This is a genomic window from Pseudomonas sp. FG-3G (genome assembly GCF_901007645.1).
GTDB lineage: Bacteria > Pseudomonadota > Gammaproteobacteria > Pseudomonadales > Pseudomonadaceae > Aquipseudomonas > Aquipseudomonas rhizophila.
In genome coordinates, this window is sequence record NZ_CAAKGZ010000013.1 from 108,787 (window position 1) to 163,801 (window position 55,015).

The following is a 55,015-nucleotide window of genomic DNA, read 5'->3' on the forward strand; positions in this document are numbered from 1 at the left end:
CTGGACCCGTGCCCAATGGCTGGTGGCAGTCGGACTGTGCCCGATCCTGTTGATATTGGGTTTGCCGATCAGCCTCAGCGGGCCTCTGGTGAACCTGGTGGCGGTGCCTTGGGTCAGCCTGCTGGTGTTGCCGCTGGCGCTGCTCGGTACGGCGTTGTTGCCGATGCCGTTCGTGGGCGCAGGGCTGCTTTGGATCGCCGGCGGGTTGCTCGATCTGCTCTTCAAGGGGCTGGCGCTGGTGGCCGGGCGAATACCGGCATGGGTGCCTGCGGCTATCCCCCTGTGGGTGTGGTGCATGGCCGCTCTGGGGGCTTTGTTACTGTTGCTGCCCAAAGGCGTGCCACTGCGGGTACTGGGATGGCCCATGGTGCTGCTGGTGGTTTTCCCTCCGAGGGAGGATGTGCCTCCGGGGCAGGCCGAAATCTGGCAACTGGACGTGGGTCAAGGGTTGGCGGTGCTGGTACGCACCCGTCATCATGCCTTGCTTTACGACGCGGGGCCGCGCTTTGGCGAGGCCGACGCGGGTGAGCGCGTGGTGCTGCCGACCCTGCGCAAGCTGGGCGTCGCCGGGTTGGACCTGATGCTGCTCAGCCATGCCGACGCCGATCATGCCGGCGGCGCCCAAGCGGTGCGCAATGGCTTGCCAACGGTCCGGGTGGTCAGTGGCGACCCCGCCGCGTTGCCTGCCACCCTGCAGGCAGAGGCGTGCGACAGTGGCGCGCGTTGGGAGTGGGACGGGGTCAGGTTCGAGCTGTGGCAATGGTCATCTGCCCTTGAAAGCAACCAGAGGTCCTGCGTTCTGCTGGTCGAGGCTGGCGGTGAGCGGTTGTTGCTCACCGGCGACATCGATAGCCATGCCGAGCGCGCGTTGCTCGACGGGCCTCTGGCCGTGCCGGTCCAGTGGCTGGCGGCGCCCCATCACGGTAGCCGCAGTTCATCCTCGATGTTGCTGTTGTCGCGGCTCAAACCCCATTCGGTGTTGATCTCCCGCGGCCAGGGCAATGCGTTCGGCCATCCTCATCCGCGGGTGCTGGCTCGCTATCGCCGCTTGGGCATGGCGATCTACGACAGTGCCGAACAGGGTGCCATTCGTCTGCAACTGGGGGCTTTCGAAGCACCGCGCCTTCAGGCCGGCCAACGGCGCTACTGGCGCGACCCGCCGTCTGCGGGACCATGGCCGTAACCTTGACCCGGGTCATCCTCGACGACGGTGTTATCGGCGGGGCGGGCCTGCAAGGCGAGTCTGTATGATAAAGTGGCGCACTTTTTCGAGGGGGCTGTCACTGTGTGGGAATTGGTCAAATCCGGCGGCTGGATGATGTTGCCGATCATTCTGAGTTCCATCGTGGCGCTGGGAATCGTTGCCGAACGCCTGTGGACCCTGCGGGCCAGCCGCGTGACCCCGGAGCATTTGCTCGGGCAAGTCTGGGTCTGGATCAAGGACAAGAAACTGAACAAGGAGCGGCTCAAGGAGCTGCGGGCCAGCTCACCGCTGGGTGAAATCCTCGCCGCGGGGCTGGCAAATTCCAAGCATGGTCGCGAGATCATGAAGGAATGCATCGAAGAAGCCGCCGCCCGGGTCATCCATGAGCTGGAGCGCTACATCAATGCCCTGGGCACAATTGCCGCCATGGCCCCGTTGCTGGGCCTGTTGGGCACGGTGCTAGGCATGATCGATATTTTCAGTTCGTTCACCGGCGCCGGCATGACCGCCAATGCCGCGGTGCTGGCAGGGGGGATTTCCAAGGCATTGATCACCACGGCCGCCGGGTTGATGGTGGGGATCCCTTCGGTGTTTTTCCATCGCTTCCTGCAACGGCGCATCGATGAATTGGTGGTGGGCATGGAGCAGGAGGCCATCAAGCTGGTCGAGGTGGTGCAAGGCGACCGTGACGTGGACCTGGCCGAGGGCAAGAAGTGAAATTCCGCCGCAAACCACGGGAAACCGTCGAGATCAACCTTGCGTCGCTGATTGACGTGGTGTTCATCCTGCTGCTGTTTTTCGTCGTGACCACCACCTTCACCCGGGAAACCCAGCTCAAGGTGGAACTGCCGGAAGCGGTCAGCGGCTCGCCTGCCGAAGACCAGCAACTCAAGAACCTGGAAGTCACGATCAGTGCCGAAGGGACGTTTTCGGTGAACAATCAGTTGCTGCCCAAGAGCGACCTGGCGAGTCTGATCGATGCGCTGCAGAAGGAGTCCGGCGGCGACACCAGCTTGCCGCTGTCCATCAGCGCCGACGGCAAGACCCCACATCAATCCGTCATCACCGCCATGGACGCGGCCGGCAAGCTCGGCTTCAGCCATCTGCGCATGACCACCGTCGAGGCGGCGCCGGCACCCTGATGGCCATGTCTGATCGATTGCTCGCCGCCTGGTACGAAGGTCACCCGGCCCTGACGCTGTTGCGGCCACTGGAGTGGTTGTACCGTCGGGTGGTGATGGGCAAACGCGAGCGTTTTCTGGCGGGCGAGGGTGAGATTTACCAACCGCCCGTGCCGCTGGTGGTCGTGGGGAACATCACGGTTGGCGGCACCGGCAAGACCCCATTGATCCTGTGGATGATTGAGCATTGCCAGCGCCGTGGCCTGCGGGTCGGCGTGGTAAGCCGGGGTTATGGCGCCAAACCACCCCATTTGCCCTGGCGAGTCGAAGCCGGGCAGGGCGCCGACATCGCGGGTGATGAGCCACTGCTGATTGTCCAGCGTAGCGGCGTGCCATTGATGATCGATCCGGATCGCAGCCGGGCGGTCCAGGCGCTGCTGGAGACTCAACCGCTGGACCTGATCCTGTCCGACGACGGCATGCAACATTACCGCCTGGCTCGGGATCTTGAATTGGTGCTGATCGACAACGCCCGCGGCCTGGGCAATCGACGTTGTCTGCCTGCCGGTCCGCTGCGTGAACCCGTGGAGCGTCTGCAATCGGTCGATGCCGTGCTATTCAACGGCGCCAGCGCCGACCGCGAAGACGGCTTTGCCTTCGAGCTGCGACCCACAGCCCTGGTGAACCTGGCCAGCGACGAACGGCGGCCACTGGACCATTTCCCACCCGGCCAGGCCCTGCATGCCGTGGCCGGGATCGGCAATCCCCGGCGTTTCTTCAACACCCTCGAAACGCTACACTGGCGACCTATACCGCACGGGTTTGCCGACCACGCCCAATACAGCGCCCAGGCATTGAATTTCACGCCGTCGTTGCCGGTGGTCATGACGGAAAAGGACGCGGTCAAATGCCGTGCCTTCGCCGAGCCCCACTGGTGGTACCTGGCGGTGGATGCCGCGCCGTCGCCCGCCTTCGCGGACTGGTTCGATACCCAGTTGATGCGCCTGTTGCCGGATCGGCTTTTGCCTTAAACCATTTATCCAGGGAAATGTTCATGGACACCAAACTGCTCGACATTCTGGCCTGCCCGGTCTGCAAAGGCCCCCTCAAGCTCAGCGCCGACAAAACCGAGCTGATCAGCAAAGGCGCCGGCCTGGCCTATCCGATTCGCGATGGCATTCCGGTGATGCTCGAAAGCGAGGCCCGTACCCTGACCACCGACGAGCGCCTGGATAAATGACCGCAGCCTTTACCGTTGTCATTCCGTCGCGCTTTGCCTCGACGCGCCTGCCCGGCAAACCGTTGCTGTTGATCGCCGGCAAGCCGATGATCCAGCACGTATGGGAACAGGCCTGCAAAAGCAGCGCCCAGCGCGTGGTAGTGGCGACCGACGATGCGCGCATCGTGGAGGCCTGCAAGGGCTTTGGCGCCGAAGTGGTGCTGACTCGCGAGGATCACAACTCCGGAACCGATCGTCTGGCGGAAGTCGCCGCCAAGCTGGGCCTGGAACCCGACGCCATCGTGGTCAATGTGCAGGGCGATGAACCGTTGATCCCGTCCAGTGTGATCGATCAGGTTGCAAACAATCTGGCAGCCCATCCCGAAGCGCGCATGGCCACCCTGGCCGAGCCGATCGAGGATGTGCAAACCCTGTTCAACCCCAACGTGGTCAAGGTCGTCAGCGATCTCAATGGCCTGGCGCTGACCTTCAGCCGCGCCACCTTGCCCTGGGCTCGTGATGCATTCGCGCAAAGTCGGGACGTCATGCCTGACGGCGTACCGTACCGCCGCCACATAGGCATCTACGCTTACCGCGCCGGTTTCCTCCAGGATTTCGTCGCCTGGGGCCCGTGCTGGCTGGAAAACACCGAATCCCTGGAGCAACTGCGTGCCTTGTGGCACGGCGTGCGAATCCATGTCGCCGATGCGCTGATTGCTCCGCCGACCGGCGTCGACACCGTGGAAGACCTCGAGCGCGTTCGTCGCCTGCTGGAGGCCTGATGCGGGTTCTGTTTGTCTGTCTCGGCAACATCTGCCGATCACCCACCGCCGAAGGCATCCTGCGGCACAAGCTGCGCGAGGCCGGGCTGGCCGAGCAGGTGGAAGTCGCCTCCGCCGGCACCGGTGACTGGCACGTCGGCAAGGCCCCGGACAAGCGCAGCCAGGCTGCGGCCCTGCGACGCGGCTACGACCTGTCGGCCCAGCGTGCCCGCCAGGTCAGCCGGGCCGATTTCGCCACTTACGACCTGATCCTGGCGATGGACAGCAGCAACCTGCGCAATCTGAAAGCCCTGCAACCGAGCAATGGCAGGGCCGAACTGGATCTGTTCCTGCGTCGCTACGAGGCTGAACTCGATGACGTGCCGGACCCGTACTACGACGGCGAGCAGGGTTTCGAGCAAGTGCTGGACCTGATCGAGCGTGCCACGGACCGCCTGGTGATCGAATTGAAGGGGCGGCTATGAGCTTGCAGGTGCGGGCCGGCGTCAGCCTCAAGCCGTTCAACAGCTTTGGCGTGGACGTCACCGCCCGGTTATTCGCCGAAGCTCACAGCGACGCCGATGTCCGCCAGGCGCTGGCCTATGCCAGCGCCAATGACGTGCCGTTGCTGGTGATCGGTGGCGGCAGCAACCTGCTGCTGACCGGTGATATCGACGCGCTGGTGTTGCGCATGGCCAGCCAAGGGATTCGTCTGCTCAGCGATGATGGCGAGCGGGTGCTGATCGAAGCCGAAGCAGGCGAACCGTGGCACCCCTTCGTCCAGTACACGCTGGCGCAAGGCTGGTCGGGGCTGGAGAACCTCAGCCTGATCCCAGGCACGGTGGGGGCCGCACCGATGCAAAACATCGGTGCCTACGGTGTGGAGATCAAGGATGTGTTCGCCGGCCTGACCGCCCTGGATCGGCAAACCGGCGAGCTGCACGATTTCACCCTGGAAGAATGCCGTTTCGCCTACCGCGACAGCCTGTTCAAGCAGCAAGCGGGTCGTTGGCTGATCCTGCGGGTGCGCTTTGCCCTCAGTCGCGCCGCGCATCTGCATCTGGAGTACGGCCCGGTCCGCCAGCGGTTGACCGAACTGGGCATCGAACAGGCGACTCCCTCGGATGTCAGCCGGGCCATCTGCAGCATCCGCAGTGAAAAGCTCCCTGACCCGGCCGTGCTGGGCAATGCCGGCAGTTTCTTCAAGAACCCGCTGGTGCCGGCTTCGCACGTTGCGCAACTCAAGCTGCAATACCCGGATCTGGTGGCTTATCCACAACCCCAAGGGCAGATGAAAATTGCCGCCGGTTGGTTGATCGAGCGGGCCGGCTGGAAGGGCTTTCGCGAAGGCGACGCCGGGGTGCATAAGTTGCAGGCGTTGGTGCTGGTCAACTACGGCTGCGCCACCGGGCCGCAATTGCTGGATCTGGCCCTGCGTATCCAGAAAGACATTGCCGAGCGTTTTCAGGTCAATCTGGAAATGGAGCCCAATCGGTACTGAACCTGGCTTTCACCGAGCGCCCTGCACAACCTCGCACAAGGATCATTTGTGCAGGATTGTGCAGGGCGTTTTGCTTAATCCTGGGTTAATTTAGTGAGCTAACGATGCGACCATCGCATCATTGAAGGCCCGGTGCAGACGCCTGCGTGTTTGCACAAGAGAGCCCGATTAGCCTGAGTCAGTCTGCGCCAACCGAACCGTTGTCCAAACGGCAGATTGCTCGACCCCATAATTCGATCACCGTGCGGGCGTGCCCATGATTACCTTGAAACTCAATGGAAAAGATCACCAACTGGATGTGACCGAGGACATGCCGCTGCTCTGGGCCATCCGAGATGTGGCCGGTTACAACGGCACCAAATTCGGCTGCGGCATGGGCCTGTGCGGCGCCTGTACCATTCACATCGACGGCGCCCCGGCGCGCAGTTGCATCACCCCGATTGGCTCGGTGAAAGGCCAGAACGTCACCACCATCGATGCCCTTCATGTCGACCCGGTCGGGCAAATTGTCCAGAAGGCCTGGCTCGATACCGCCGTGGCCCAGTGCGGCTACTGTCAGGGTGGGCAGATCATGTCCGCGACCGCCTTGCTCAAGACCAATCCCAACCCGAGCGATGAGCAGATCGAAGAGGCCATGGTCGGCAACATCTGCCGTTGCGGCACTTATAACCGGATCAAGACTGCGATCCGCCAGGCTTCCACCCACCTGAAGGAGGCCAAGGCATGAGCCGCTTGCCCAATGATTTTGTGCTGAGCAACCTCAGCCGCCGTGGTTTCCTCAAAGGCGCGAGCGCCACGGGTGTGTTGGTGCTGGCCGCCAGTTGGGGCCTGCCGGACGCTTTTGCCGAGGACAAGAAGTTCGGCGGTGAGGGCATGCCCAATGGTGTGATCGACGACCCGCAGGTGTACGTGAGCATCGCCACCGATGGCAGCGTGACGGTGATCTGCAACCGTTCGGAAATGGGCCAGGGGGTGCGCACCAGCCTGACCATGGTGGTGGCCGATGAACTGGACGCTGACTGGGCGCAGGTCAAGGTGCGGCAGGCACCGGCGGATGAGGTGCGCTTCGGCAACCAGGACACCGATGGCTCGCGCAGTATGCGCCACTGGTACGAACCAATGCGTCGTTGCGGGGCCGCTGCCCGGACCATGCTGGAGCTGGCCGCCGCTGCCCAGTGGAATGTCCCGGCGAGTGAGTGTCGTGCTCAATTGCACAAAGTCGTGCACCAGCCTTCCGGTCGGGAACTGGGGTATGGCGCGTTGGCCGCCGCGGCCAGTGCCTTGCCAGTTCCCGCCCGTGACAGCCTGCGCCTCAAGCAACCTTCGGAGTTTCGCTACATCGGTAAGGAGTCGAGCCGGGCCATCGATGGCGAAGACGTCGTCAACGGTCGTGCCGTGTTCGGCGCCGATGTACATTTCGATGGCATGCTCTATGCCGTCGTGGCTCGCCCGCCAGTCTATGGTGGCAAGGTCAAGCGCGTGGACAGCAGCGCGGCGCTGAAAGTACCGGGCGTGGTCAAGGTGCTGCAGATCGAAGGACGTCCGTTGCCCTCCGAGTTCCAGCCTCTGGGCGGCGTGGCGGTAGTGGCGAAAAACACCTGGGCGGCGATCAAGGGCCGCGAGGCGCTGAAAATCGAGTGGGATGACGGCCCGAATGCCGGCTATGACTCCGTCGCCTATCGAAAGGAACTGGAAGCCGCGGCCCTCAAGCCCGGGAAAGTCTTGCGCAACACTGGTGATCTGGACGACGCGCTGGCCAAGGCTGATGCAACCCTGGAGGCGTCCTATTACCTGCCGCACCTGTCGCAGTCGCCGATGGAGCCGATGGTCGCCGTCGCCCGGTTCAAGGATGGCCAGTGCGAAGCCTGGGCACCGAGCCAGGCGCCGCAGGTCACCCGTGAACGCGTCGCCGAACGGTTGGGGATCCCTTTCGACAAGGTTACCGTGCACATCACGCTGCTGGGCGGTGGTTTCGGGCGCAAGTCCAAGCCCGATTTCGTCCTCGAGGCGGCCGTGTTGGCCAAGGAGTTTCCAGGCCAGGCGGTGCGGGTGCAATGGACCCGCGAAGATGACATCCATCATTCGTATTTCCACACCGTATCGGCCGAATACCTCAAGGCTGGCCTGAACCAGGACGGGATGCCGTCCGGCTGGCTGCATCGCACCGTAGCCCCGAGCATTACCGCACTGTTTGCACCGGGCATGACCCACGAAGCGCCGTTCGAAGTGGGCATGGGCGTGACCAACATGGCCTACGCAATTCCCAACATGCGCCTGGAGAACCCCGAAGCGGTGGCCCATACGAGGGTTGGCTGGTACCGCTCGGTGTCGAATATTCCCCACGGTTTTGCGATTCAGAGTTTCATCGACGAATTGGCCCACAAGGCCGGCCAGGATCCACTGGCGTATCACGTCAAATTGCTTGGCCCGGACCGTAAGATCGATCCGCGCACCTTGAATGAAGAATGGAACTACGGCGAATCCCCCGAGCGTTATCCCATCGATACGGCGCGGATCCGCACCGTGCTGGAAACCGCCGCCAAGGCCGCCGGGTGGGGCCGCAAACTGCCCAAGGGCCGTGGCCTGGGGCTGGCGGTGCACTACAGCTTCGTCACCTATGTGGCGGCAGCGCTGGAGGTGGAGGTCAAGGACGATGGTACGTTGATCGTGCACAAGGCCGATATTGCCGTGGACTGCGGCCCGCAGATCAACCCCGAGCGTATCCGTTCCCAGTTCGAAGGCGCCTGCGTCATGGGCCTGGGCAATGCGGTGGTGGGGGAGATCAGCTTCAAGGACGGCAAGGTCCAGCAAGACAACTTCCACATGTACGAAGTGGCACGCATGTCCCTGGCTCCCAAGGAGGTCGCGGTGCACTTGGTCACGCCGCCGGGCGAGGTGCCGTTGGGCGGTGTGGGTGAACCGGGTGTGCCGCCGATTGCGCCGGCGCTGTGCAACGCGATTTTCGCCGCCACCGGCAAGCGCATCCGCGAGCTGCCCGTGCGTTATCAGTTGCAGGGCTGGCAGCAGGCCAAAACCTGATGGACAGCGTTGATCTGAACGTCCTGCGTAGCGTGCTTGAGTGGCGCCGCGCCGGGCAGCGGGTGGTGTTGTTCACCGTGGTCCAGACTTGGGGCACGGCGCCGAGGCCGCCGGGGGCGATGCTGGCCCTGCGTGAAGACGGCGTGGTGATTGGCTCGGTATCGGGCGGTTGTGTCGAGGATGACCTGATCGCCCGGCTGCACGACGGGCGTATTCCGGCGGACGGTCCACCCGTGCAGCTCATCACCTATGGCGTGACTCGTGAGGAGGCGGCGCGCTTCGGCCTGCCGTGCGGCGGTACCTTGCGCCTGACCGAAGAACGGGTCGGCGATCCGCAATGGGTCGCGCAGCTGCTGGAGCGCTGCGATGGCCATGAGATTGTCGCCCGTGAGCTGACCGTCGCCACAGGCGAAGTGCTGCTGACGCCGGCCAGCAAAACCGACGCGCTGGTATTCGACGGTCAAGTCCTGCGGGCCATCTACGGCCCGCGCTGGCGGCTGCTGTTGATCGGCGCGGGGCAACTGTCGCGTTATGTGGCAGAAATGGCCCGGTTGCTGGATTTCGAGGTGTTGATCTGCGATCCGCGCAAGGAATTTGTCTACGGTTGGGAAGAGCAGCATGGCCGCTTCGTTTCCGGCATGCCCGACGAAGCGGTGTTGAGCATCCAGACCGACGAGCGCACCGCCATTGTCGCCCTGACCCATGATCCAAGATTGGACGATATGGCGCTGCTCACGGCCCTGGACTCCAAGGCGTTTTATGTCGGGGCCCTGGGCTCTCGGGTGAACAGCCAGAAGCGCCGGGATAACCTGGCTCAGCTAGGCTTGTCTGCACAGGCTATCGAACGGCTGCATGGGCCGATCGGTTTGCACATCGGCAGCCATACGCCGGCGGAAATTGCCTTGTCTTTGCTGGCTGAAATCGTGGCGATCAAGAATGGCGTCGAGTTGCGTCAGAAAAAGCCGCTGTAATCGGCGGGCGAGGAGACGGGATGACTGAATCGATTGGCGTGATCATTCTCGCGGCAGGATCGGGCAGCCGTTTCCGTCAGGTTGCAGGCCAGGACAAAGATAAGCTGCTGGCCGATTGCACGGGGCGTGACGGCGCCGTCCGATCGGTCATCGAGCAGGTGCTGGTGAACTTGCCGCCTTCTCTGGAAAAACGCGTGCTGGTGACCCGTGAGGACCGTCCACAGGCTATTCGCATGGCCCAGGCTTACGGGTGCGATTTTGTACAATTGGACTCGCCTGGCCTGGGTGACAGTATCGCTGCGGGTGTCCAGGCTTGCCCGGACCTGGATGGCTGGTTGATCGTGCTCGGTGATATGCCGTTCATCCTGCCGTCAAGCATCGAGCAGGTAGTGGCGCAGATCAGCGAAGATGGCATCAGTGTGCCGGTCCTGGCGGGTGAGTATGGGCATCCCGTGGGATTTGGTCGTGCGTTTGGCCCGCAATTGATGGCATTGACCGCTGATCGCGGCGCCAAGGGGTTGTTTACCGGGGCGCGGGTGGTCGAGGTGGCAGTGGACGATCCTGGGGTGGTTTGGGATGTGGACGTGCCTGAAGCGCTGATCTTCAAGTAACAGCCGACGCGGATTCCTGTGGGGCAGGCAACATTGATGCAAGCCGGGCCCGCGCTATCGCGAGCAGGCTCGCTCCCACACTGAATTTCGATGGTCGCCAGATTTATGCCCGCCGCCAATCTCCTGTGGGAGCGAGCCTGCTCGCGATAGCGCTGCGTCAGCTTGCATCAAGGGTGGACGCCGGGCCATGTTCGCCAGCAAGCCCGCTCCACACCATCCAGCTTCCAACACTCATGTAACTAAGTCTGAAGACATAAAAAAGCCCCGCCTGGCGTCAACCAGGCGGGGCTTTTTACTGGGCGGTGGAATCAGGCGTGAGGTTTAGGCTCGTGCTCTTTTTCCAGGGCTTCAGTGTGGCGAGGTGCGACTTCTTCAGCGGAGTGCTGAGGTTCGTCGATCACCGGCGCCGATTCAGCGGGAGCGGGTTCGCTGGTGGTTTCAGCGACCGGGGCAGGGGCTGCCTCGATTGCTTGCTCCACGGGTGCTGGCTCAGCGGCAGGCGCTTGAGCAGCGGCAGCGGCAGCTTGTTCGGCTTCCTTCTGCAGACGCTCGGCTTCACGCTTGCGACGACGTACTTCACGCGGATCGTTCGGAGCACGACCGTTGGGGGTCAGGGCGCTGGCAGGGACAGGCGCCTCCACCTCTACCGGGGCTGGAGCTTCGGCAACCACAGGCGCTTGAACCGCTGGAGCTGGCTCGACCACGACCGGCTCGGCTGCTTTCACTGCTTCTGCTGCCGGCTCGGCTTCGACGACGGCTGGCTCGGCGTGCCAGTTGAACGCGGTCTGTTCTTCGCGAACCGGCTCCGGCGCTTTTTCCTCGATCACAGCTTCGATCACAGGTTCAGCGGCAACCACAGGTTGCTCGATGACAGGTGCAGGCTCGGAAACTGCTTCTGCCTGAGGCTCGGCTTCACGAACCGGGGCGAGTTCCACTTCTGGCGAAGCGGTGGTTTCTACCGGGGTAGTGGCTTCGACCACAGGCGCTTCAACCGGTGCGTTTTCCACCACGGCGGTAGCGCGCTCGGCCTGTTCGTGAGCCTCGGCTTCAGCGGGGGCGCTGATCGAGCTGCTTGCAACCGCGGCGGTGACGGCCAGGCCGGCGGCCAGGTCGGCAGCGCTTGGCGCTTCGGCGTTCTCGGCGGCTTCGGAGGCTTCCGAACCTTCGATCACATTGCCGTTGGCGTCACGTTGACGCTCACGACGGTTGCTGCGGCGACGCTGCCCACGGGAGCGGCGGCGTGGACGATCGCCTTCGGCGTTGTCCTGACCGTCTTCCTGCAGTTGCTCTTCGCTGTTCAGTACTTCCTCTTCGCTGGCAGCGGCAGCCTGCTCGGCGCGTGGTTGACGCTCTTCACGTGGCGGACGCGGTGCGCGCTCTTCGCGAGGCTGACGGGCCGGACGCTCTTCAGCGGTGGCGGCAGCAGCGGCGGGAGCGGCATCCAGCGGTTCGCGCAGCTCGCGAACACGTTCTTCACGCTCGCCACGTGGCTTGCGATCTTCACGAGGCGCGCGGGGTTGGCGCTCTTCACGCGGCGGACGCGGCGCGCGTTCTTCGCGGGCTACGGCTGGCACTTCCTCACGGGCTTCGCGAGGCTGGCGTTCTTCACGTGGCTCACGTGGTGCGCGCTCTTCACGCGGTGCACGCTCTTCACGGGGTTTGCGCTCCTCGTCACGACGACCGTTGCGGTTGCGGGTCTGCTGACGACCATTGCGACGTTCTTCGTTGCGGGCTGGACGCTCGGTAGCCGCTGGCTTGGCGACAACGGTCGGCGCAGCCGGCTCTTCCTTGGTGGCGAACAGGCTGACCAGGGATTTCACAAGGCCTTTGAACAGGCTTGGTTCAGGTGCGGCGGCAGGTGCCGGTGCCGGCGCGGCTGCTTCGGTCGGAACCGGTGCATTGGCGCGGGCTGGAGCCGTCTTGACCGCAGCTTCCTGGCGAACCAGGGTGCGAGTGGCAGCAGCCGGCTGCACTTCTTCCACTTCGGCAGCGGCAGCAGCGATTTCGTAGCTGGACTGATTGGTGTGGGCTTCCGGGCTGTCATCACGCAGGCGCTGCACTTCGAAGTGCGGCGTCTCGAGGTGATCGTTCGGCAGGATGACGATACGGGCGCGGGTGCGCAGTTCGATCTTGGTGATCGAGTTGCGTTTTTCGTTGAGCAGGAACGCAGCCACCGGGATCGGCACCTGGGCGCGAACTTCGGCGGTGCGGTCTTTCAGGGCTTCTTCTTCGATCAGGCGCAGGATCGCCAGGGACAGCGACTCGACGTCACGGATGATGCCGGTGCCGTTGCAACGCGGGCAGACGATGCCGCTGCTCTCGCCCAAAGAAGGACGCAGGCGCTGACGGGACATTTCCAGCAGGCCGAAGCGCGAGATGCGACCGACCTGTACGCGGGCGCGGTCGGCTTCCAGGCACTCACGGACCTTCTCTTCCACGGCGCGCTGGTTCTTGGCCGGGGTCATGTCGATGAAGTCGATGACGATCAGGCCGCCGATGTCGCGCAGGCGCAACTGACGGGCGATTTCTTCGGCGGCTTCAAGGTTGGTCTGCAGGGCGGTTTCTTCGATGTCGCTGCCTTTGGTGGCGCGCGCCGAGTTGATGTCGATGGACACCAGGGCTTCGGTCGGATCGATGACGATGGAGCCGCCGGACGGCAGTTCGACGACGCGCTGGAACGCGGTCTCGATCTGGCTTTCGATCTGGAAACGGTTGAACAGCGGAACGCTGTCTTCGTAGAGTTTGATTTTGCTGGCGTACTGCGGCATGACCTGGCGGATGAAGGTCAGGGCTTCGTCCTGGGCTTCAACGCTGTCGATCAACACTTCGCCGATGTCCTGGCGCAGGTAATCGCGGATCGCGCGGATGATGACATTGCTTTCCTGATAGATCAGGAACGGCGCGGAGCGATCCAGCGAGGCTTCCTTGATGGCGGTCCACAGTTGCAGCAGGTAGTCGAGGTCCCACTGCATTTCTTCGCTGCTGCGGCCAAGGCCGGCGGTGCGAACGATCAGGCCCATGTCGGCTGGGGCAACCAGGCCGTTGAGGGCTTCGCGCAGTTCATTGCGCTCTTCGCCTTCGATGCGGCGGGAGATACCACCGGCGCGAGGGTTGTTCGGCATCAGGACCAGGTAACGGCCCGCCAGGCTGATGAAGGTGGTCAGGGCTGCGCCCTTGTTGCCACGCTCTTCTTTTTCGACCTGGACGATGACTTCCTGGCCTTCGCTCAGGACGTCCTTGATGTTGACGCGGCCTTCAGGGGCCTTCTTGAAGTATTCGCGGGAGATTTCTTTGAGGGGCAGGAAGCCGTGGCGCTCGGAGCCGAAATCGACAAAGGCAGCCTCAAGGCTTGGTTCGATGCGAGTAATCCGGCCTTTATAGATGTTGGCCTTCTTCTGCTCGCGTGCACCGGATTCGATATCCAGGTCGTAGAGGCGCTGGCCGTCTACCAGTGCAACACGCAACTCTTCGGGTTGAGTTGCGTTAATCAGCATTCTTTTCATGTAGTACCGTCGGTTTCCGGGCTGCCGGAAACGGCGTTCGGCACACACGACTTCTCACGGTCGGTGTCAGGTGCGTCATGGAAGTGGCCGGGCCATTCCAGTGTCCAGCGAGTTCGACCCAATGATGGCGAAGTCGCGACGGACGCGTCCTGCTTGCTGGCTGTTCAAGCACTCAGTCAGGAGGAGGAATCAACCGGCGCCTGTGGACGAGATGAAGCGTCTAAATATAAGCCTAGTGCTACACAGTCCGACGGTTGTACATCTCCACCCTACACGTATCCCTGATAATCGGGTGCTGCCGCGCGCAGAATCCGCAGCGGGTTGGCATTTACCGTGAGCTCCGAAAGGGGAGGTCACGCATCATGGCTAATTTAGGCGTTGTTTCCGAAGCTCTCGCTCGGGGTCGTCTACCGGTGACTGCACTTTGTGAACTGGCCGTGAATGTGGCGCGCAAGGCGAGTCAAAACTCTGCTTTGCCGCGTATTTCAGGCCTCATGTCACCTGCGCTCGTTACACCTGCAAACTCTGCCGTTATCTAGCAAAAGCCCCGTAGGACGGCCTCTCGTCCTCGTGAATTGCGTTGGTCAGGGCCGGTTTTTGACCGTTAGTCCGCTGTCCGGCCGCTTTTGGCGGCGTTCGCGACTATAGCAGCAATGATTAAGTGCTTCAATTCCATAAAAAATTGTTATCATCGCCGCCATGACGACTACTGCCCCTTCGACCCCTGGCGTTCAACTGCTCGAGGTCTCGCCGGAATATGCCGGCCAACGAATCGATAACTTCCTTCTAGCCCGACTCAAAGGCGTGCCCAAGACCTTGATCTATCGCATTTTGCGCAAGGGTGAAGTGCGGGTGAACAAAGGACGGATCAAGCCCGAATACAAGCTTCAGGCGGGCGATATCGTGCGCGTGCCGCCGGTTCGCGTGCCCGAGCGCGATGAGCCCGTGCCCCTGGCCCAAGGCCTGTTGCAGCGCCTGGAAGCCTCGATCGTCTTCGAAGACAAGGCGCTGATCGTGCTCAACAAGCCTGCGGGCATTGCGGTTCACGGCGGCAGCGGCCTGAATTTCGGCGTGATCGAGGCCTTTCGTCAGTTGCGTCCCGACGCCAAGGAGCTGGAGTTGGTCCATCGCCTGGATCGCGACACCTCCGGCCTGCTGATGATCGCCAAGAAACGCAGCATGTTGCGGCATTTGCATGAGCAATTGCGCGGCGATGGCGTCGACAAGCGCTACATGGCGCTGGTGCGGGGACGTTGGGATACCTCCATCAAGCAAGTTCGGGCGCCGTTGCTCAAGAGCAACCTGCGTTCCGGCGAGCGCATGGTGGAAGTCAACGAAGAAGGCAAGGAGGCCCTGACAGTGTTCAAGGTCCTGCGCCGCTTCGGTGATTTCGCCACCATGGTCGAGGCCAAGCCGGTGACTGGCCGCACCCACCAGATTCGCGTCCATACGCTACATGCCGGGCATTGCATCGCTGGGGACAGCAAGTACGGCGATGACGACTTCACCCGGGAAATCCGTGATCTGGGTGGCAAGCGCCTGTTTCTCCATGCCTACATGTTGACCGTGCCGTTGCCCGATGGTGGTGAGCTGAAATTGCAGGCTCCCGTGGATGAAATGTGGGCCAAGACCGTGGAGCGGTTGAGTGCATCCTGAATACAAGCTGCTGATCTTCGATTGGGATGGCACTCTGGCGAACTCCATCGGTCGGATCGTGGAGGCAATGCATGCCGCCTCTGATCGTGCAGGTTTTGCCAGGTGTGATGATTTTGCCGTGAAGGGCATCATCGGCCTCGGCTTGCCGGAAGCGATCCGCAGTCTGTACCCGGAGATCAGTGACCCTGAGCTGCTGGTTTTTCGCCAGTATTACGCTGATCACTACATTGCGCTGGAGGCTGAGCCTTCGCCGTTGTTTGACGGTGTGGTAGACACTCTTGAAACCTTGAGGGGCGAGGGGTATCGCTTGGCTGTCGCCACCGGCAAGGCGCGTCGCGGGCTGGATCGGGTGCTGAAATCCCATGGCTGGGACGATTATTTCGATATCACCCGGGCTGCGGACGAAACGGCCAGTAAGCCGCATCCGCTGATGCTCGAGCAAATCCTGGCTCACTGCGGCATGCAGCCGGAACAGGCGTTGATGGTGGGGGATTCCTCGTTCGACCTGCAGATGGCGCGCAACGCCGGCATGGGGTCGGTTGCGGTGAGTTACGGCGCGCAGACGATCGCGGCGCTGCAAGCCTTCGAACCGCAGTTGGCGATCGATCATTTTCCTGAGTTGCACGCCTGGCTGAGCCGGCGGGCTAATTAAGTTTTTGCTGGGGATACTTGCATGACCGACGAATGGAAGGCACCGGCCAAGGCGAGCGCCGAGAACGGTGACGACAAAAGCTGGAAGCTGTTGGAGAAGACCTTGCTGGCCGGTGTGCAGGAGCAGCGTCGTTCCCGCCGCTGGGGCATTTTCTTCAAGCTGCTGACGTTCGTTTATCTCTTTGTCGCGCTATTGCTGTTCACGCCCCTGTTCGACATGGAAAAAAGCGCCGTGCGGGGTTCTGCGTACACCGCATTGATCGACATCGAAGGCATGATTGCCCATAAGGAGCCTGCCAGCGCGGACAACATCGTCGGTAGCCTGCGGGCTGCTTTCGAAGATCCCAAGGTCAAGGGTGTGATCTTGCGCATCAACAGTCCGGGTGGCAGCCCTGTGCAGTCGGGTTATGTCTATGACGAGATCGTCCGGTTGCGCGCGTTGCACCCGAACACCAAGGTCTACGCGGTCATTTCCGATCTGGGGGCTTCCGGTGCGTACTATATTGCCAGCGCGGCCGATCAGATCTATGCCGACAAGGCGAGCCTGGTGGGCTCCATTGGCGTGACGGCGGCCGGCTATGGTTTTGTCGGGACGATGGAGAAACTGGGCGTGGAGCGCCGGGTGTACACCTCCGGCGAGCATAAGTCGTTCCTTGATCCGTTCCAGCCGCAAAAACCTGAAGAAACCGCGTTTTGGCAGGGTGTGCTCGACACGACCCATAAGCAATTCATTGCCAGCGTCAAAAAAGGCCGGGGTGAGCGCCTCAAAGACAAGGAGCATCCCGAGCTGTTCTCTGGGCTGGTCTGGTCTGGGGAGCAGGCCTTGCCGCTGGGCTTGATCGATGGCCTGGGCAGCGCCAGTTCGGTGGCGCGGGACGTGATTGGCGAAAAAGAGCTGGTGGATTTCACCATCGAAGAGTCGCCGTTTGATCGCTTCTCGAAGAAGCTGGGAGCGAGCATTGCCGAGCATCTGGCGATGTGGATGGGGTTCCAGGGGCCGGCATTGCGCTAATTCGTTGGTTTGCGCGATCCCCTTTGGCTTGGCTGTGGGGGCAAAGTTTGCTCGCGATGAGCGATAACCCGGCTGGTCTGCATCATCGCAGCGCCTGCATCGCCGCGGGCAAGCCTTGCTCCCACAAATAAATGCCCTCGCTACACGTTGTATGTTGGCTTAGGGAACCTGCACGCCCTCGGCCAGCAACATATCCACAAGGCGAATCAGTGGCAGGCCAACCAGGCTGGTGGCGTCTGGCCCTTCCGTGCTCTGGAACAGGCTCACGCCAAGCCCTTCGGCCTTGAAGCTGCCCGCGCAGTCATAAGGTTGCTCGGCCAGCAGGTAGCGTTCGATGCGTGCAGGGTCCAGCGTGCGCATGTGGACGGTAAACGGAACGCAATCGACCTGGCAGGCGCCGGTCTGGCTGTTAAGTACCGCCAGGCCGGTCAGAAAGCTGATCCGGGCGCCGCTGGCGGCCAGCAGTTGTTCGCGGGCGTTCTCGAATGTATGGGGCTTGCCCAGGATGCGCTCGCCGAGCACGGCCACCTGGTCCGAACCGATGATCAGATGCGCCGGATGGCTGCTCGCCAGGGCCTGGGCTTTTTCCCGGGCCAGGCGTTTTACCAGGTCGAGTGCTGGCTCGTCAGGTCGACGGCTTTCGTCGATGTCCGGTGAGCTGCAGACGAACGGTAGCCCCAGACGGGCAAGCAATTGCCGGCGATACACTGAGCTTGAGGCGAGTAATAAAGGCAGCATGGGCATCTCCAAAAGGCAGGGGCGAATTCTAGCGAGGCGCGCAAGTGACGGACAGGGCTGAATTTCCTTTGACATGGCCGGGGGCATCCCTATAATGCTGCGCCTATGTTGAATGACCCGATTCCACCTCACGTTGACCCGCGCAAATTGGCTGACCGTGGCACCACCCTTCAAGGTGAACTGCTGCTGGCCGATTTGAAGAGACTCTGCGACCCGCTTTCCGACGATGTCGGTACGGTCCAGGCCAAATTCGTTTTTGAACGAGATGAACGTAAATCTGTGGTAATCCACAGCTTTATCGACACTGAAGTCAAAATGGTTTGCCAGCGTTGTCTTGAGCTGGTCACCCTGCCGATCCACAGCGAATGCAGTTACGCCGTGGTGAAGGAGGGTGCGAATACCCAGTCGTTACCGAAAGGTTATGACGTGCTGGAACTGGGCGAAGATCCATTGGATCTGCAGTCACTGATCGAGGAGGAGCTTCTGCTCGCCTTGCCCATTGTGCCTGCTCATCATCCGGAAGAATGCCAGCAGCCGGCGGGAGCAGATGAGCCCGAACCGAGCGAGGACGAGGTAACGCGGTCCAACCCGTTCAGTGTATTGGCGCAGTTAAAGCGTGACCCAAACGTTTAGGAGTTAATCAATTATGGCTGTTCAGCAGAACAAAAAATCCCGCTCTGCCCGTGACATGCGCCGTTCGCACGACGCTCTCGAGGCTAGCACCCTGTCTGTAGAAAAAACCACCGGTGAAGTTCACCTGCGTCACCACGTATCGCCAGAAGGCGTATACCGTGGTCGTAAAGTGATCGACAAGGGCGCTGACGAGTAATCCTTGTCCGCTCAAGTCATCGCGATTGACGCAATGGGCGGGGACTTCGGTCCCCGCAGCATTGTTCAGGCCAGCCTTGCTTGTCTGAATGCTACACCCTCGTTGCACCTGACCCTCGTCGGTCAACCCTCCCTTCTAGAAGAAATGCTCAACGGCCAATCGGCTGTGGATCGTTCGCGCCTGACGATCGCACCTGCGTCCGAAGTCATCACCATGGACGAAAAACCTGCCCAGGTCCTGCGTGGCAAGCCTGACGCCTCGATGCGTGTAGCCCTTGAGCTGCTGCGCGATGGCAAGGTCCAGGCGTGTGTCAGTGCAGGCAATACCGGTGCACTGATGGCGCTGTCGCGTTACGTGCTCAAGACCTTGCCGGGCATCGACCGGCCGGCGATGGTCGCGGCCATCCCCACCCAGCGTGGTTTTTGCCAGCTCCTTGATCTGGGCGCCAACGTCGATTGCAGTGCCGAGCATCTACTGCAATTTGCAGTGATGGGCTCGGTAGCGGCTGAAACCCTGGGTATCGTGCGCCCTCGTGTGGCGCTGCTGAACATCGGTACCGAAGACATCAAGGGTAACCAGCAAGTCAAGCTGGCAGCCACGTTGTTGCAGGCTGCGCGAGGTATCAATTACATCGGCTTCGTTGAGGGCGACGGGTTGTACCGGGGTGAGGCGGACGTGGTGGTGTGTGACGGTTTTGTCGGCAATATTTTGCTCAAGTCCAGCGAAGGCCTGGCGACCATGATCGGGGCGCGTATCGAGAAGCTGTTCAGGCAGAACCTGGCCTCGCGGATGGTCGGTGCCCTGGCGTTGCCGTTGATGCGTCGGCTGCAGGCGGACCTGGCGCCGGCGCGGCATAACGGTGCAAGTTTTCTTGGGCTGCAGGGCATTGTGATCAAGAGTCATGGTTCGGCGGGCGTGCAGGGGTTTCAAAGTGCGATCAATCGCGCGCTGATCGAAATCCAGGAAAACCTGCCGGAGCGTCTTCATGGGCGCCTCGAAGATTTGTTAACTTAGGCGTTTTCGTCTGACAATGCTTAAATGTGACCGGTCGGTTCAAGCCGCCATCCAACTGTCAGTTTCCTAGCGCCCCCTGGGGCGTCAATTTTTGACGACAAGATCATTAGGGGCTTTGTTTTCATGTCTGCTTCTCTCGCATTCGTCTTTCCTGGGCAGGGTTCGCAGTCCCTCGGCATGCTTTCCGAGCTGGGCGCGCAATACCCGTTGATCCTCGAAACATTCAAAGAAGCTTCCGATGCTCTGGGCTATGACCTGTGGGCACTGACCCAGCAAGGGCCGGAAGAGCAACTCAATCAAACCGACAAAACCCAGCCAGCCATCCTGACCGCCTCGATCGCACTCTGGCGCCTCTGGCTGGCCGAGGGCGGTGCGCGTCCGGCGTTCGTTGCCGGACACAGCCTGGGCGAATACAGCGCTCTGGTGGCTGCTGGCAGTCTGAGCCTGGGTGACGCGGTGAAGCTCGTGGAGCGTCGTGGCCAGTTGATGCAGGAGGCCGTTCCGGCCGGGCAGGGCGGCATGGCTGCGATTCTCGGCCTGGAAGATGCCGATGTGCTGGCAGCCTGCGCCGAAGCCGCGCAAGGCGAAGTGGTCAGCGCTGTGAACTTCAATTCACCTGGCCAGGTGGTGATTGCCGGTGCCAAGGCTGCTGTAGAACGCGCCATTGAAGGGTGCAAGAGCCGTGGTGCCAAGCGTGCCATGCCGTTGCCCGTCAGCGTGCCGTCGCACTGCGAACTGATGCGTCCGGCCGCTGAGCGTTTTGCCGAGTCTATCGCTGCCATTGACTGGCAGGCGCCACAGATTCCAGTGGTACAGAACGTCAGCGCCGATGTGGCTGCGGATCTTGAGACCCTCAAGCGCGATCTGCTGGAGCAACTCTACAAACCGGTTCGCTGGGTCGAATCGGTGCAGACCCTGGCGGCCAAGGGCGCGACCGAACTGGTCGAGTGCGGTCCTGGTAAAGTGCTGGCCGGTCTGAACAAACGCTGCGCCGAAGGCGTATCGACTTCCAATCTCAATACCCCAGATGCTTTCGCTGCCGCCCGTGCAGCGCAGGCCTGAACAGGAGAAGCTTGCATGAGTCTGCAAGGTAAAGTTGCACTGGTGACCGGTGCAAGCCGTGGCATCGGCCAGGCCATTGCCCTGGAACTGGGTCGTCAAGGCGCCATCGTTGTTGGTACCGCGACTTCCGCTTCGGGCGCCGAGCGCATCGCCGCTACCCTGAAGGAAAACGACATCCAAGGCACCGGTCTTGAACTGAACGTCACCAGCGATGAATCCGTTGCGGCGGTGCTGGCAAGCATTCAGGAACAGTTCGGTGCGCCGGCAATCCTGGTCAATAATGCCGGCATCACCCGCGATAACCTGATGATGCGCATGAAAGATGACGAATGGTTCGACGTGATCGATACCAACCTGAACAGCCTGTACCGGCTGTCCAAGGGCGTTCTGCGTGGCATGACCAAGGCTCGCTGGGGTCGAATTATCAGTATCGGTTCGGTTGTGGGTGCCATGGGCAACGCAGGCCAAGTAAACTATGCTGCGGCCAAAGCCGGTCTGGAAGGTTTCAGTCGTGCGCTGGCGCGTGAAGTGGGTTCGCGTTCGATTACGGTAAACTCGGTAGCCCCGGGTTTCATCGATACCGACATGACCCGTGAACTGCCGCAAGCGCAACGTGAAGCCTTGTTGACACAAATTCCGCTGGGTCGTCTGGGGCAAGCTCAAGAAATCGCGTGCGTGGTCGCTTTTCTTGCGTCGGATGGTGCGGCATACGTGACTGGGGCTACAATCCCGGTAAACGGCGGGATGTACATGAGTTAAATGTGACGGATTGCTTCAAAAAAATGTCATACGAGCTGTCTAAAATCCGTTATAAAGCTGCAATCTATTTATAGGCGGCGGGCTGCTGGGTTTGAGGAGTGAAGCTTTCGGTTGAAAAACCGAAAAGTCTTTCTATACACTTACCCACCGGCCAGCTGCCTGAATTTGTCCATTAGGAGTGAAAACAAGGTATGAGCACCATCGAAGAGCGCGTCAAGAAAATCGTTGCCGAGCAACTGGGCGTCAAAGAAGAAGAAGTGAAGAACGAAGCTGCCTTCGTTGAAGACCTGGGTGCCGACTCCCTTGACACCGTTGAGCTGGTGATGGCTCTGGAAGAGGAATTTGAGACCGAAATCCCTGACGAAGAAGCTGAAAAAATCACTACTGTTCAGCTGGCTATCGACTACATCAATAAGCATCAGGCTTAATTATTTTTAGTCGTCGCTAGCTGTCATGGAAAAACCGCACTGCCATCATGGCGTGCGGTTTTTTCTTTAGGCCTGATGCAAAGTCGTCATTAGAATAAAGGAGAGTGCTGTGTCGCGTAGACGCGTCGTAGTCACCGGTATGGGTATGTTGTCGCCACTGGGCACGGATGTGCCGAGCAGTTGGCAGGGCATTCTGGCTGGCCGTAGTGGCATTGGTCTGATCGAACACACCGACCTTTCTGCCTATTCCACCCGTTTTGGCGGCTCGGTAAAGGGTTTCAATGTCGAGGAGTACCTGTCGGTCAAAGAGGCCCGCAAGCTCGACCTGTTCATTCAATACGGCCTGGCAGCCGGATTCCAGGCCGTACGTAATGCCGGTCTTGAAGTCACCGATGCCAACCGTGAACGTATCGGCGTGGCCATGGGGTCGGGTATTGGCGGCTTGACCAATATCGAAGAAACCAGCCGTACGCTGCACGAGTCGGGGCCGCGACGGATTTCTCCGTTCTTTGTGCCGGGCTCGATCATCAATATGATTTCCGGTTTCCTGTCCATCCACCTGGGTGTGCAGGGGCCTAACTACGCTATTGCTACGGCGTGTACCACGGGCACCCACTGCATTGGCATGGCCGCGCGCAACATCATGTACGACGAGGCCGACGTGATGATTGCCGGCGGCGCCGAGATGGCGGCCTGCGGGCTGGGCATGGGTGGCTTCGGCGCATCCCGTGCGCTGTCGACCCGCAACGACGAACCGAGCCGCGCCAGTCGGCCGTGGGACAAGGGCCGAGACGGCTTTGTATTGTCCGACGGTTCCGGCGCGCTGGTACTCGAAGAGCTGGAGCATGCCAAGGCGCGCGGCGCGACCATTTATGCCGAGCTGATTGGCTTTGGCACCAGTGGCGATGCCTACCACATGACCTCGCCACCCGCCGACGGTGCCGGTGCTGCCCGCTGCATCACCAACGCACTGCGTGACGCGAAGGTCAACGCCGAGCAGGTGCAGTACATCAATGCCCATGGCACTTCGACCCCGGCGGGCGATCTTGCCGAGGCCCAGGCCATCAAGACCGTGTTCGGTGAGCACGCCTACAAACTGGCGGTCAGCTCGACCAAGTCCATGACCGGCCACCTGCTGGGTGCCGCGGGCGCGGTGGAAGCGATCTTCAGCGTACTGGCGATCAACAGCCAGGTCGCGCCACCGACCATCAACCTTGACGAGCCGGACGAAGGCTGCGATCTGGACTTCGTGCCACACACGGCGCGTGGCATGGACATCGATGTAGTGCTGTCCAACTCCTTCGGCTTTGGCGGTACCAACGGCTCGCTGGTGTTCCGCCGGTTCGCTGGTTGATGGAAAGCTGGGTCGACGGTCAGCCTGCCGACGTTCTGTCGCTCAAGGACCGCGGCCTGGCTTACGGCGATGGGTTGTTTGAAACCATCGCTGTGCGCAATGGCAAACCGGTGTTGCCTGAGCGTCACCTGCAGCGTCTGGCGCTAGGTTGTCAGCGGTTGACGCTCCAGGTTGACATGGGGGCGTTGGAGGCTGAGTTGCGCGCCTACGCGCAATGCCTGGGTGACGGCGTACTTAAGTTGATCGTGACCCGCGGTGATGGTCTTCGCGGTTATGGCGCTGATCCCTCGGCGCCGTCCCGGCGCATCCTGCAGGGCAGTCCGCCGGCCGCCTATCCTCCAGTGCATGCCGAGCAGGGCGTTCGCCTGTTTCCCTGTGCCACCCGTCTGTCCGAGCAACCCTTGCTGGCCGGTCTCAAGCACCTCAATCGTCTTGAACAAGTGATGGCCCGCGCCGAATGGCGCGATGCCGAGCACGCCGAAGGCTTGATGCTGGACACGTCCGGGCGAGTGATCGAAGGCGTCTTCAGTAACCTCTTTCTGGTGCGCGATGGTGAATTGGTCACGGCGGACCTGAGCCGTTGTGGCGTGGCTGGCGTGATGCGGGCCGAATTATTGTATCAAGCCGAGTCTCAAGGCATCGCCACGCACATCACCGACATCCGCCTCGAACAGCTGCACCAGGCCGACGAAGTCTTCGTCTGCAATAGCGTTTATGGCGTATGGCCGGTACGTGCATGCGGTTCGGCGCGCTGGTCGACCGGGCCGCTCACCCGTAAACTGCAGACCCTTGCCCGCACGCTATTGGATGTTTGATTCGTGAGACGTAAATTCTTGCTTCTGCTGGAAACCGGACTGGTTCTGGCGGTGCTGCTGTTGGGCACTTGCGCCTGGAAAATTCATTCGGCGTTGCAACAACCGCTGAACATCACCCAGGAAGAACTGCTGGACGTCCCCAACGGGACCACCCCCACCGGAACCCTCAAGCGCCTCGAAGCGGACGGCCTGATCAAGGACGCTTTCTGGTTGCGCGTCTATTGGCGCTTCAATCTGGCCGGCCAACCGTTGCATTCCGGTGAGTACCGGATGGTGCCGGGCATGACAATGGAAAGCCTGATCGAGGTCTGGAAGCGCGGGGAAGTGGTGCAGTACAGCGTCACCCTGGTGGAGGGGTGGAATTTTCGCCAAGTTCGCGCGGCGCTGGCCAAGGATGAAAAACTCCAGCAGACCCTCGCCGGTCTGAGTGACAGCGAAGTGATGGACCGCCTGGGTCATTCCGGGATATTCCCCGAGGGACGGTTCTTCCCGGACACCTATCGCTTCGTGCGTGGCACATCGGACGCTGACCTGCTGAAAATTGCCTACGACCGGCTCGAAGACGTGCTTGCCAAAGAGTGGGCGCAACGCGCCGCCGATTTACCTTACTCCCAGCCCTATCAGGCGCTGATCATGGCATCCCTGGTGGAAAAGGAAACCGGCGTGCCTGAGGAGCGTGGGCAGATCGCCGGTGTGTTCGTGCGCCGTATGCGCCTGGGCATGCTGTTGCAAACCGACCCTACCGTGATCTACGGGCTGGGCGAGCGCTACAACGGCAAACTCACCCGTGCTCACTTGCGGGAAGAAAACCCCTACAACACCTATCTGATTCCTGGCCTGCCGCCGACACCGATTGCGATGGTGGGGCGCGAGGCGATTCACGCCGCGTTGAACCCAGTTGCCGGCAACAGCCTTTACTTCGTCGCCCGTGGTGATGGTAGCCACGTGTTCTCCGATGACCTGGATGCGCACAATAACGCCGTGCGCGAATATCAGCTCAAGCGCCGAGCCGATTATCGCTCCAGTCCGGCCCCGACTGTGCCGGATGAGGAGCCTATCGACGAACCGAATGCCAGCGAGCCGCCGCGCTCGCAATGACTTTGTTTAAGGATCGCCCGTGACTGGCTTGTTTATAACGCTGGAAGGCCCTGAAGGCGCCGGCAAGAGCACCAACCGCGAATACCTGGCCGAACGCCTGCGAGCCGCCGGCATCGAGGTGGTGTTGACCCGCGAGCCCGGAGGTACGCCGCTGGCCGAGCGGATTCGCGAGGTGCTGCTGGCACCGATCGAAGAAGTCATGAACCCTGACACCGAGCTGTTGCTGGTGTTCGCCGCCCGGGCACAACACTTGGCCGAAGTGATTCGCCCGGCGCTGGCCCGTGGCGCGGTGGTGCTCTGCGATCGTTTTACCGATTCGACCTATGCCTATCAGGGCGGTGGAAGGGGCTTGTCCCTGGAGCGCATCGCCGCGCTGGAAACCTTCGTCCAGGGTGACCTGCGGCCGGACCTGACCCTGGTGTTCGATCTACCGGTGGAAATCGGCCTGGCCCGCGCCAGCGCCCGGGGCCGGCTGGATCGTTTCGAACTGGAAGGCCAGGCGTTCTTCAACGCGGTGCGCAATGCCTTTTTGAGTCGAGCCAAGGCCGATCCGGCGCGTTATCTGTTGATTGATGCCGCTCAGCCGTTGGCGCAAGTCCAGCAGGCGCTGGACGGTTTGTTGCCGCGTTTGCTGGAGCGTGCCCGTGGCTGAAGCCTATCCCTGGCAGGACGGACTCTGGCAGCAACTGGCCGGAAGGGCACAGCATGCCCATGCCTATCTGCTGCACGGCCCGGTCGGTATCGGTAAGCGGGCGTTGGCCGAGCGTCTGATGGCCAGCCTGCTTTGCCAGCGCCCGGGTGTCTCGAACGCGTGCGGTGAGTGCAAGTCCTGCCTGTTGCTCAAGGCTGGCAGTCATCCTGACAATTACGTGTTGGAACCGGAGGAGGCGGACAAGGCGATCAAGGTCGACCAGGTCCGGGATCTGGTCAGCTTCGTGGTCCAGACCTCGCAGATGGGCGGGCGCAAGGTGGTGCTGATCGAGCCGGTGGAATCGATGAACATCAATGCCGCCAACGCCTTGCTCAAGAGCCTTGAAGAGCCTTCCGGCGATACCGTGCTATTGCTGGTCAGTCACCAGCCGAGCCGCTTGCTGGCAACCATCAAAAGCCGTTGCGTACAGCAGGCCTGTCCGTTGCCCAGTGAGGCGATGAGCTTGAAGTGGTTGGCCGAGGCCTTGCCTGACAGCAGCGACGAAGAACGCGTCGAGTTGCTGACCCTTGCCGCCGGCTCGCCGTTGGCGGCCGTCAGCCTTCAGGCCCAGGGTGTGCGTGAACAACGGGCGCTGGTGGTGGATGGGGTGAAGAAGCTGCTCAAGCAGCAACAGTCTCCCACGCAACTGGCAGAAGGCTGGAACGCCATCCCGCTGCTTCTGCTGTTCGACTGGTTCTGTGACTGGTCGAGTCTGATCCTGCGCTACCAGCTCACCGAGGACGAAACCGGCCTGGGACTGGCGGACATGCGCAAGGTGATTCAGTACCTGGCGCAAAAAAGCAGCCAGGATAAAATCTTGAACATTCAGGACTGGATTCTTGCCCAACGTCAGAAGGTGCTGAGCAAGGCGAACCTCAATCGGGTGCTGTTGCTCGAGGCGCTGTTGGTGCAATGGGCGAGTTTGCCTGGTCGAAACTGACAGACACTGCCTAAACTCAGCTCAATCGCAGCGGAGATCAGCATGAACGAACCTGTCAGTCCCGGGCCACGCAACGGCATCCTGTCCCTGACCATCAAGGACAAGTCAGTGCTCTACGCCGCCTACATGCCCTTCATCAAGAACGGCGGCCTGTTCATCCCCACCAACAAGAATTATCGCTTGGGCGATGAGGTGTTCATGCTCTTGAGCTTGATGGACGAAGCGGAGAAGATCCCGGTCGCCGGCAAGGTGATCTGGATGACGCCCAAAGGCGCCCAGGGTAACCGGGCTGCCGGTGTTGGTGTGCAGTTCAACGACGGCGACCACTCAGCCCGTAATCAGATCGAAACCCACCTGGCCGGAACCCTGAAATCCGACCGTCCCACCCATACGATGTAGCCCGGCCCTTTATGCTTGTAGATTCCCATTGTCACCTTGATCGTCTCGACCTCGCCGCCCACGACGGCTCCCTGGATGCTGCACTGGATGCCGCCCGCCAGCGCGGTGTCGGTCACTTCCTGTGCATCGGCGTCAGCGCCGACAATGCCGCCGACGTCAAAGCCCTGGCCGAACGCTATGCAGATGTCGATTGTTCAGTCGGCATCCATCCTCTGGACGTCCAGCCCGACGCTACGCCTGCCCTGGATTGGCTGTTGCGCGAGCTCGACCATCCACGGGTGGTCGCCATTGGCGAAACCGGCCTGGACTATCACTACGAACCGCAAGCCGCCGAGGTCCAGCAGGCTTCGTTCCGGCTGCATCTGGAGGCCGCGCAACAGACTGGCAAACCGGTGATCATCCACACCCGCGGCGCCCGGGCCGACACCCTGGCCTTGTTGCGTGACGCCTCGTTGCCCCAGGCGGGTGTGCTGCATTGCTTCACCGAGGACTGGGACATGGCCAAGGCCGCGCTGGACATGGGCTATTACATTTCCTTGTCCGGCATTGTCACGTTTCGCAATGCCGATGCACTGCGGGATGTGGCCAGCAAAGTGCCGGCAGATCGCCTGTTGGTGGAAACCGATTCACCGTACCTTGCGCCGATTCCGTATCGTGGCAAGCCGAACCTTCCGCAATACGTGCGGGAAGTGGCGGAGTTCCTGGCGATGTTGCGGGGCGAGTCCTACGAGCGATTTGCCGAACAGACTACAGAGAACTTCAAGCGGCTGTTTCCGCTGGCCCATGTCCGCGCGGCGTCTGCCTGAGTTTCAGGCAAAAAAAACCCGGGTTCTGGGGGGTGAATCCGGGTTAAGACCATTAGGAGTAAAACAAAGGCACGCGGTCCGTTGGTACCTTTACCGGCGCGTCACTTGGGGGAGATGTCGCGCCGACAGTTCAAGTATTGATCAGTATGCTGACGCGTCCAGTTTAGCCGGGCTGGTTTTTAAACAAATTTGGAATACGCTCGCTTCGGATAAGTTCTCACTGCCGTCAAAGCCAGTCGTTACGGTGCGGCGAAGCGAATGACAGGAAGCTGGAGCTGCACGGTTTTGTGAAGAACTGTGGTTGGGAACGGATGATCCGTGCATTTTTGCGTAAGTTAGGCATAATACTCGGCTTCGAATTTTGACCCTTCAGACCTTTTTCTTATGCACAAAGAACCCCGTAAGGTCCGTGAGTTTCGTCGCCGCGAGCAGGAAATTCTCGACACCGCGCTCAAGTTGTTCCTCGACCAGGGTGAAGACAGCGTCACCGTCGAGATGATTGCGGATGCCGTGGGTATCGGCAAAGGCACGATTTATAAACATTTCAAATCCAAGGCGGAGATCTACCTGCGCCTGATGCTTGATTACGAGCGCGATTTGAATGAGCTGCTGCATTCGGCCGATGTGGACAAGGACAAGGAGGCCCTGTCCCGGGCCTACTTCGAATTCCGCATGCGCGATCCGCAGCGTTATCGCTTGTTCGACCGCCTGGAAGAGAAGGTGGTCAAGGGCAACCAAGTGCCGGAGATGGTCGAGGAACTGCACAAGATCCGCGCCTCGAACTTCGAGCGCCTGACCCTGCTGATCAAAGGCCGGATCAGTGAAGGCAAGCTCGAAGACGTGCCGCCCTATTTCCACTACTGCGCCGCCTGGGCGTTGGTGCACGGTGCGGTGGCGCTGTATCACTCGCCGTTCTGGAGCAACGTGCTGGAAGACCAGGAAGGCTTCTTCCAGTTCCTGATGGACATAGGCGTTCGCATGGGCAACAAGCGCAAGCGTGACACCGACGTTCCGAGCAGCTAAGTCATTCAGCTGCCTGATTGCGCCATGTCCGCTTACATGGCGCAGTGTCCCAGGAATATACTCAGGCTTGGGCCTTGCGAAAACTTGAGTTCTGGGTCAAGTTTCGTAAGTCCGATTCTTCTTTCGCCGGAGTGATCCATGATCGTTGACCGTCAAGGCAGGCGTTTCCGCAATTTGCGAATCAGCCTGACTTCAGCCTGCAATTACGCCTGTACCTACTGCGTGCCCAACGGCAAGCGGCTGGTGGCTGCGCAGGATGAACTGTCGGCCGAGGCCATGGCGCGCGGTGTGGCCTACCTGATCGAAGCTGCCGGTATCGAGCGGCTGCGCATCACCGGCGGCGAGCCGCTGGTCAGCCCCAAGCTTGAAAGCTTCATGATGGCGGTGGGGCAGATGGGCCTGGAGGACATCAGCCTGACCACCAATGGTCAGTTACTGGCCAAAAAGCTGCCTTTGCTGGTAGATGCCGGCATCCGCCGCATCAACGTTTCCCTCGATACCCTGGACCCAGGGGCGTTTCGCAGTATCGCCCGCGGTGGCGATCTGGCAACCGTGCTCGACGGGATGGATCAGGCCCGTGCTGCGGGAATGAAGATCAAGGTCAACATGGTGCCGTTGCGCGGGCAGAACCTGGATCAGGTGATGCCACTGCTCGAGTACTGCCTGGAGCGCGGCTATGAGCTGCGCTTCATCGAGCTGATGCGCATGGGGCACCTGGCCAGCGACTCCAACGCGTTCCTGCAGCAATTCGTCAGCCTTCAGCAGTTGCTGAGCCTGATCGGCGACCAGTACGAGTACCTGCAAGCCGACGCTCCAGTGGATGCCACCGCAGTGCGCTATGAAATTCCGGGGCTAGGGCATTTTGGCGTGATCGCTAACGAAAGCGTGCCGTTCTGCCGTACCTGCTCACGGTTGCGGCTGTCCTCCACGGGTTGGCTGCATGGCTGCCTGTCGTCGAGCAACCGGCACTTTGTCGGCGATCTTCTGGACAAACCCCGGCATCAGGCCTTGCCGGCTCTGCAGCGCTTGCTGGTCAAGGCGTTGGGGGATAAGCAGGAAGTGGCGTTCTCTGGCGGCGCAACCATCATGAAAATCATCGGCGGTTGACGAATGCTATCGCGGGCAAGCTTTGCTCCCAGGTGAACACCGTACCTGTGGGAGCAAGGCTTGCCCGCGATAGCAATTTCCCCTTCACTTGGATGTGTCTGACACCCCCATTTCGATGAGCTGGCGCAAAAGCTGCATCCAATGGCCATTCGCCGGTTTTCCGTCACCGGTTTTTGGAGGGTAGGATGCGTAGCCTGGTTTTGCTGCTGGCCGTTTTGGCGCTCGGTGGCTGCATGAATGTCAGCGACATGGGGGAGGGCGTTCGCTATCACATGAGCGACGCCGGTTTGCTGGACCACAGCGACAGCCGGCGTGTGAATAACCTGCGCATCCAGCCGGATTCGTTCATCTACATTGCCCAGGGTGCCTTCGCGCCTCCCGGCAGTGCCTACCCACGGCCCAATGTCGTCGCTGAAGAGGCCTTCAACGGTTTCATCGAGTATTTCCCCATGGTGCGTCGTGCCCGGGTTCCTGAGGGCCTGGACCAAGCCATGGGCGAAGCCCGAGCCGCCGGTGCTCACTACTTGCTGTATACGCGGTTCGCCAAGGCCGACAACCGTATCGGCAACACCGACGAATGGCTGGATGAAGAGGCCGTGGACCGTTTGGGTGTCGACACCAGCGTCATTCAAATCATGTTGATCGAGACCAGTACCCAGTATTTGATTGATACTGCACGCATCAAGAGTCGTGGCGGTTTACTGACGTTGCACGACAAACAGCCAGAAGACCTGATCGCTCCCCCTTTGCGCGAGTATGCCCGCAGCCTGTTGGGAGTGAGCGACCAGTAACATTCAAGGAGTCACCATGAGCGGACCGCAAAAAGCCAATGACCTGCTGGGGCAGATCCCCAAGACCAAAGGTTTGCCGCCAGTCCACTTGTGGAATCCTGACTTCTGCGGCGATATCGACATGCGCATCGCCCGTGATGGCACCTGGTATTACCTGGGTACGCCAATCGGGCGCAAGCCAATGGTCAAGCTGTTCTCCACTATCATCCGCCGCGACGGCGATGATTACTTCCTGATCACTCCTGTGGAAAAAGTTGGCATCAAGGTCGACGATGCACCGTTTGTGGCGGTGACCCTGGAGGTTGAAGGGCAGGGTGAGCAGCAGCGACTGCGCTTCACCACCAACGTAGAGGAAACCACTGAGGCCGGCGGCGAACATCCGATGCGGGTGGTGATCGATCCGCAAACCCAGGAACCCGCGCCCTACGTGCACGTACGCAGCAACCTCGAAGCGCTGATCCATCGCAATGTGTTCTACCAGTTGGTGGAGCTGGCGGTCAGTCGCGAGATCGACGGGCAGAGGTGGTTGGGGGTATGGAGTGGTGGGGTATTTTTCCCGATAGGCCTGGAACCCTGATCCCTGTGGGGCGAGCCTGCTCGCAGCATGGCCGACTTGTCTTAACTGATCCACCGCTATCGCGAGCAGGCTCGCTCCCACCCGGGTGAAGCCGTAAAATTCAAATTGACACCCAATCATATGATGATTAGTTTGGGCCTCTATAGAAAGTGGCCCCGGGGTGTTCATGTCCAGCAGTTTTCACGCATCGACCGTCGATTGGCTGGGGGGCTGGATAGCTGCCGGTCAGGTCAAGCCTGGGCAGACCATCAAGGTTGAGGCCGACCTCGGCCAGCAACTGGGCGTCAGCCGCACGGTGATCCGCGAAGCGATCAAGACCCTGGTGGCCAAAGGCATGCTTGAAGTCGGCCCGAAAGTCGGGACACGGGTGCTGCCGGTGCGTCGCTGGAATCTGTTTGACCCGCAGGTGGTCGGTTGGCTGTCGCGCAGCGGGCTGCCGGAAAATTTTGTCGATGACCTGCTGGACCTGCGGCGTACCATCGAACCGATGGCGGTGCGCTGGGCGTGTGAGCGAGCGACGGCTGATCAGGTGCAGGCGATCCGCCTGGCCTACCATGCCCTGGAGCGGGCGGTGGACAGCGGGGCCGATTACAACCGTGCCGACCAGTTCTTCCATGAGTGCATCCTCGCTGCCAGCCACAATCAATTTATTGAGCAAATGGTCCCGGCCCTGGGCGCGCTGCTGGCGGTGTCGTTCGAGGTGTCCGCCGCCGACCCGGATGAGCTGCGCCGCACGTTGCCGATCCACAAGGATATTGCCGAAGCCATCGCTGCCCGTGACGCGGCGCGGGGCGTCTGGGCCTGCATGACCTTGATCGATAACGCTGACCTGGCGATCAAGCGTTTTTACCCTAACGTCATGGCCGGGCGGACAGAGATCGCCGGGCAAGCGGGAAACAGGAGTGTTCAATGATGTGGACGGCTGTGACGGAACACCGGGCGATATTGGGGGAGGGCCCCTTCTGGGACGAGCCGACCCAAGCACTGTATTGGGTCGACATTGCCGGTAAACAGGCGCTGCGGCTGATCGGCGCGAATGTGCAAATCTGGCAGATGCCCGAGCATGTGTCCGCTTTCATTCCGACACAAAGCGGCGACGCCTTGGTGACCCTGAGCAGCGGTGTCTATCGACTGGATCTGGATTCGCCGGGACTGGAACCGAGCCTGAAATTGCTGTGCATGGCCGATCCCCGGCCAGGGAATCGCGCCAACGAGGCCCGTTGCGATGCCCTGGGCCAGCTCTGGCTCGGCACCATGCAGAACAACATCGGCGAAAACGCAGAAGACCTGCCCATTGAAGGACGATTCGGGGGCCTGTTTCGCATTGGCGCCGATGGCCGGGTCATGCCGCTTCTGCGCGATCGGGGCATTCCCAACACGCTGTTATGGAGTCCTGACGGCACTACGGTGTATTTCGGCGAAAGTCTCGACGGCACGCTTTACCGACATTTCATTTATCCCGACGGCAGCCTGGCCCCCGCCGAGGTCTGGTTTGGCCCTCACCCGCGTGGCGGCCCCGACGGCTCGGCAATGGATGCCAGGGGCTATGTCTGGAATGCTCGCTGGGACGGTAGCTGCCTGCTGCGACTGGACCCGCAAGGTCAGGTTGATCGGGTGATCGAGCTGCCCGTCAGTCGTCCCACCAGCTGTGTGTTTGGTGGTGAGGACCTCAAGACACTGTACATCACCAGTGCGGCGAGCCCACTTAACCATCCACTCGACGGCGCGGTGTTGTCGATGCGAGTCGATGTACCCGGTGTGGCTTGTACGCGGTTTGCGGGTTAGATCCCAAAATATGGGATGTAAATATATATATTGAGATTATTTGGCGAGCGGGTTTATAGTCGGTCCCATCAGCGACACGCACTCACACTAAAAAAACAAGACAGGTGAAGTGATGCAACGATCTTCCTCCGTACCGCCCGACGGCGTACGCGATTCCAAAAGCCTTTCGACCGGTCATCTCTGGATGTCCGGTTTTTGTCGTGCTTGCGGACAGGAGTCTTGAGTCATGGCCCACACCCTGTCCTTGTTACCGATGCCCGAACCCCCGAAAGGCGAACGCCTGAAAAACAAAGTTGTGCTGCTGACCGGGGCTGCCCAAGGCATTGGCGAGGCGATCGTCGCCGCGTTCGCCTCGCAGCAGGCACGCTTGGTCATCAGTGATATCCAGGCCGAGAAGGTTGAGACAGTCGCAGCCCTCTGGCGTGAACGCGGGGCGGATGTGCAGGCACTCAAAGCCGATATATCCAACCAGCAGGACCTGCATGCCATGGCCCGTCGTGCCGTCGAACTGCACGGTCGCATCGACGTTCTGGTGAACTGCGCGGGCGTGAACGTATTTCGTGACCCGCTGGAAATGACCGAGCAAGATTGGCGGCGTTGTTTCGCCATCGACCTGGATGGTGCCTGGTACGGCTGCAAGGCTGTGTTGCCGCAGATGCTTGAGCAGGGCGGGGGCAGCATCATCAATATCGCCTCGACTCATTCATCCCACATCATTCCCGGCTGTTTCCCTTACCCGGTGGCCAAGCACGGACTGCTCGGCCTGACCCGCGCATTGGGTATCGAATACGCGCCCAAAGGTGTGCGGGTGAATGCCATTGCGCCGGGTTACATCGAAACCCAATTGAATATCGACTACTGGAACGGCTTCGCCGATCCACATGCCGAACGCCAGCGTGCGCTGGATCTGCACCCGCCACGCCGAATCGGCCAGCCGATCGAAGTGGCAATGACGGCGGTGTTCCTGGCCAGCGATGAAGCACCTTTCATCAACGCCTCGTGCATCACCATCGATGGTGGACGTTCGGTCATGTACCACGACTGAATATTTCGGGATTTCAGTCGGAAACTTCGCCTGTAATCCAATCATCATACGATATGACTATTTGGACCTATGCTGTACAGCAACATGTTTGACCGCCCAGCCTGCGCATTTCCACTGATGTTGGAGCAGGGCCCTGGACGTTTTGGCTTTCAATAAAAAAAACAAGGAGACAGCTATGAATCATCGTCGTGGGATCCGTTCCCTGTGCCGTGCCGCCCTGGCGGTTACTGCCGTCAGCCTCAGCAGCACCTTGCTGGCGGCCGAAGAAGTGAAGATCGGTTTTCTGGTCAAGCAGGCCGAAGAACCCTGGTTCCAGACCGAATGGGCGTTCGCCGAAAAGGCTGGTAAGGACCGGGGCTTCACGGTGATCAAGATCGCCGTGCCCGACGGCGAGAAGACCCTCTCGGCCATCGACAGCCTCGCCGCTAATGGCGCCAAGGGCTTCGTGATCTGCCCACCGGACGTGGCTCTCGGCCCGGCCATCGTGGCCAAGGCCAAACTCAATGACATGAAAGTGATTGCTGTGGATGACCGTTTCGTCGGCTCCGATGGCAAGTTCATGGAAGACGTGCCGTACCTGGGCATGGCCGCGTTCGAAGTGGGCCAGAAGCAAGGCGACGCGATGGCCGCTGAGGCGAAAAAGCGCGGTTGGGACTGGAAAGACACCTATGCCGTGATCAACACCTACAACGAGCTGGATACGGGCAAGAAACGTACCGACGGTTCGGTCGACGCCCTGAAGAAGGCCGGCTTTCCAGACGATCACATCCTTTATACCGCGCTGAAAACCCTCGACGTGCCGGGCAGCATGGACGCCACCAACTCGGCCCTGGTGAAACTGCCCAGCGGGGCGAAAAACCTGATCATCGGCGGCATGAACGACAACACAGTGCTGGGCGGCGTGCGCGCCACCGAAAGCGCCGGGTTCAACGCGGCCAATGTGATCGGGATCGGCATCAACGGCACCGACGCCATCGGCGAACTGAAAAAACCCAACAGCGGTTTCTTCGGTTCGATGCTGCCAAGCCCGCACATCGAAGGCTACAAGACCGCCGAAATGATGTACGAGTGGATCACCACCGGCAAAGAGCCACCGAAGTACACCGCCATGGACGAGGTGACGCTGATCACTCGGGAGAACTTCAAGCAAGAACTGGAGAAGATCGGCCTGTGGAACTGATGGTCGGTTGATTCAAAAGCGGCCCTGGCCTGACGAGTGCCGGGGTCGCTTGATCTCTGTGAGTTCGAGGTGGTTATGCAAGCGCAAACAGCGACACAGCAACACAACATGGGCGGCAGCTTGCGGTTCAACGGGATTGGTAAATCCTTTCCCGGCGTGCAGGCGCTGGCCAATATCAGTTTCGTTGCTCATCCGGGACAGGTCCATGCTTTGATGGGCGAGAACGGCGCGGGCAAGTCCACGTTGCTGAAGATCCTCGGCGGTGCCTACATCCCCAGCAGCGGCGACCTGCAGATCGGCGAGCAGACGATGGCTTTCAAAGGTACCGCCGACAGCATTGCCAGCGGCGTGGCGGTGATCCACCAGGAGCTGCACCTGGTGCCGGAAATGACCGTTGCCGAAAATCTGTTCCTGGGGCATTTGCCGGCCCGTTTCGGCCTGGTCAATCGTGGGCAATTGCGCCAGCAGGCGTTGGCGTTGCTCAAAGGCCTGGCCGACGAAATCGACCCCCAGGAAAAAGTCGGTCGCCTGTCCCTCGGCCAGCGCCAACTGGTGGAAATCGCCAAGGCCTTGTCCCGTGGCGCCCATGTCATTGCCTTCGATGAACCCACCAGCAGCCTCTCGGCGCGGGAAATCGACCGCCTGATGGCGATCATCACCCGCCTGCGGGACGAGGGCAAAGTGGTGCTGTATGTCAGCCACCGCATGGAAGAGGTGTTCCGCATCTGTAACGCGGTCACGGTGTTCAAGGACGGCCGTTATGTGCATACCTTCGAGAACATGAGCGAGCTGACCCACGATCAGTTGGTCACCTGCATGGTCGGTCGCGACATCCAGGACATCTACGATTACCGTCCCCGCGAGCGCGGCGATGTGGCGTTGCAGGTCGAGGGGCTGCTCGGCCCGGGCCTGCGTGAGCCGGTGAGTTTCCAGGTGCATAAAGGTGAAATCCTCGGCTTGTTTGGGCTGGTGGGTGCCGGCCGTACCGAGTTGCTGCGGTTGCTCAGTGGGCTGGAACGCCAAACTGACGGGCGGCTGGTTCTGCATGACCAGCAGTTGAAACTGCGTTCACCCCGGGATGCCATTGCCGCGGGCGTGTTGCTCTGCCCGGAGGATCGCAAGAAGGAAGGCATCATCCCGTTGGGCAGCGTGGGCGAGAACATCAACATCAGCGCTCGCGGCGCCCATTCCTCCCTGGGGTGTCTGTTGCGGGGCGACTGGGAACGGGGTAACGCCGACAAGCAGATCAAGGCGCTGAAAGTGAAGACGCCATCGGCGGGTCAGAAAATCATGTACCTGTCTGGCGGCAATCAGCAGAAAGCGATTCTTGGTCGCTGGCTGTCGATGCCGATGAAAGTCTTGTTGCTGGACGAGCCCACGCGCGGTATCGACATCGGCGCCAAGGCCGAGATTTATCAGATCATCCACAACCTGGCGGCCGATGGCATTGCGGTGATTGTGGTGTCCAGCGATCTGATGGAAGTGATGGGCATATCCGACCGAATCCTGGTGCTCTGCGAAGGGGTTATGCGCGGCGAGCTGCCGCGTGACCAGGCCAACGAATCCAACCTGCTGCAACTGGCGCTGCCACGCCAACGCGTTGCCGACGCGGCGAACTGAGAGGTAAACATGACCATTCAAAACAATGCACTGCCAACGGCACGCAAACCCCTGGATCTGCGGCGCTTCCTGGACGACTGGGTCATGCTGCTGGCGGCTGTCGCAATCTTTGTGCTCTGCACCCTGATGATCGACAACTTCCTGTCACCCCTGAACATGCGAGGCCTGGGCCTGGCGATTTCCACCACGGGCATCGCGGCCTGCACCATGTTGTATTGCCTGGCTTCCGGGCACTTCGACTTGTCGGTGGGCTCGGTGATTGCCTGTGCCGGTGTGGTCGCGGCGGTGGTGATGCGTGACACCAACAGCGTGTTCCTCGGCGTCAGCGCAGCGCTGGTGATGGGGCTGATCGTCGGGCTGATCAATGGCATCGTCATTGCCAAGCTACGGGTCAATGCGTTGATCACGACGCTGGCGACCATGCAGATCGTCCGGGGCCTGGCCTACATCTTTGCCAATGGCAAGGCGGTGGGCGTGTCCCAGGAATCGTTCTTCGTGTTCGGTAACGGCCAGATGTTCGGCGTGCCGGTGCCGATCCTGATCACCATTGTCTGCTTTCTGTTTTTCGGCTGGTTGTTGAACTACACCACCTACGGGCGCAACACCATGGCCATTGGTGGCAACCAGGAGGCGGCGTTGTTGGCAGGGGTGAACGTTGATCGGACCAAGATCATCATCTTCGCCGTGCATGGTGTGATCGGTGCCTTGGCGGGTGTGATCCTGGCCTCACGCATGACCTCGGGCCAACCGATGATCGGCCAGGGCTTTGAACTGACCGTGATCTCGGCTTGCGTGTTGGGCGGGGTGTCGTTGAGCGGCGGTATCGGCATGATTCGCCATGTCATCGCCGGGGTGCTGATTCTGGCGATTATTGAAAACGCGATGAACCTGAAGAACATCGACACCTTCTACCAGTACGTCATCCGTGGCTCGATCCTGTTGCTGGCGGTGGTGATCGATCGAATGAAACAACGCTGAAATCTGCCCCGACCGGGCTGGACCCAATCGCGAGCAGGCTCGCTCCCACAGGATCTGTGCCGGATTCCGAACCCGAGCACGGCGCAGATCCCCCTGTGGGAGGTTCCGAACTCCGGCACAGCGCAGAACCCTGTGGGAGCGAGCCCGCTCGCGATGGCGTCATTCCTGACGCCCGCGATCAACCGACCTTGCGCAGCGCTTCAACCAATTCCTGCTTACGCATTTTCGAACGTCCGGGAATGTTCTTCGCCCGGGCCTCTTTCATCAGGTTATCCACAGTCTGGGTCGCGCGGGAGGCCTTGCTGGTGCGCGGCTGACCTTCGCGGGTCTTGGCTGCGCGACGGGCCGATTCCTTGCGGTCGGTTTTCTTTTCTGCTGCCGGTTTTGTCTTCCCCGACCCACCGGAGCGTTCGCCACCGCCAGACTGCTTGTTGACCGTCGCCCAAGCACGAGCCTCGGCCTTGTCCTCGGATAACCCCTTTTTCTCGTAACTTGCTTCAATGTGTTCGGCTTTGCGCTTTTGCTCGGCTGTGTACTTTTCTTTGCTTCCACGAGGCATGGGAATCTCTCCTCAAGTGTGTGAGCAGAGCCACCCGCCAGGAGCGCGTCGCTCGCTCCCTGGGGGGTTACTGGCTGGCGCCGCCCTCGGAACCCGACCCGCCGGTGGTGGTTTTCGAGCCCGTGCCGGTTTCGGCGTTATCGGGGGTATTGGAGTCCGGCGTATTCATGCCGCCCTGACGACCCGCATCATTGCCCTGCACCCGCGGATCGGTGCCGTTGGCGGGAGGCTGACCATTGTTCAGGCCGCCACCGGTGCCATCGGTGTTCAGCTTGGGCATGCCTTCGGTTGCGGGGGAATTGGGCGCCTGTACCGGATCGGTCGGACCGGTGCCGTCGGTGGTGGCTGCGAAAGCCGCCGAAGACAGCAGCGTGGCGAATGTGAATGCAGTCAGCCTTGATGAGATCATGGTGTCGCCTCCATTTTTTAGAATGCTTGCCTGATTTTGGGCTGTCCTGAATCCGGGTTGGTGCCTGACAGGCGACGAATGGTGCCGTAGGGACCGTCACTCAAAATTTGTCTTCGAGGTGTGACGAGCGCAGCGTGGCGGCTTAGTATGGCGCTTTCAATTGGCTACAAGGCCCGTTCATGTCGATCCAGATTCGTCCTGCGCAACCCAGCGATGCGCCTCAAATCCTTGCCTTCATCACTGAACTTGCCGATTACGAAAAGGCCCGCCACGAAGTCATCGCCAGCGTGACGGACATTCAGCGCAGCCTGTTCAGCGAGGGCTCCACTGCCCATGGACTGATCTGTCTGCGTGATGGCGTGCCCATCGGTTATGCGGTGTTTTTCTTCAGTTATTCCACGTGGCTGGGCAGCAACTGCCTGTACCTCGAAGACCTGTACATCACGCCTGACCAGCGCGGCGGCGGGGCAGGGAAGACGCTGCTGCGTCACCTGGCGAAAATTGCCTGCGACAACGACTGCGGTCGCTTCGAGTGGAGCGTGCTGGACTGGAACACGCCGGCGATCGAGTTCTACAAGTCCCTCGGCGCGCAACCCCAGGAAGAGTGGGTGCGCTACCGGATGGACGGCAAGGTGCTACGGGATTTCGCTAACGGCAATTGAGCACTTCATGAGTGGGCGTCGGATGCCCACTCGGCAAACCCCGGTCGTGGTTCGAGTCGTTTGCAATATGCGGCCACGGCCGGGTAGTCCGGGCGTTCCATGGGCGTCTGGCGCCAGCGATGCACCGACAGACCGATGAGCACATCCGCGAGGGAAAAATCCGCACCGGCCACGTAGGCGCCAGTGCGGCTCAACTGATCCTCCAGCAACCCCATCTTTTCGTTCCAGCCTTTGACCCCGGCGGCGATGCGTTGTGGGTCCTGAAACTCCGGGTTCTTGCGCACCAATGCATGAAACGCATAGCCCCATGACGGGTTGAGTTCGGTCGCTTGCCAGTCCATCCACTGTTCGATTCGGGCGCGCGCGGCCGGTTCGACGGGCAGTAGATCGTTGCCTCCATACTTGCCTACAAGGTAGCGACAAATGGTGTTGGACTCCCACAGCACACCGTTTTCATCAATGATCACCGGCACTTGGGCGTTGGGGTTGAGCGCCAGGAACTCCGGATCTTGGGTGGAGGCAAAGCCGATGCCCCAGTCTTCGCGCTCGTAGGCGATCTCCAGCTCCTGACAGGTCCACAACACTTTTCTGACGTTGATCGAAGAAGTGCGGCCGAGGATTTTCAACTGTTGTCCCATCCCTTTTTCCCTGAGTTGTTTGGCGTCCGATCAGAAACGTAGCAGGGTCTTGGGCGAATGGCGATTGGCTTTGTCGTCGATGTATTTAATCCCAATATATGGGAGTGATATTTATATATTGAGATTTTGTTGCACCCAGGTTTATAGTCCGTGCACTCACTGCCAAAAAACAAAACAGGTGAAACGGATGCAGGCGCAATTGATTGCGCTCGATTGGGGGACCACCTCATTACGGGCTTACAAACTCGCCGCCGGGGGCGAGGTGCTCGAACAGCGTTCGCTGGCGTCGGGGATCATGCAGTTGCCCTCCGGGCCGCGAACGGTGGCCGGTCAGGTGTGCATCGACGGTTTTGAACTGGCCTTCGACGAGGCGTGCGGCGATTGGCTCGACGCCCAGCCAGGCCTGCCCGTGATCGCCTGCGGCATGGTCGGCAGCGCCCAGGGCTGGCGCGAAGCGCCTTACTGCGACACACCCGCCAACGTCGCCAATCTCGGACATTCCCTACAAATCATTCGTAGTCTTCGCGGTGTCGATGTGCACATCGTGCCGGGGGTGATCCAGCGTTCGCGGTTACCCAATGTCATGCGCGGCGAAGAAACCCAAGTGCTTGGCGCCTTGCACAGCCTGCCGGATGAAGCGGTACTGATCGGCTTGCCCGGCAGTCATTCGAAATGGGTGGAAGTGGCCGATGGCTGCATCGTGCATTTCGATACGTTCATGACCGGCGAGATCTTCGCCGTGCTCAGTGACCACAGCATTCTGGGCCGCACCCAGCAACGTGGCACGGCGTTCGATAGCCTGGCTTTTGATCGCGGCGTGCAGGTGGCGTTGTCGGTGGACGGCCAGATCGGCCCGTTGTCCACCGTGTTCAGTGCCCGCAGTCTGGGCTTGACTGGCGAACTCAGTGCCAGCGCCCAGGCGGATTACCTTTCCGGCCTCCTGATCGGTCATGAGCTGACAGCCCTGGCCTCCGTGCAACGCCAACGGCGCGACAGCCGCCATCTGCCGACGGTGGTGCTGATCGGCAATTCTCAACTCTGTGCCCGTTATCAACGGGCCCTCGACGCCTGCGGTTTTGCCCGGGTGACCCTGGCCGAACAGGCCACCGAACGTGGTTTGTGGCAACTGGCTGTGGCGGCCGGGCTGCTCGCTTCCACCGCCCCCTGAACCTGACTGGAGGTCTGACATGCTCACACAAGCACTGGCGCACAACGGGCTGATCGCAATTTTGCGCGGTCTGCGGCCGGAAGAGGCCGCCGCTATCGGCGAAGTCCTTTATGGCGCCGGATTTCGCGTCATCGAAGTACCGCTCAATTCCCCCGAACCGTACGAAAGTATCCGCATCCTGCGCAGTACCTTACCCGCCGATTGCCTGATCGGGGCCGGCACGGTGCTCACGCCGGAACAGGTCGAGCAAGTGAAAGCCGCCGGCGGTCAAGTCATCGTTATGCCCCATAGCGATCCTAAGGTGTTGCGGGCGGCGAAAGCGGCAGGGCTGTACTTGTCGCCCGGTGTTGCCACGCCCACCGAAGCCTTTGCCGCACTGGCCGAAGGTGCCCATGTGTTGAAGATGTTTCCGGTCGAGCAAATGGGCCCGGCGGTGGTCAAGGCCTGGCTCGCGGTATTGCCGGCCGGAACCGTGCTGGTGCCGGTGGGCGGGATCACGCCGGACAACATGGCGGTGTTCGTCGAAGCCGGCGTCAAGGGCTTCGGCCTCGGTTCTGGGCTGTTCAAGCCGGGCCTGACAGCGGACGAAGTGGCGGTGCGCGCCAAGGCCTACGTGGCCGCGTGGAATGCCTTGAACTGAAGACTTTTCCAGCGCCCCGCGCGCTGCATCTGATAAGAGAGACAACAAGATGAAAATCACCAAACTGACCACGTTTATCGTTCCGCCGCGCTGGTGCTTCCTCAAGGTCGAAACCGACGAAGGCGTCACTGGTTGGGGCGAACCCGTGGTTGAAGGCCGCGCCCACACGGTGGCGGCCGCCGTTGAGGAATTGTCCGACTACCTGATCGGCAAAGACCCACGCAATATCGAAGACATCTGGACCGTGCTGTATCGCGGCGGCTTCTACCGCGGCGGCGCGATTCATATGAGCGCCCTGGCCGGTATCGACCAGGCGTTGTGGGACATCAAGGGCAAGGCCCTGGGCGTGTCAGTCAGCGATTTGCTTGGCGGGCAGGTACGCGACAAGATCCGCGTGTATTCGTGGATCGGCGGGGACCGTCCGGCGGACACCGCCCGAGCGGCGAAAGAAGCTGTGGCGCGGGGTTTCACGGCGGTGAAGATGAACGGCACCGAAGAGCTGCAGTTTCTCGACACCTTCGAAAAAGTCGACCTGGCCCTGGCCAACGTCGCGGCGGTGCGCGACGCGGTGGGGCCGAACGTCGGCATTGGCGTGGACTTCCACGGCCGTGTGCACAAACCGATGGCCAAGGTGCTGATGAAGGAGCTCGACCCTTACAAGCTGATGTTCATCGAAGAGCCGGTGCTCAGCGAAAACTACGAAGCCCTCAAGGAACTGGCGCCGCTGACCAGCACCCCGATCGCCCTGGGCGAGCGGTTGTTCTCGCGTTGGGATTTCAAGCGTGTACTCAGCGAAGGCTACGTGGACATCATCCAACCGGATGCGTCCCACGCCGGCGGTATCACCGAAACCCGCAAGATCGCCAACATGGCCGAGGCCTACGACGTGGCGCTGGCGCTGCACTGCCCGCTGGGCCCCATCGCCCTGGCGGCGTGCCTGCAACTGGATGCGGTCTGCTACAACGCGTTCATCCAGGAGCAGAGCCTGGGCATCCATTACAACGAGAGCAACGACCTGCTGGATTACATCAAGGATCCGCGGGTGTTCGACTATGACAAGGGTTTCGTGAAAATCCCTAACGGTCCAGGCCTGGGCATCGAGATCAATGAGGAGTACGTCATCGAACGCGCCGCCATCGGCCACCGCTGGCGCAACCCGATCTGGCGCCATGCCGATGGCAGTTTTGCTGAGTGGTGAGTGGGTTCTGATTTCACCCGATCCCCTTGTGGGAGCGAGCCTGCTCGCGATGGCGATTTGTCCGCTGCACATGAGTCAACTGACACACCGTCATCGCGAGCAGGCTCGCTCCCACATTTGATCTCCCATGCTGGGAGATCCGCTCAACGTCCCCGATTCCTCAATAAACATAAAAAGAGGCACCTCACATGCAAGCGCACACCCTGAGCGCGCAAGCGTCGTTGGTGACGCCCAGCCGCAAGCGTTTTTTCATCATGGTCCTGCTGTTCATCACCGTGGTGATCAACTACCTGGACCGCAGCAACCTTTCGATCGCCGCCCCCGCGCTGACCAGTGAGCTGGGCATCGATCCGATCCACGTCGGGCTGATTTTCTCGGCGTTCGGCTGGACCTACGCCGCCATGCAGATCCCCGGCGGCTGGCTGGTGGATCGGGTGCCCCCGCGTATTCTGTATAGCGTTGCACTGTTGCTGTGGTCGGTGGCCACGGTGATGCTCGGTTTTGCCGCCAGCTTCATCGCGTTGTTCGTCCTGCGCATGGCGGTTGGCGCCCTGGAGGCACCGGCCTACCCGATCAATAGCCGCGTGGTGACCACCTGGTTTCCTGAGCGCGAACGGGCCACGGCCATTGGTTTCTACACCTCGGGGCAGTTCGTCGGGCTGGCCTTCCTGACGCCGGTATTAGCGTGGCTGCAACACGCCTTCGGTTGGCACATGGTATTTGTCGCCACGGGCGCGGTGGGCATCATCTGGGCGGTGATCTGGTACGCGGTGTATCGCGAACCGCGGGATTTCAAAGGGGTCAACGCCGCCGAGATCGAACTGATCCGCGAAGGCGGCGGGTTGGTGGATATCCAGGCCGATACAGCCAAGGCCAAGGCCAAGTTCAGTTGGGCGGACCTGGGGATCGTCCTGACCCAGCGCAAGCTGTGGGGCATTTACCTGGGCCAGTTCTGCCTGAATTCCACACTGTGGTTTTTTCTGACCTGGTTCCCGACCTACCTGGTGAAATATCGCGGCATGGACTTCATCAAGTCCGGCCTGCTGGCGTCGTTGCCGTTCCTCGCCGCGTTCGTCGGTGTGTTGTGTTCCGGGTTCTTCTCCGACTGGTTGATCCGTCGTGGTTCCACGGTGGGGTTCGCCCGCAAACTACCGATCATCGGCGGGCTGCTGATCTCTACGGCGATCATCGGCGCCAACTTCGTTGAGTCGACACCGTTGGTGATCGCTTTCCTGGCCCTGGCGTTCTTCGGCAATGGCCTGGCGTCGATCACCTGGTCGCTGGTCTCGACCCTGGCGCCCGCGCGGTTGCTTGGCTTGACGGGCGGGGTGTTCAATTTCATCGGTAACCTGGCGGCCATCGCCACGCCCATCGTCATCGGTTTCCTCGCCAGCGGCGATTCGTTTGCCCCGGCCATCACCTATATCGCCGTGCTGGCGTTGATTGGCGCGCTGTCCTACATCCTGCTGGTAGGGAAGGTCGAGCGCATCGAGTTGTAGTCCGACGGGGCGGGCGACCATAATGCCGCCCGTTCCCCGCTCACTGTTGAAGGCCGGATATGCAGCAAGACGATCCAAAAATCACCAAGGACGCGGCGCCCACAGGCACCCAGACGCTGCTGCGTGGTCTGGGTGTGGTCCAGGCGGTCGCCAGCGGCGCCCGTGACCTGAAGGAAATCGCCCGGTTGATCGGCACCACCCGTAGCACCACCCATCGCCTGGCCAGTTGCCTGGTGGATGAGCGTTACCTGCGGGTGGTGCCGCAAGTGGGGTATCTGTTGGGGCCGAAGCTGATCGAGCTGGGTTTTCAGGCCCGGGAAGAGTTGCCGCTGGTGAGCCTGGCGGGGCCGTACCTGGACGAGTTGTCGGCGCTCACCGGTGACACCGTTCACCTGGCGATTCGCGAGGGCGACGAGGTGTTGTACCTGCTGAAAAATCCAGGGCGCAATGGCCCGGAAATGCGCTCGCGCGTGGGCCATCGCATGCCGCTGGCGCGTACCGGGATCGGTAAGGCGCTGATGCTCGATGATTCTCAGGAACAATGGAAAAGGCTGTATGAAATCAGCTTGCCGGCGGGAGGGAAGAATCAGTTCTGGCCCCAGCATCAGGAGCAATCCTGGGAGCAGTTCCAGCAGCGGATGGTGGAGTATGTAGCGGGTGGTTATGCCTTCGATCTGGAAGACAACGAGCCGTCGATTCGTTGTGTGGCGGCGCCGATCCGCGACGCCGGCAAGCGCATCGTCGCCGGTATCAGCATCGCCAGCACCGTACCGTATATGCCGCTGGAAAAAATGGCCGAGCTGATTCCCCTGGTCAAAGGGGTCACAGCCCGGCTGTCGGCGGAACTAGGCGCGAAGGTCTGACGAACGTCAGGCTTTGAGCGTCGCCATGTCGATGACGAAGCGGTACTTCACGTCGCCTGCGATCATGCGGCTGTAGGCCTCGTTGATCTGGCGGATGTCGAGCATTTCAATGTCGCAGCTGATGTTGTGTTCGGCGCAGAAATCCAGCACTTCCTGGGTTTCGGCAACACCGCCGATCAGCGAGCCGGCCAGGACCCGACGGCCCATGATCAGTTTGGCCGCGTGTACCGGCGGATCGATCGGCTCGACCAGACCCACCAGGATATGCACGCCGTCGAAACGCAAGGTGTCGAGGTAGGGATTGAGGTCGTGCTGCACCGGAATGGTGTCCAGCAGGAAGTTGAAGCGCCCGGCGGCAGCAGCCATCTGCGCGGCGTCGGTGGACACGATCACGTGGTCCGCACCTTGGCGACGGGCTTCTTCAGCCTTGCTCGCCGAGCGGGTGAACAGCGTCACTTCCGCGCCCATGGCCTTGGCGAACTTGATGCCCATGTGGCCGAGGCCGCCCATGCCCAGCACGCCGACCTTGTCACCGGCTTTCACGCCATAGTGCTTGAGGGGCGAGTAGGTGGTGATGCCAGCGCAGAGAATCGGCGCGGCGCCGGCCGGGTCGAGGGTTTCCGGGATGCGCAGCACAAAGTGTTCGCTGACCACGATGCTGTTGGAGTACCCGCCCATGGTGTGGCCGCCGCTGATACGGTCCGGGCTGGCGTAGGTCTGCGTCATGCCTTGGTAGCAGTATTGTTCCAGGTCAGCGCGACAGGCTTCGCACTCGCGGCAGGAGTCGACCATGCAGCCAACGCCCACCAGGTCGCCAATCTTATAGCGGGTGACATTCGCACCAACGGCGGTGACTTTTCCGACGATCTCATGGCCGGGCATCAACGGGTAAACGGCAATGCCCCATTCATTGCGGGCCTGGTGGATGTCGGAATGGCATACGCCACAGTAGAGAATGTCGATCGCCACATCGTCGGCTCGCGGGCTGCGGCGTTCGAACTTCATTGGGGCGAGGGGAGTGGTGGCCGATTGGGCGGCATATCCGATAGCAGTGTACATAATGGACCTCGCTAAGCAGTGAACGGTGAGGTGGACCATTGTGGGAGTCATGTCGCTTCGCGGCGATGGCGATTCCTACGCGTGTCGTGCCTATTCCTCCGACATTGGCTATGGTTTGATCCTACGAAGCATTAGACCTGCGATGATGCTTTCATCCCTTTTTTCGTGAAGTTTTTCCCATGTTGTTGACCCGTCATCTTGATGCCAATGCCCCTTTGGTCTCGCTGATTGAACCCCTGGCGACCCGCGACGGATTCGTGCCCACGCAGTTGCCGGGCGTACAGGTGCTCAGGGCCAGCCAGGACGTTGCCCGTGGTCCACAGCTCTACGAGCCGAGTCTGGTGATCATTGTCCAGGGCAGCAAACTGGCGTTCCTGGGGCCACGCACACTGGAGTACGGTGCGGGGCATTATTTGATCCAGGCGCTGCCGGTGCCGTTCGAATGCGAAACCTACGCCATGCCCAATGCTCCGTTGCTGGGGGTTTCCGTGGCAATCGATCGGGCGATACTGGGGGAGCTGGTGCTGGCCATGGGACTGGTGCCGGGGCGCAGCCTTGCGCCGCAGACCCCGGAGTCGATGACGTGTGCGGTGCTCGATGACGCCATGCGTGGATGTGTCGAGCGCTTGTTGCACTGCCTGCACGATCCGTTGGAATGCCAGGTCATGGGGCAGGCGCGGCTGCGGGAGCTGCTGTTTGTCGCCTTGCGCGGGCCCCAGGCCGACGTACTGCGCGCGCTGGTGGAGCAGCAAGGACAGTTTGCCCGGATTGCCGCTGCCCTGAGCCATCTGCACGCGCATTTCACCGAGCCGTTGAATGTCGAGACGCTGGCCAGTTGCGCGAACATGAGTGCTTCGACCTTCCATGAACATTTCAAACGCAGCACGCTGTTGTCGCCGGTGCAGTACCTCAAACGACTGCGTCTGCTCAAGGCTCAGCGGTTGCTGCTGATCGAGGGCATGGGCGTGGCCCAGGTTGCGCATCAGGTGGGGTATCAGAGTTCGTCGCAGTTCAGCCGGGAGTACAAGCGTTACTTCGAGCGCAGTCCCGGGGAAGAGCGCGTCGCTTGATCACTCAGGATTCCTTGTGGGAGCGAGCCTGCTCGCGATAGCGCCTTGTCATTCAAGATGAATGTCGACTGACGCGCCGCTATCGCGAGCAGGCTCGCTCCCACATGGGTTCGGTGTGGTTGACAGAATCGCAGGCAACAAAAAGGCCCCCATGTCGGGAGCCTTGATGTTCAGCGAATCGGCTTACATATTCGGGTAAGTCGGCCCGCCGGCGCCTTCCGGCGAAACCCAGGTGATGTTCTGTGCAGGGTCCTTAATGTCGCAGGTCTTGCAGTGAACGCAATTCTGGGCGTTGATCTGGAAGCGCTTCTCGCCGTCTTCCTGGGTCACCACTTCGTACACCCCGGCCGGGCAATAGCGTTGGGCCGGTTCGTCATACAGCGGCAGGTTCTTGCTGATCGGGATGCTCGGATCGGTCAGCTTCAGGTGGCAGGGCTGTTCTTCTTCATGGTTGGTACCGGAGATGAACACCGAGCTGAGTTTGTCGAAGCTGATCTTTCCGTCCGGTTTCGGGTAGTCGATCTTCTTGCAGTCAGCCGCCAGTTTCAGGCAGGCGTAGTCCGGTTTGGTGTCATGCAGGGTGAACGGCAGCTTGCCGGCGAAGATGTTCTGGTCGAGCCAGTTGAAGCCGCCGCCGATGATAGCGCCGTACTTGTGAATCGCTGGGCCGAAGTTACGACTGGCGAACAGCTCTTCGTACAGCCAGCTGTTCTTGAAACTGTCGACGTAGGCGGTCAGTTCATCGCCGCCTTCGGATTCGGCGAACAGGCGATCGGCCACCGCTTCGGCGGCGAGCATGCCGGACTTCATGGCGGTGTGGCTGCCTTTGATCTTGGCGAAGTTCAGGGTGCCGAGGTCGCATCCGATCAGCGCGCCGCCCTTGAAGACCATTTTCGGCAGCGAATTCAGGCCGCCCTTGCAGATGGCACGCGCACCGTAGCTGACGCGCTTGCCGCCTTCCAGGTACTGCTTGAGCACCGGGTGATGCTTGAGGCGCTGGAACTCGTCGAACGGTGACAGGAAAGTGTTGCTGTAGGACAGATCGACGATCAGGCCGACGACCACCTGGTTGTTTTCCAGGTGATAAAGGAAAGAGCCCCCGGTATTTTCGGTGCCCATGATGTCCAGCGGCCAGCCGGCGGTGTGCACCACCAGGCCCGGTTGATGCTTGGCCGGGTCGATTTCCCAGATTTCCTTCAGGCCGATGCCGTAGTGCTGGGCGTCGGCGTCGCTGTCCAGGTTGAAGCGCTTGATCAGTTGCTTGCCGATATGACCACGGCAGCCTTCGGCGAACAGCGTGTATTTGCCACGCAGTTCCATGCCAGGGGTGTAGAGGCCTTCTTTCGGCTTGCCTTCACGGTCGACACCGAGGTCGCCGGTAATGATCCCGCGTACGACGCCGTTCTCGTCGAACAGCGCTTCCTGGGCGGCGAAGCCCGGGTAGATTTCCACGCCCAGGTTCTCGGCCTGCTGGGCCAGCCAGCGGCACAGGTTGCCCAGGGAAATAATATAGTTGCCTTCGTTGTGCATGGTCTTGGGCACAAAGAAGTCAGGGATTTTGCTCGCGGTCTCGGCGTTTCTCAGGACAAAAATGTCATCGCGCACGACGGGCGTGTTCAACGGTGCGCCGAGTTCTTTCCAGTCCGGGAACAATTCGTTCAGGGCGCGGGGTTCGAATACCGCACCGGAGAGAATGTGCGCACCGACTTCGGAGCCTTTTTCGACCACGCAGACGCTGATTTCCTTACCGGCTTCGGCGGCCTTCTGTTTCAGTCGGCAAGCGGCAGACAGGCCAGCGGGGCCGGCACCGACGATGACCACGTCGAATTCCATGTATTCGCGTTCCACAGGCTATCTCCTACTCAAGGCTCAACAGTTTTTTTCTAATTGGAGGTTTGGCGTTGCATCCACGATCTGCTTCGCGAAATCGACGAAAGCGGCAATGAATGACCCGCGGTTCTCTCTTAAGCGGCGCATTATATCTACACCACTCTCAGGGTCCAATACAAACGTTTGTTTGAAATAGCCGCAGGCCAGATAAATCACTGACGTACGGCTTATGACTGACCATTTTGCCGTATTGACCGGAATGGGCGTTCCGGTCAAGATACGGGCGGTTTTGCGCTCGCCGTAGGCTGACTGTTGGTTCCAAGAGCACCTCTAAAGACAGGGCGAAGGCAGCACAAAGTGACGTATTGCGTGGTTCGGACGCGCAGTTTACACGCCGCGATAATGAATGACTCGTCGGTCATCACTGACGAACGGTCTTCACTCCCGTGAGCAAGGTCATGTGTGGTTCATGCCGGCGTTTTTAGAGGTGCCCTTGCGCCCATGAGCATCAACCGCCAGGTTCGCCTAGGCGACTTTCTTTTCACCGGAGAGTAACGAGGAATCCATGAAGGTTCTTGTAGCTGTCAAACGAGTGGTCGACTATAACGTCAAGGTTCGCGTCAAGGCGGACAACTCCGGCGTCGACCTCGCCAACGTCAAGATGTCGATGAACCCTTTCTGCGAAATCGCCGTAGAAGAAGCCGTACGCCTGAAAGAAAAAGGCGTGGCGACTGAGATCGTCGTCGTCTCCATCGGCCCGACCACTGCCCAGGAGCAACTGCGTACCGCGCTGGCGCTGGGTGCTGATCGCGCCATCCTCGTCGAATCCGTCGAAGACCTGACTTCCCTGGCCGTGGCCAAGCTGCTCAAGGCCGTTGTCGACAAGGAACAGCCACAGCTGGTGATCCTCGGCAAGCAGGCCATCGACAGCGACAACAACCAGACCGGCCAGATGCTCGCGGCATTGAGCGGCTACGGTCAGGGCACGTTCGCGTCCAAGGTTGAAGTGTCCGGCGACAGCGTTGCCGTGACTCGCGAAATCGACGGCGGCGCGCAGACTGTTTCCCTGAAACTGCCGGCCATCGTCACCACCGACCTGCGTTTGAACGAGCCGCGCTACGCGTCCCTGCCAAACATCATGAAAGCCAAGAAGAAGCCGCTTGAAGTGCTGACTCCGGACGCTTTGGGCGTTTCCACCGCCTCCACCAACAAGACCCTGAAAGTCGAAGCGCCGGCTGCACGCAGCGCGGGTATCAAGGTCAAGTCGGTGGCTGAACTGGTCGAGAAACTGAAAAACGAAGCGAAGGTAATCTGACATGACTATCTTGGTAATCGCCGAACACGATAACAAGGCGCTGGCTCCGGCCACGCTGAACACCGTTGCTGCCGCTGCGAAAATCGGTGGTGATGTCCACGTTCTGGTGGCCGGTCAAGGCGTTGGCGCCGTGGCTGAAGCCGCTGCGAAAATCGCGGGTGTGGCAAAAGTGTTGTCGGCCGACAACGCTGCCTATGCGCACCAGTTGCCGGAAAACGTTGCACCGCTGGTGGCCGAGCTGGGCAAGGGCTACAGCCACATCCTGGCTGCCGCCACGTCCAACGGCAAAAACATCCTGCCGCGCGTTGCAGCTGCGCTGGACGTCGACCAGATCTCCGAGATCATCTCGGTGGAAAGTGCCGACACCTTCAAGCGCCCGATCTATGCCGGTAACGCCATTGCTACCGTGCAGTCCAATGCTGCGGTCAAGGTCATCACCGTACGTGCTACCGGTTTCGACCCGGTTGCCGCCGAAGGTGGCTCCGCTGCTGTTGAAGCGGTGGCTGCTGCTCACGACGCCGGTATCTCCAGCTTCGTCAACGAAGAACTGGCCAAGTCCGATCGTCCGGAACTGACCGCTGCCAAGATCGTCGTTTCCGGCGGGCGTGGCATGCAGAACGGCGACAACTTCAAACACCTGTACGCCCTGGCCGACAAGCTGGGTGCTGCCGTCGGTGCTTCCCGCGCCGCGGTCGACGCAGGTTTTGTACCTAACGACATGCAGGTCGGCCAGACCGGCAAGATCGTTGCGCCACAGCTTTACATCGCCGTCGGTATCTCCGGCGCGATCCAGCACCTGGCCGGCATGAAAGACTCCAAGGTGATCGTCGCGATCAACAAGGACGAAGAAGCGCCGATCTTCCAGGTGGCTGACTATGGCCTGGTAGCGGACTTGTTCGAAGCCATCCCTGAGCTGGAGAAGCTGGTCTAATCCGGCGTCTTCACTTATAAAGAGCCCGGCCCTTTGGCCGGGTTTTTTATTATCTGCACGTTGTTGTCACTGCAAGGGGAGCATATCGCCATGGATCTTCGCCGTTTGGCTGGCGTGTCGTTGCTGTGGGCGCTGGCCGTCGTGCCAGGTCTGTCTGTCGCCGCCGGCAAGTGTGAACGTCTGATCGCCACCGGTAGCCCGGATGCGCCGCCCTACCTGTGGCAAGACCCCCAGGATCCCAAACACCTGATCGGCGCCAGCGCCGACCTGCTGGCGCAAGTGGCGACGGAGCTGGGGATCAAGATCGAATTGCTCTATGCCGGCAAGCGTGCTCAGGCCCTGGACGAAGTGCGCAGCGGACGCATGGACCTGCTCGTCGACGCCGCGCTGACCATCAGCGAGCTTGAAACCCTGGACTATGTTCATCCGCCCTTGCTGAATAACGATTACCTGGTGTGGACCCGCAAGGATTCGACATTGGTGATCGCTCAGCCCGAGGACCTTCATGGTCATCCCGGGGCATTGTCGCAAAAGGCGCGAATGACCCAGGCATTTGGCGTATTTGCCGAGCAGCAATTGTCCCTGACCCGTACCCCCAACCTGACTGAAGCCTTTCAAAAACTGCTGCTGGGGGAGGTGGAGTATGTCCTGGCAGGGCGTTACTCGGGTCTGGCGATGGCCCAGACATTGGGCATGGCCAATGACCTGCAGGCCGCGCCGCAACCAGTGGATACCCCGGGGCTGTTCCTCGCGGTTTCCCATAACTCCGCCTGCAATGACCCATGGTTGCGCGGACAGCTGGCGCAAAAGATGACAGAATTGGCCGCGTCCGGCCTGACGGAGGCTGTGTTGCAGCGCAATATCGAGCGTTGGAAAACACAGTTGCAGCCACCTGTTGGTGCCCCAAAACAGTAGGAAACATTAGTGACTATTCGACCTCTTTTCGCTGCCCTGGCCGTACTGGCTCTGGCGGGTTGCGCAGCCGATCCGGCGCCGAATGAACAGATTCGCCTGACCGAACAGGCGCTGGAGCAAGCCCGCGCCGTGGGCGCCACCTCCGAAGAAGTGCCCGAGTTGAAACTCGCCGAAGAAAAGTTCGCCCGCGCCAAGTCCAACATGGCCGATGAGTCGTTCAAGAAGGCCCGCATGCGCGCTGAACAAGCCGAACTGGATGCACGCCTGGCCGAAGCGAAGGTGCTGACCCTCAAGGGCGAGGAACACCTGAACGTGCTTAACACCCGCATCGAGCGCTTGCGCAAACAGTTGAGAGATGATGCCCAATGAAGCAGTCCCAAGTATTTGGCGGCCTGATTCTCGCGGGCCTGGCCAGCTTGTACGGTTGCGCGGGTCAGCGCAGCGAAGTGGCGCTGGAAAAGGCAGGTGCCGACTTCCAGAAGGTCAAGGAAGACTCCAACGTATTGCGAGCTGCGCCCAAGGACGTCATCCGCGCCGGCGAATCCCTGGCCCGGGCCGATCGCTTGTCCAGCTACTGGGGCAGCAGCGAGGATGTGCTGCATTACGCCTATCTGAGCCAGCGTTACAGTGAGATTGCCCGTGAGCACAGCAATCAGGTGCTCAATGAAGAGCGCGCGGCGAAGCTCGAACTGGAGCGCCAGCGCCTGCAATTGGCCCTGCGCGAGTCCAAGTTGCTGAGTGTCCAGCAACAGGGCAAGTGGCTTGAAGAGCAGATCATGGCGATGGCGACCACCCAGACCGATCGCGGCCTGGTGATGACGCTCGGTGACGTGCTGTTCGACACCGGCCAGGCGCAGTTGAAGAACTCGGCAAACCGGGTGGTGCTCAAGATCGTGCAATTCTTGCAGCTCAACCCCAAGCGTGTGGTGCGTATCGAAGGTTACACCGACAGCACCGGCGGCAAGCAGGAAAACCTCAAGCTGTCCCGTAACCGGGCCCAGGCGGTGGCGGACGTGCTGGTGGACCTGGGGATCGACGAAAAGCGCATTCAGGTCGAAGGCTACGGTGATGAGTTCCCGGTCGACGTCAACGCTTCCGAGCGTGGTCGGGCACAGAACCGTCGGGTTGAAATTGTGTTCTCCGACGAGAAAGGCCAGCTCGGCGCCGCCCGCTAAGGGCTGCGTTGCTGGAAAACCCGGCCCCTTCAGAGGCGCCGGGTTTTTTTGGGCCTGCGAATCAGTGATTCATGAGTACAGTTGGGGGCTGTCACTGCCCTCTAGGGTCGGGTAATCTGGCAACTGTCCCAGTACACTTCTAAACTGTTCCGGTACTATCTCTCACAAAAATAAAATGCCCGTGAAATCGAGTGCTGCGTCATGACCAACCTCTTGCTCTATCAACGTATTGCCCAACAACTGGCTGAAGACATCCGGCGCGGTGTGTATCAGCCCGGCGAACGTGTGCCTTCGGTGCGCAAGATGAGCTCGCAGCTCAACGTCAGCCATGCGACGGTGCTGCAGGCCTACGCCAACCTTGAAGATCAGGGGCTGATCCGTGCGCGGCCGCAGTCCGGTTACTACGTGCATCAAACCCCGGCCCTGACGGCGCCGACGCCGGACATCGCGCGGGTCGAGCGTCCGGGGCTGGTCACGCGCAGCAGCATCATCCAGCAAGTGTTGGTTGAGTCGCGCCGCGAAGGGGTATTTCCCCTGGGCGCGGCGGTGCCGAGCGTCGACTACCTGCCTGTACGAGCGCTGCACCAGCAACTGGCCAAGGTCACGCGCTTCCACAGCCCGCGGGCGTTCAGCTACATGTTCAGCCCGGGCTTCGAACCCTTGCGCCGCCAAGTGGCGATTCGCATGCGCGATGCCGGGGTCGTGGTGGATCCCTCCGAGGTGGTGATCACTCACGGTTGCGTGGATGCGCTGCAAATGTCCTTGCGGGTGCTGACCCGGCCAGGAGACCTGATCG

Annotated in this window: 58 protein-coding genes (2 of these 58 running past the window's edge); 51 read left to right on the plus strand and 7 right to left on the minus strand. The window is 60.9% G+C overall.

Annotation, left to right across the window (positions count from 1 at the left end):
* The 12 genes from PSEUDOMOFG3G_RS06545 to PSEUDOMOFG3G_RS06600 all read left to right on the plus strand — a co-directional run.
* A protein-coding gene (locus tag PSEUDOMOFG3G_RS06545) for a DNA internalization-related competence protein ComEC/Rec2 (RefSeq protein ID WP_139049455.1) crosses the window boundary here: on the plus strand, positions 1-1,183 show its 3' portion. It extends 1,058 nt beyond the left edge of the window; 1,183 of the gene's 2,241 nt are visible here — the last part of the coding sequence; the start codon falls outside the window, past its left edge; it ends in the stop codon at positions 1,181-1,183.
* A 102-nt stretch (positions 1,184-1,285) separates the two neighbouring features.
* Positions 1,286-1,921, plus strand: coding sequence for a MotA/TolQ/ExbB proton channel family protein (locus tag PSEUDOMOFG3G_RS06550; protein WP_171061337.1), 636 nt, complete (start codon positions 1,286-1,288; stop codon positions 1,919-1,921).
* The gene (locus PSEUDOMOFG3G_RS06555) at positions 1,918-2,346 is read left to right on the plus strand and encodes a biopolymer transporter ExbD (RefSeq protein ID WP_047228182.1); all 429 of its coding nucleotides are present in this window, start codon (positions 1,918-1,920) and stop codon (positions 2,344-2,346) included. The genes PSEUDOMOFG3G_RS06550 and PSEUDOMOFG3G_RS06555 overlap by 4 nt, the downstream gene beginning before the upstream one ends.
* Complete coding sequence (gene lpxK, locus PSEUDOMOFG3G_RS06560) at positions 2,346-3,356, plus strand: tetraacyldisaccharide 4'-kinase (RefSeq protein WP_139049457.1); 1,011 nt, start codon at positions 2,346-2,348, stop codon at positions 3,354-3,356. The genes PSEUDOMOFG3G_RS06555 and lpxK overlap by 1 nt, the downstream gene beginning before the upstream one ends.
* 23 nt (positions 3,357-3,379) lie before the next feature.
* Entirely contained in the window at positions 3,380-3,565 is a 186-nt protein-coding gene (locus PSEUDOMOFG3G_RS06565; RefSeq protein WP_003179363.1) for a Trm112 family protein, read from the plus strand.
* On the plus strand, positions 3,562-4,326 hold the full coding sequence (gene kdsB, locus PSEUDOMOFG3G_RS06570) for a 3-deoxy-manno-octulosonate cytidylyltransferase (protein ID WP_076383826.1): 765 nt from the start codon (positions 3,562-3,564) through the stop codon (positions 4,324-4,326). The genes PSEUDOMOFG3G_RS06565 and kdsB overlap by 4 nt, the downstream gene beginning before the upstream one ends.
* A complete protein-coding gene (locus tag PSEUDOMOFG3G_RS06575; protein WP_139049458.1) occupies positions 4,326-4,790 on the plus strand; it encodes a low molecular weight protein-tyrosine-phosphatase in 465 nt (154 codons plus the stop codon). The genes kdsB and PSEUDOMOFG3G_RS06575 overlap by 1 nt, the downstream gene beginning before the upstream one ends.
* Entirely contained in the window at positions 4,787-5,806 is a 1,020-nt protein-coding gene (murB, locus tag PSEUDOMOFG3G_RS06580) for a UDP-N-acetylmuramate dehydrogenase (protein ID WP_139049459.1), read from the plus strand. Before PSEUDOMOFG3G_RS06575 ends, murB begins: the two co-directional genes overlap by 4 nt.
* A 256-nt stretch (positions 5,807-6,062) precedes the next feature.
* Positions 6,063-6,533, plus strand: coding sequence for a (2Fe-2S)-binding protein (locus tag PSEUDOMOFG3G_RS06585; RefSeq protein WP_047228187.1), 471 nt, complete (start codon positions 6,063-6,065; stop codon positions 6,531-6,533).
* Positions 6,530-8,845 carry a xanthine dehydrogenase family protein molybdopterin-binding subunit gene (locus PSEUDOMOFG3G_RS06590; protein WP_139049460.1) on the plus strand — a complete coding sequence of 772 codons (2,316 nt, stop codon included), beginning with the start codon at positions 6,530-6,532 and terminating at the stop codon, positions 8,843-8,845. Before PSEUDOMOFG3G_RS06585 ends, PSEUDOMOFG3G_RS06590 begins: the two co-directional genes overlap by 4 nt.
* Positions 8,845-9,816, plus strand: a complete 972-nt coding sequence (locus PSEUDOMOFG3G_RS06595) for an XdhC family protein (RefSeq protein WP_047228189.1) — start codon at positions 8,845-8,847, stop codon at positions 9,814-9,816. Before PSEUDOMOFG3G_RS06590 ends, PSEUDOMOFG3G_RS06595 begins: the two co-directional genes overlap by 1 nt.
* A gap of 20 nt (positions 9,817-9,836) precedes the next feature.
* The gene (locus PSEUDOMOFG3G_RS06600; protein WP_047228190.1) at positions 9,837-10,427 is read left to right on the plus strand and encodes an NTP transferase domain-containing protein; all 591 of its coding nucleotides are present in this window, start codon (positions 9,837-9,839) and stop codon (positions 10,425-10,427) included.
* A gap of 308 nt (positions 10,428-10,735) precedes the next feature.
* Here the strand turns inward: PSEUDOMOFG3G_RS06600 and rne are convergent, their stop codons facing one another.
* Positions 10,736-13,930 carry a ribonuclease E gene (gene rne / locus PSEUDOMOFG3G_RS06605; protein WP_139049461.1) on the minus strand — a complete coding sequence of 1,065 codons (3,195 nt, stop codon included), beginning with the start codon at positions 13,928-13,930 and terminating at the stop codon, positions 10,736-10,738.
* A 699-nt stretch (positions 13,931-14,629) separates the two neighbouring features.
* Between rne and rluC the strand changes: the two genes are divergently transcribed.
* From rluC to PSEUDOMOFG3G_RS06620, 3 genes are read left to right on the plus strand one after another with little or no spacing between them, the layout of a single operon-like run.
* Positions 14,630-15,586 (plus strand): 23S rRNA pseudouridine(955/2504/2580) synthase RluC, encoded by a 957-nt coding sequence (rluC, locus tag PSEUDOMOFG3G_RS06610; RefSeq protein WP_047228192.1) that lies wholly within the window; start codon positions 14,630-14,632, stop codon positions 15,584-15,586.
* Positions 15,576-16,238, plus strand: a complete 663-nt coding sequence (locus PSEUDOMOFG3G_RS06615; protein WP_047228193.1) for an HAD-IA family hydrolase — start codon at positions 15,576-15,578, stop codon at positions 16,236-16,238. The genes rluC and PSEUDOMOFG3G_RS06615 overlap by 11 nt, the downstream gene beginning before the upstream one ends.
* Positions 16,239-16,259: 21 nt before the next feature.
* A complete protein-coding gene (locus tag PSEUDOMOFG3G_RS06620) occupies positions 16,260-17,249 on the plus strand; it encodes a S49 family peptidase (RefSeq protein ID WP_076383829.1) in 990 nt (329 codons plus the stop codon).
* Between the two features lie 159 nt (positions 17,250-17,408).
* Here PSEUDOMOFG3G_RS06620 and PSEUDOMOFG3G_RS06625 read toward each other — a convergent pair whose 3' ends face one another.
* Positions 17,409-17,987 (minus strand): nucleoside triphosphate pyrophosphatase, encoded by a 579-nt coding sequence (locus tag PSEUDOMOFG3G_RS06625; protein WP_139049462.1) that lies wholly within the window; start codon positions 17,985-17,987, stop codon positions 17,409-17,411.
* 105 nt (positions 17,988-18,092) lie between these two features.
* On the opposite strand from PSEUDOMOFG3G_RS06625, the gene PSEUDOMOFG3G_RS06630 reads away from it, so the two are divergent.
* From PSEUDOMOFG3G_RS06630 to araH, 23 genes are all read left to right on the plus strand, one after another.
* Positions 18,093-18,620 (plus strand): YceD family protein, encoded by a 528-nt coding sequence (locus tag PSEUDOMOFG3G_RS06630; RefSeq protein ID WP_003204262.1) that lies wholly within the window; start codon positions 18,093-18,095, stop codon positions 18,618-18,620.
* A 13-nt stretch (positions 18,621-18,633) separates the two neighbouring features.
* A complete protein-coding gene (gene rpmF, locus PSEUDOMOFG3G_RS06635) occupies positions 18,634-18,816 on the plus strand; it encodes a 50S ribosomal protein L32 (protein ID WP_003179396.1) in 183 nt (60 codons plus the stop codon).
* 3 nt (positions 18,817-18,819) lie between these two features.
* Complete coding sequence (plsX, locus tag PSEUDOMOFG3G_RS06640; protein ID WP_076383831.1) at positions 18,820-19,830, plus strand: phosphate acyltransferase PlsX; 1,011 nt, start codon at positions 18,820-18,822, stop codon at positions 19,828-19,830.
* A 123-nt stretch (positions 19,831-19,953) separates the two neighbouring features.
* Positions 19,954-20,892 (plus strand): ACP S-malonyltransferase, encoded by a 939-nt coding sequence (fabD, locus tag PSEUDOMOFG3G_RS06645; RefSeq protein WP_107322018.1) that lies wholly within the window; start codon positions 19,954-19,956, stop codon positions 20,890-20,892.
* A gap of 15 nt (positions 20,893-20,907) precedes the next feature.
* The gene (gene fabG / locus PSEUDOMOFG3G_RS06650) at positions 20,908-21,651 is read left to right on the plus strand and encodes a 3-oxoacyl-ACP reductase FabG (RefSeq protein WP_139049463.1); all 744 of its coding nucleotides are present in this window, start codon (positions 20,908-20,910) and stop codon (positions 21,649-21,651) included.
* A 191-nt stretch (positions 21,652-21,842) separates the two neighbouring features.
* Entirely contained in the window at positions 21,843-22,079 is a 237-nt protein-coding gene (gene acpP, locus PSEUDOMOFG3G_RS06655; protein WP_047228199.1) for an acyl carrier protein, read from the plus strand.
* Positions 22,080-22,188: 109 nt separating this feature from the next.
* Positions 22,189-23,433: a beta-ketoacyl-ACP synthase II gene (gene fabF / locus PSEUDOMOFG3G_RS06660; RefSeq protein ID WP_047228200.1), complete on the plus strand. Its 1,245-nt coding sequence runs from the start codon at positions 22,189-22,191 to the stop codon at positions 23,431-23,433.
* Positions 23,433-24,248, plus strand: a complete 816-nt coding sequence (gene pabC, locus PSEUDOMOFG3G_RS06665; RefSeq protein ID WP_047228201.1) for an aminodeoxychorismate lyase — start codon at positions 23,433-23,435, stop codon at positions 24,246-24,248. Before fabF ends, pabC begins: the two co-directional genes overlap by 1 nt.
* Before the next feature lie 3 nt (positions 24,249-24,251).
* Complete coding sequence (mltG, locus tag PSEUDOMOFG3G_RS06670) at positions 24,252-25,346, plus strand: endolytic transglycosylase MltG (RefSeq protein WP_076383833.1); 1,095 nt, start codon at positions 24,252-24,254, stop codon at positions 25,344-25,346.
* Positions 25,347-25,365: 19 nt separating this feature from the next.
* Positions 25,366-25,998, plus strand: a complete 633-nt coding sequence (gene tmk / locus PSEUDOMOFG3G_RS06675) for a dTMP kinase (protein ID WP_047228202.1) — start codon at positions 25,366-25,368, stop codon at positions 25,996-25,998.
* Positions 25,991-26,977, plus strand: coding sequence for a DNA polymerase III subunit delta' (locus tag PSEUDOMOFG3G_RS06680; protein ID WP_092458737.1), 987 nt, complete (start codon positions 25,991-25,993; stop codon positions 26,975-26,977). Before tmk ends, PSEUDOMOFG3G_RS06680 begins: the two co-directional genes overlap by 8 nt.
* A gap of 42 nt (positions 26,978-27,019) precedes the next feature.
* The gene (locus PSEUDOMOFG3G_RS06685) at positions 27,020-27,376 is read left to right on the plus strand and encodes a PilZ domain-containing protein (RefSeq protein ID WP_047228204.1); all 357 of its coding nucleotides are present in this window, start codon (positions 27,020-27,022) and stop codon (positions 27,374-27,376) included.
* An 11-nt stretch (positions 27,377-27,387) separates the two neighbouring features.
* Positions 27,388-28,182 (plus strand): TatD family hydrolase, encoded by a 795-nt coding sequence (locus PSEUDOMOFG3G_RS06690; protein WP_139049464.1) that lies wholly within the window; start codon positions 27,388-27,390, stop codon positions 28,180-28,182.
* Between the two features lie 384 nt (positions 28,183-28,566).
* The gene (locus PSEUDOMOFG3G_RS06695; protein WP_003204240.1) at positions 28,567-29,205 is read left to right on the plus strand and encodes a TetR/AcrR family transcriptional regulator; all 639 of its coding nucleotides are present in this window, start codon (positions 28,567-28,569) and stop codon (positions 29,203-29,205) included.
* Between the two features lie 138 nt (positions 29,206-29,343).
* On the plus strand, positions 29,344-30,312 hold the full coding sequence (locus PSEUDOMOFG3G_RS06700; protein ID WP_107322022.1) for a GTP 3',8-cyclase MoaA: 969 nt from the start codon (positions 29,344-29,346) through the stop codon (positions 30,310-30,312).
* Between the two features lie 185 nt (positions 30,313-30,497).
* Complete coding sequence (locus PSEUDOMOFG3G_RS06705; RefSeq protein WP_047228207.1) at positions 30,498-31,103, plus strand: DUF4823 domain-containing protein; 606 nt, start codon at positions 30,498-30,500, stop codon at positions 31,101-31,103.
* 16 nt (positions 31,104-31,119) lie between these two features.
* Positions 31,120-31,680 (plus strand): DUF1285 domain-containing protein, encoded by a 561-nt coding sequence (locus PSEUDOMOFG3G_RS06710; RefSeq protein WP_047228208.1) that lies wholly within the window; start codon positions 31,120-31,122, stop codon positions 31,678-31,680.
* A 166-nt stretch (positions 31,681-31,846) separates the two neighbouring features.
* Positions 31,847-32,593, plus strand: coding sequence for a FadR/GntR family transcriptional regulator (locus tag PSEUDOMOFG3G_RS06715; protein WP_047228209.1), 747 nt, complete (start codon positions 31,847-31,849; stop codon positions 32,591-32,593).
* Positions 32,590-33,465 carry an SMP-30/gluconolactonase/LRE family protein gene (locus PSEUDOMOFG3G_RS06720; protein ID WP_139049465.1) on the plus strand — a complete coding sequence of 292 codons (876 nt, stop codon included), beginning with the start codon at positions 32,590-32,592 and terminating at the stop codon, positions 33,463-33,465. Before PSEUDOMOFG3G_RS06715 ends, PSEUDOMOFG3G_RS06720 begins: the two co-directional genes overlap by 4 nt.
* A gap of 226 nt (positions 33,466-33,691) precedes the next feature.
* A complete protein-coding gene (locus PSEUDOMOFG3G_RS06725; RefSeq protein ID WP_139049466.1) occupies positions 33,692-34,510 on the plus strand; it encodes an SDR family oxidoreductase in 819 nt (272 codons plus the stop codon).
* A gap of 175 nt (positions 34,511-34,685) precedes the next feature.
* On the plus strand, positions 34,686-35,690 hold the full coding sequence (locus PSEUDOMOFG3G_RS06730; protein WP_047228212.1) for a substrate-binding domain-containing protein: 1,005 nt from the start codon (positions 34,686-34,688) through the stop codon (positions 35,688-35,690).
* Positions 35,691-35,765: 75 nt separating this feature from the next.
* Complete coding sequence (gene araG, locus PSEUDOMOFG3G_RS06735; protein WP_139049467.1) at positions 35,766-37,310, plus strand: L-arabinose ABC transporter ATP-binding protein AraG; 1,545 nt, start codon at positions 35,766-35,768, stop codon at positions 37,308-37,310.
* A gap of 9 nt (positions 37,311-37,319) precedes the next feature.
* The gene (gene araH, locus PSEUDOMOFG3G_RS06740) at positions 37,320-38,288 is read left to right on the plus strand and encodes an L-arabinose ABC transporter permease AraH (RefSeq protein ID WP_076383836.1); all 969 of its coding nucleotides are present in this window, start codon (positions 37,320-37,322) and stop codon (positions 38,286-38,288) included.
* Between the two features lie 178 nt (positions 38,289-38,466).
* On the opposite strand, the gene PSEUDOMOFG3G_RS06745 is transcribed toward araH, so the two are convergent.
* Together PSEUDOMOFG3G_RS06745 and PSEUDOMOFG3G_RS06750 are read right to left on the minus strand one after the other, a co-directional pair.
* Positions 38,467-38,847, minus strand: coding sequence for a Rho termination factor N-terminal domain-containing protein (locus PSEUDOMOFG3G_RS06745; protein ID WP_076383837.1), 381 nt, complete (start codon positions 38,845-38,847; stop codon positions 38,467-38,469).
* Positions 38,848-38,914: 67 nt separating this feature from the next.
* Positions 38,915-39,256 (minus strand): hypothetical protein, encoded by a 342-nt coding sequence (locus PSEUDOMOFG3G_RS06750; protein WP_047228216.1) that lies wholly within the window; start codon positions 39,254-39,256, stop codon positions 38,915-38,917.
* Between the two features lie 179 nt (positions 39,257-39,435).
* On the opposite strand from PSEUDOMOFG3G_RS06750, the gene PSEUDOMOFG3G_RS06755 reads away from it, so the two are divergent.
* Positions 39,436-39,918 carry a GNAT family N-acetyltransferase gene (locus PSEUDOMOFG3G_RS06755; protein ID WP_047228217.1) on the plus strand — a complete coding sequence of 161 codons (483 nt, stop codon included), beginning with the start codon at positions 39,436-39,438 and terminating at the stop codon, positions 39,916-39,918.
* Between the two features lie 5 nt (positions 39,919-39,923).
* Here PSEUDOMOFG3G_RS06755 and PSEUDOMOFG3G_RS06760 read toward each other — a convergent pair whose 3' ends face one another.
* Positions 39,924-40,556: a glutathione S-transferase family protein gene (locus PSEUDOMOFG3G_RS06760; RefSeq protein WP_139049468.1), complete on the minus strand. Its 633-nt coding sequence runs from the start codon at positions 40,554-40,556 to the stop codon at positions 39,924-39,926.
* Between the two features lie 187 nt (positions 40,557-40,743).
* On the opposite strand from PSEUDOMOFG3G_RS06760, the gene PSEUDOMOFG3G_RS06765 reads away from it, so the two are divergent.
* From PSEUDOMOFG3G_RS06765 to PSEUDOMOFG3G_RS06785, 5 genes are all read left to right on the plus strand, one after another.
* Positions 40,744-41,724 carry a 2-dehydro-3-deoxygalactonokinase gene (locus PSEUDOMOFG3G_RS06765; protein ID WP_139049469.1) on the plus strand — a complete coding sequence of 327 codons (981 nt, stop codon included), beginning with the start codon at positions 40,744-40,746 and terminating at the stop codon, positions 41,722-41,724.
* Between the two features lie 19 nt (positions 41,725-41,743).
* On the plus strand, positions 41,744-42,364 hold the full coding sequence (locus PSEUDOMOFG3G_RS06770; RefSeq protein ID WP_139049470.1) for a 2-dehydro-3-deoxy-6-phosphogalactonate aldolase: 621 nt from the start codon (positions 41,744-41,746) through the stop codon (positions 42,362-42,364).
* A 49-nt stretch (positions 42,365-42,413) separates the two neighbouring features.
* Positions 42,414-43,562, plus strand: coding sequence for a galactonate dehydratase (gene dgoD, locus PSEUDOMOFG3G_RS06775; RefSeq protein ID WP_047228221.1), 1,149 nt, complete (start codon positions 42,414-42,416; stop codon positions 43,560-43,562).
* Positions 43,563-43,750: 188 nt separating this feature from the next.
* Complete coding sequence (locus PSEUDOMOFG3G_RS06780; RefSeq protein WP_047228222.1) at positions 43,751-45,061, plus strand: MFS transporter; 1,311 nt, start codon at positions 43,751-43,753, stop codon at positions 45,059-45,061.
* Positions 45,062-45,120: 59 nt separating this feature from the next.
* The gene (locus tag PSEUDOMOFG3G_RS06785; RefSeq protein WP_013693986.1) at positions 45,121-45,924 is read left to right on the plus strand and encodes an IclR family transcriptional regulator; all 804 of its coding nucleotides are present in this window, start codon (positions 45,121-45,123) and stop codon (positions 45,922-45,924) included.
* A 6-nt stretch (positions 45,925-45,930) separates the two neighbouring features.
* Here PSEUDOMOFG3G_RS06785 and PSEUDOMOFG3G_RS06790 read toward each other — a convergent pair whose 3' ends face one another.
* Entirely contained in the window at positions 45,931-46,983 is a 1,053-nt protein-coding gene (locus PSEUDOMOFG3G_RS06790) for an NAD(P)-dependent alcohol dehydrogenase (protein ID WP_139049471.1), read from the minus strand.
* Positions 46,984-47,162: 179 nt separating this feature from the next.
* On the opposite strand from PSEUDOMOFG3G_RS06790, the gene PSEUDOMOFG3G_RS06795 reads away from it, so the two are divergent.
* Positions 47,163-48,053: an AraC family transcriptional regulator gene (locus tag PSEUDOMOFG3G_RS06795; RefSeq protein WP_047228224.1), complete on the plus strand. Its 891-nt coding sequence runs from the start codon at positions 47,163-47,165 to the stop codon at positions 48,051-48,053.
* A 183-nt stretch (positions 48,054-48,236) separates the two neighbouring features.
* Here the strand turns inward: PSEUDOMOFG3G_RS06795 and PSEUDOMOFG3G_RS06800 are convergent, their stop codons facing one another.
* Positions 48,237-49,901: an electron transfer flavoprotein-ubiquinone oxidoreductase gene (locus tag PSEUDOMOFG3G_RS06800; protein WP_139049472.1), complete on the minus strand. Its 1,665-nt coding sequence runs from the start codon at positions 49,899-49,901 to the stop codon at positions 48,237-48,239.
* Between the two features lie 547 nt (positions 49,902-50,448).
* On the opposite strand from PSEUDOMOFG3G_RS06800, the gene PSEUDOMOFG3G_RS06805 reads away from it, so the two are divergent.
* The 6 genes from PSEUDOMOFG3G_RS06805 to PSEUDOMOFG3G_RS06830 form a co-directional block, all read left to right on the plus strand.
* Complete coding sequence (locus PSEUDOMOFG3G_RS06805) at positions 50,449-51,198, plus strand: electron transfer flavoprotein subunit beta/FixA family protein (RefSeq protein ID WP_139049473.1); 750 nt, start codon at positions 50,449-50,451, stop codon at positions 51,196-51,198.
* Between the two features lies 1 nt (position 51,199).
* Complete coding sequence (locus PSEUDOMOFG3G_RS06810) at positions 51,200-52,129, plus strand: electron transfer flavoprotein subunit alpha/FixB family protein (RefSeq protein WP_107322026.1); 930 nt, start codon at positions 51,200-51,202, stop codon at positions 52,127-52,129.
* A gap of 90 nt (positions 52,130-52,219) precedes the next feature.
* On the plus strand, positions 52,220-53,044 hold the full coding sequence (locus PSEUDOMOFG3G_RS06815) for an ABC transporter substrate-binding protein (RefSeq protein ID WP_076386580.1): 825 nt from the start codon (positions 52,220-52,222) through the stop codon (positions 53,042-53,044).
* Between the two features lie 9 nt (positions 53,045-53,053).
* Positions 53,054-53,413, plus strand: coding sequence for a DUF4398 domain-containing protein (locus PSEUDOMOFG3G_RS06820; protein WP_139049474.1), 360 nt, complete (start codon positions 53,054-53,056; stop codon positions 53,411-53,413).
* Positions 53,410-54,219: an OmpA family protein gene (locus tag PSEUDOMOFG3G_RS06825; RefSeq protein WP_076383844.1), complete on the plus strand. Its 810-nt coding sequence runs from the start codon at positions 53,410-53,412 to the stop codon at positions 54,217-54,219. Before PSEUDOMOFG3G_RS06820 ends, PSEUDOMOFG3G_RS06825 begins: the two co-directional genes overlap by 4 nt.
* A gap of 201 nt (positions 54,220-54,420) precedes the next feature.
* Positions 54,421-55,015, plus strand: partial view of a PLP-dependent aminotransferase family protein gene (locus PSEUDOMOFG3G_RS06830; protein WP_047228229.1) — the start only. Its footprint extends 845 nt past the window's final position; only the first 595 of its 1,440 coding nucleotides appear in the window; it begins with the start codon at positions 54,421-54,423; its stop codon lies beyond the right edge, outside the window.

Coding starts and splice junctions, on each gene's coding strand:
- lpxK (WP_139049457.1), top strand. CDS start 2,346: ATGGCCATGTCTGATCGATTGCTCGCCGCCTGGTACGAAGGTCACCCG.
- PSEUDOMOFG3G_RS06565 (WP_003179363.1), top strand. CDS start 3,380: ATGGACACCAAACTGCTCGACATTCTGGCCTGCCCGGTCTGCAAAGGC.
- kdsB (WP_076383826.1), top strand. CDS start 3,562: ATGACCGCAGCCTTTACCGTTGTCATTCCGTCGCGCTTTGCCTCGACG.
- PSEUDOMOFG3G_RS06575 (WP_139049458.1), top strand. CDS start 4,326: ATGCGGGTTCTGTTTGTCTGTCTCGGCAACATCTGCCGATCACCCACC.
- murB (WP_139049459.1), top strand. CDS start 4,787: ATGAGCTTGCAGGTGCGGGCCGGCGTCAGCCTCAAGCCGTTCAACAGC.
- PSEUDOMOFG3G_RS06585 (WP_047228187.1), top strand. CDS start 6,063: ATGATTACCTTGAAACTCAATGGAAAAGATCACCAACTGGATGTGACC.
- PSEUDOMOFG3G_RS06590 (WP_139049460.1), top strand. CDS start 6,530: ATGAGCCGCTTGCCCAATGATTTTGTGCTGAGCAACCTCAGCCGCCGT.
- PSEUDOMOFG3G_RS06595 (WP_047228189.1), top strand. CDS start 8,845: ATGGACAGCGTTGATCTGAACGTCCTGCGTAGCGTGCTTGAGTGGCGC.
- PSEUDOMOFG3G_RS06600 (WP_047228190.1), top strand. CDS start 9,837: ATGACTGAATCGATTGGCGTGATCATTCTCGCGGCAGGATCGGGCAGC.
- rne (WP_139049461.1), bottom strand. CDS start 13,930: ATGAAAAGAATGCTGATTAACGCAACTCAACCCGAAGAGTTGCGTGTT.
- rluC (WP_047228192.1), top strand. CDS start 14,630: ATGACGACTACTGCCCCTTCGACCCCTGGCGTTCAACTGCTCGAGGTC.
- PSEUDOMOFG3G_RS06620 (WP_076383829.1), top strand. CDS start 16,260: ATGACCGACGAATGGAAGGCACCGGCCAAGGCGAGCGCCGAGAACGGT.
- PSEUDOMOFG3G_RS06625 (WP_139049462.1), bottom strand. CDS start 17,987: ATGCTGCCTTTATTACTCGCCTCAAGCTCAGTGTATCGCCGGCAATTG.
- PSEUDOMOFG3G_RS06630 (WP_003204262.1), top strand. CDS start 18,093: ATGTTGAATGACCCGATTCCACCTCACGTTGACCCGCGCAAATTGGCT.
- rpmF (WP_003179396.1), top strand. CDS start 18,634: ATGGCTGTTCAGCAGAACAAAAAATCCCGCTCTGCCCGTGACATGCGC.
- fabD (WP_107322018.1), top strand. CDS start 19,954: ATGTCTGCTTCTCTCGCATTCGTCTTTCCTGGGCAGGGTTCGCAGTCC.
- fabG (WP_139049463.1), top strand. CDS start 20,908: ATGAGTCTGCAAGGTAAAGTTGCACTGGTGACCGGTGCAAGCCGTGGC.
- acpP (WP_047228199.1), top strand. CDS start 21,843: ATGAGCACCATCGAAGAGCGCGTCAAGAAAATCGTTGCCGAGCAACTG.
- pabC (WP_047228201.1), top strand. CDS start 23,433: ATGGAAAGCTGGGTCGACGGTCAGCCTGCCGACGTTCTGTCGCTCAAG.
- PSEUDOMOFG3G_RS06685 (WP_047228204.1), top strand. CDS start 27,020: ATGAACGAACCTGTCAGTCCCGGGCCACGCAACGGCATCCTGTCCCTG.
- PSEUDOMOFG3G_RS06690 (WP_139049464.1), top strand. CDS start 27,388: ATGCTTGTAGATTCCCATTGTCACCTTGATCGTCTCGACCTCGCCGCC.
- PSEUDOMOFG3G_RS06695 (WP_003204240.1), top strand. CDS start 28,567: ATGCACAAAGAACCCCGTAAGGTCCGTGAGTTTCGTCGCCGCGAGCAG.
- PSEUDOMOFG3G_RS06700 (WP_107322022.1), top strand. CDS start 29,344: ATGATCGTTGACCGTCAAGGCAGGCGTTTCCGCAATTTGCGAATCAGC.
- PSEUDOMOFG3G_RS06705 (WP_047228207.1), top strand. CDS start 30,498: ATGCGTAGCCTGGTTTTGCTGCTGGCCGTTTTGGCGCTCGGTGGCTGC.
- PSEUDOMOFG3G_RS06710 (WP_047228208.1), top strand. CDS start 31,120: ATGAGCGGACCGCAAAAAGCCAATGACCTGCTGGGGCAGATCCCCAAG.
- PSEUDOMOFG3G_RS06715 (WP_047228209.1), top strand. CDS start 31,847: ATGTCCAGCAGTTTTCACGCATCGACCGTCGATTGGCTGGGGGGCTGG.
- PSEUDOMOFG3G_RS06720 (WP_139049465.1), top strand. CDS start 32,590: ATGATGTGGACGGCTGTGACGGAACACCGGGCGATATTGGGGGAGGGC.
- PSEUDOMOFG3G_RS06725 (WP_139049466.1), top strand. CDS start 33,692: ATGGCCCACACCCTGTCCTTGTTACCGATGCCCGAACCCCCGAAAGGC.
- PSEUDOMOFG3G_RS06730 (WP_047228212.1), top strand. CDS start 34,686: ATGAATCATCGTCGTGGGATCCGTTCCCTGTGCCGTGCCGCCCTGGCG.
- araG (WP_139049467.1), top strand. CDS start 35,766: ATGCAAGCGCAAACAGCGACACAGCAACACAACATGGGCGGCAGCTTG.
- araH (WP_076383836.1), top strand. CDS start 37,320: ATGACCATTCAAAACAATGCACTGCCAACGGCACGCAAACCCCTGGAT.
- PSEUDOMOFG3G_RS06745 (WP_076383837.1), bottom strand. CDS start 38,847: ATGCCTCGTGGAAGCAAAGAAAAGTACACAGCCGAGCAAAAGCGCAAA.
- PSEUDOMOFG3G_RS06750 (WP_047228216.1), bottom strand. CDS start 39,256: ATGATCTCATCAAGGCTGACTGCATTCACATTCGCCACGCTGCTGTCT.
- PSEUDOMOFG3G_RS06755 (WP_047228217.1), top strand. CDS start 39,436: ATGTCGATCCAGATTCGTCCTGCGCAACCCAGCGATGCGCCTCAAATC.
- PSEUDOMOFG3G_RS06760 (WP_139049468.1), bottom strand. CDS start 40,556: ATGGGACAACAGTTGAAAATCCTCGGCCGCACTTCTTCGATCAACGTC.
- PSEUDOMOFG3G_RS06765 (WP_139049469.1), top strand. CDS start 40,744: ATGCAGGCGCAATTGATTGCGCTCGATTGGGGGACCACCTCATTACGG.
- PSEUDOMOFG3G_RS06770 (WP_139049470.1), top strand. CDS start 41,744: ATGCTCACACAAGCACTGGCGCACAACGGGCTGATCGCAATTTTGCGC.
- dgoD (WP_047228221.1), top strand. CDS start 42,414: ATGAAAATCACCAAACTGACCACGTTTATCGTTCCGCCGCGCTGGTGC.
- PSEUDOMOFG3G_RS06780 (WP_047228222.1), top strand. CDS start 43,751: ATGCAAGCGCACACCCTGAGCGCGCAAGCGTCGTTGGTGACGCCCAGC.
- PSEUDOMOFG3G_RS06785 (WP_013693986.1), top strand. CDS start 45,121: ATGCAGCAAGACGATCCAAAAATCACCAAGGACGCGGCGCCCACAGGC.
- PSEUDOMOFG3G_RS06790 (WP_139049471.1), bottom strand. CDS start 46,983: ATGTACACTGCTATCGGATATGCCGCCCAATCGGCCACCACTCCCCTC.
- PSEUDOMOFG3G_RS06795 (WP_047228224.1), top strand. CDS start 47,163: ATGTTGTTGACCCGTCATCTTGATGCCAATGCCCCTTTGGTCTCGCTG.
- PSEUDOMOFG3G_RS06805 (WP_139049473.1), top strand. CDS start 50,449: ATGAAGGTTCTTGTAGCTGTCAAACGAGTGGTCGACTATAACGTCAAG.
- PSEUDOMOFG3G_RS06810 (WP_107322026.1), top strand. CDS start 51,200: ATGACTATCTTGGTAATCGCCGAACACGATAACAAGGCGCTGGCTCCG.
- PSEUDOMOFG3G_RS06815 (WP_076386580.1), top strand. CDS start 52,220: ATGGATCTTCGCCGTTTGGCTGGCGTGTCGTTGCTGTGGGCGCTGGCC.
- PSEUDOMOFG3G_RS06825 (WP_076383844.1), top strand. CDS start 53,410: ATGAAGCAGTCCCAAGTATTTGGCGGCCTGATTCTCGCGGGCCTGGCC.